The sequence below is a fragment of the Dietzia cinnamea NBRC 102147 genome (assembly GCF_001571065.1).
GTDB lineage: Bacteria > Actinomycetota > Actinomycetes > Mycobacteriales > Mycobacteriaceae > Dietzia > Dietzia cinnamea.
The window spans coordinates 1-56,960 of the sequence record NZ_BCSW01000014.1 but is presented as its reverse complement, the minus strand read 5'-3'; the positions used below and the strand labels follow the sequence as shown (position 1 = coordinate 56,960).

General features: G+C 71.0%; 46 protein-coding genes, 1 tRNA gene, 2 pseudogenes and 1 riboswitch (1 of these 50 running past the window's edge). Of the genes and pseudogenes, 27 read left to right on the top strand and 22 right to left on the bottom strand.

The annotated features are described in order from the left end of the window. A protein-coding gene (locus DCI01S_RS07390) for a flavin-containing monooxygenase (protein ID WP_061228620.1) crosses the window boundary here: on the bottom strand, positions 1 to 1,317 show its 5' portion. 57 nt of this gene lie to the left of the window's left edge; 1,317 of the gene's 1,374 nt are visible here — the first part of the coding sequence; its start codon is at positions 1,315 to 1,317; its stop codon lies off the left edge, out of view. 158 nt (positions 1,318 to 1,475) lie between these two features. On the opposite strand from DCI01S_RS07390, the gene DCI01S_RS07385 reads away from it, so the two are divergent. The 5 genes from DCI01S_RS07385 (at position 1,476) to DCI01S_RS07365 (ending at position 5,230) form a co-directional block, all read left to right on the top strand. Beyond that, positions 1,476 to 2,363: an SDR family NAD(P)-dependent oxidoreductase gene (locus DCI01S_RS07385; protein ID WP_082767687.1), complete on the top strand. Its 888-nt coding sequence runs from the start codon at positions 1,476 to 1,478 to the stop codon at positions 2,361 to 2,363. 10 nt (positions 2,364 to 2,373) lie between these two features. Continuing rightward, on the top strand, positions 2,374 to 3,243 hold the full coding sequence (locus DCI01S_RS07380) for an SDR family NAD(P)-dependent oxidoreductase (RefSeq protein ID WP_061228619.1): 870 nt from the start codon (positions 2,374 to 2,376) through the stop codon (positions 3,241 to 3,243). Positions 3,244 to 3,264: 21 nt separating this feature from the next. After that, the gene (locus tag DCI01S_RS07375; protein WP_061228618.1) at positions 3,265 to 4,368 is read left to right on the top strand and encodes an LLM class flavin-dependent oxidoreductase; all 1,104 of its coding nucleotides are present in this window, start codon (positions 3,265 to 3,267) and stop codon (positions 4,366 to 4,368) included. 62 nt (positions 4,369 to 4,430) lie between these two features. After that, the gene (locus DCI01S_RS07370; RefSeq protein WP_061228617.1) at positions 4,431 to 4,805 is read left to right on the top strand and encodes an MTH1187 family thiamine-binding protein; all 375 of its coding nucleotides are present in this window, start codon (positions 4,431 to 4,433) and stop codon (positions 4,803 to 4,805) included. Then, a complete protein-coding gene (locus DCI01S_RS07365) occupies positions 4,802 to 5,230 on the top strand; it encodes a hypothetical protein (protein WP_061228616.1) in 429 nt (142 codons plus the stop codon). The genes DCI01S_RS07370 and DCI01S_RS07365 overlap by 4 nt, the downstream gene beginning before the upstream one ends. A 60-nt stretch (positions 5,231 to 5,290) precedes the next feature. Here DCI01S_RS07365 and DCI01S_RS07360 read toward each other — a convergent pair whose 3' ends face one another. Continuing rightward, positions 5,291 to 6,376, bottom strand: coding sequence for an esterase/lipase family protein (locus DCI01S_RS07360; protein WP_061228615.1), 1,086 nt, complete (start codon positions 6,374 to 6,376; stop codon positions 5,291 to 5,293). Positions 6,377 to 6,560: 184 nt separating this feature from the next. Between DCI01S_RS07360 and DCI01S_RS07355 the strand changes: the two genes are divergently transcribed. From DCI01S_RS07355 to DCI01S_RS07340, 4 genes are read left to right on the top strand one after another with little or no spacing between them, the layout of a single operon-like run. Continuing rightward, a complete protein-coding gene (locus DCI01S_RS07355; protein WP_061228614.1) occupies positions 6,561 to 7,160 on the top strand; it encodes an RNA polymerase sigma factor in 600 nt (199 codons plus the stop codon). Then, positions 7,157 to 7,777 (top strand): methylated-DNA--[protein]-cysteine S-methyltransferase, encoded by a 621-nt coding sequence (locus tag DCI01S_RS07350; RefSeq protein ID WP_061228613.1) that lies wholly within the window; start codon positions 7,157 to 7,159, stop codon positions 7,775 to 7,777. The genes DCI01S_RS07355 and DCI01S_RS07350 overlap by 4 nt, the downstream gene beginning before the upstream one ends. Further along, positions 7,774 to 8,478, top strand: coding sequence for a LysE family translocator (locus DCI01S_RS07345; protein WP_061228612.1), 705 nt, complete (start codon positions 7,774 to 7,776; stop codon positions 8,476 to 8,478). Before DCI01S_RS07350 ends, DCI01S_RS07345 begins: the two co-directional genes overlap by 4 nt. Positions 8,479 to 8,502: 24 nt before the next feature. Beyond that, complete coding sequence (locus DCI01S_RS07340) at positions 8,503 to 9,684, top strand: MFS transporter (protein ID WP_061228611.1); 1,182 nt, start codon at positions 8,503 to 8,505, stop codon at positions 9,682 to 9,684. A 42-nt stretch (positions 9,685 to 9,726) separates the two neighbouring features. Here the strand turns inward: DCI01S_RS07340 and ppc are convergent, their stop codons facing one another. Continuing rightward, complete coding sequence (ppc, locus tag DCI01S_RS07335; RefSeq protein WP_244881679.1) at positions 9,727 to 12,621, bottom strand: phosphoenolpyruvate carboxylase; 2,895 nt, start codon at positions 12,619 to 12,621, stop codon at positions 9,727 to 9,729. Between the two features lie 133 nt (positions 12,622 to 12,754). Between ppc and DCI01S_RS07330 the strand changes: the two genes are divergently transcribed. Beyond that, positions 12,755 to 13,186 carry a DUF4870 domain-containing protein gene (locus tag DCI01S_RS07330; protein WP_061228610.1) on the top strand — a complete coding sequence of 144 codons (432 nt, stop codon included), beginning with the start codon at positions 12,755 to 12,757 and terminating at the stop codon, positions 13,184 to 13,186. Between the two features lie 163 nt (positions 13,187 to 13,349). Here the strand turns inward: DCI01S_RS07330 and DCI01S_RS07325 are convergent, their stop codons facing one another. Genes DCI01S_RS07325 through DCI01S_RS07310 form a run of 4 tightly spaced genes read right to left on the bottom strand, consistent with a single transcriptional unit; the run spans position 13,350 to position 14,388 of the window. Further along, positions 13,350 to 13,607, bottom strand: coding sequence for a type II toxin-antitoxin system RelE family toxin (locus DCI01S_RS07325; RefSeq protein WP_061228609.1), 258 nt, complete (start codon positions 13,605 to 13,607; stop codon positions 13,350 to 13,352). Positions 13,608 to 13,628: 21 nt separating this feature from the next. Continuing rightward, entirely contained in the window at positions 13,629 to 13,874 is a 246-nt protein-coding gene (locus tag DCI01S_RS07320) for a type II toxin-antitoxin system Phd/YefM family antitoxin (RefSeq protein WP_061228608.1), read from the bottom strand. After that, complete coding sequence (locus DCI01S_RS07315; protein WP_061228607.1) at positions 13,856 to 14,155, bottom strand: hypothetical protein; 300 nt, start codon at positions 14,153 to 14,155, stop codon at positions 13,856 to 13,858. Before DCI01S_RS07315 ends, DCI01S_RS07320 begins: the two co-directional genes overlap by 19 nt. Beyond that, complete coding sequence (locus tag DCI01S_RS07310; RefSeq protein WP_174521536.1) at positions 14,152 to 14,388, bottom strand: hypothetical protein; 237 nt, start codon at positions 14,386 to 14,388, stop codon at positions 14,152 to 14,154. Before DCI01S_RS07310 ends, DCI01S_RS07315 begins: the two co-directional genes overlap by 4 nt. Before the next feature lie 119 nt (positions 14,389 to 14,507). Continuing rightward, positions 14,508 to 14,617: riboswitch (TPP riboswitch) on the top strand. Here DCI01S_RS07310 and thiC point away from each other — a divergent pair. Together thiC and DCI01S_RS16760 are read left to right on the top strand one after the other, a co-directional pair. Further along, positions 14,616 to 16,346: a phosphomethylpyrimidine synthase ThiC gene (gene thiC, locus DCI01S_RS07305; protein WP_061228606.1), complete on the top strand. Its 1,731-nt coding sequence runs from the start codon at positions 14,616 to 14,618 to the stop codon at positions 16,344 to 16,346. Its footprint overlaps the riboswitch before it by 2 nt. A gap of 541 nt (positions 16,347 to 16,887) precedes the next feature. Further along, positions 16,888 to 17,148 (top strand): annotated as a pseudogene (locus tag DCI01S_RS16760) (SDR family NAD(P)-dependent oxidoreductase); the annotation flags it as partial. 33 nt (positions 17,149 to 17,181) lie between these two features. Here DCI01S_RS16760 and DCI01S_RS07295 read toward each other — a convergent pair. The 3 genes from DCI01S_RS07295 to DCI01S_RS07285 form a co-directional block, all read right to left on the bottom strand. Next, positions 17,182 to 18,525, bottom strand: coding sequence for an IS256 family transposase (locus DCI01S_RS07295; protein ID WP_061228636.1), 1,344 nt, complete (start codon positions 18,523 to 18,525; stop codon positions 17,182 to 17,184). A gap of 97 nt (positions 18,526 to 18,622) precedes the next feature. Further along, on the bottom strand, positions 18,623 to 19,744 hold the full coding sequence (locus tag DCI01S_RS07290) for an SMP-30/gluconolactonase/LRE family protein (RefSeq protein WP_244881678.1): 1,122 nt from the start codon (positions 19,742 to 19,744) through the stop codon (positions 18,623 to 18,625). Positions 19,745 to 19,746: 2 nt separating this feature from the next. Continuing rightward, positions 19,747 to 21,474 carry an AMP-binding protein gene (locus tag DCI01S_RS07285; RefSeq protein ID WP_244881677.1) on the bottom strand — a complete coding sequence of 576 codons (1,728 nt, stop codon included), beginning with the start codon at positions 21,472 to 21,474 and terminating at the stop codon, positions 19,747 to 19,749. Between the two features lie 215 nt (positions 21,475 to 21,689). Here DCI01S_RS07285 and DCI01S_RS07280 point away from each other — a divergent pair, with 215 nt between their 5' ends. After that, entirely contained in the window at positions 21,690 to 22,538 is an 849-nt protein-coding gene (locus DCI01S_RS07280; protein WP_243699798.1) for a tyrosine-protein phosphatase, read from the top strand. Positions 22,539 to 22,541: 3 nt separating this feature from the next. Here DCI01S_RS07280 and DCI01S_RS07275 read toward each other — a convergent pair whose 3' ends face one another. Further along, positions 22,542 to 22,910: a hypothetical protein gene (locus tag DCI01S_RS07275; RefSeq protein ID WP_244881676.1), complete on the bottom strand. Its 369-nt coding sequence runs from the start codon at positions 22,908 to 22,910 to the stop codon at positions 22,542 to 22,544. Positions 22,911 to 23,164: 254 nt separating this feature from the next. Here DCI01S_RS07275 and DCI01S_RS07270 point away from each other — a divergent pair, with 254 nt between their 5' ends. Continuing rightward, positions 23,165 to 24,397: a hypothetical protein gene (locus tag DCI01S_RS07270; RefSeq protein ID WP_061228601.1), complete on the top strand. Its 1,233-nt coding sequence runs from the start codon at positions 23,165 to 23,167 to the stop codon at positions 24,395 to 24,397. 15 nt (positions 24,398 to 24,412) lie between these two features. Here DCI01S_RS07270 and DCI01S_RS07265 read toward each other — a convergent pair whose 3' ends face one another. Genes DCI01S_RS07265 through DCI01S_RS07245 form a run of 5 tightly spaced genes read right to left on the bottom strand, consistent with a single transcriptional unit; the run spans position 24,413 to position 33,132 of the window. Further along, complete coding sequence (locus DCI01S_RS07265; protein WP_061228600.1) at positions 24,413 to 27,835, bottom strand: UvrD-helicase domain-containing protein; 3,423 nt, start codon at positions 27,833 to 27,835, stop codon at positions 24,413 to 24,415. Next, positions 27,832 to 30,774 (bottom strand): PD-(D/E)XK nuclease family protein, encoded by a 2,943-nt coding sequence (locus DCI01S_RS07260; protein ID WP_061228634.1) that lies wholly within the window; start codon positions 30,772 to 30,774, stop codon positions 27,832 to 27,834. Before DCI01S_RS07260 ends, DCI01S_RS07265 begins: the two co-directional genes overlap by 4 nt. Positions 30,775 to 30,809: 35 nt before the next feature. After that, positions 30,810 to 31,403, bottom strand: a complete 594-nt coding sequence (locus DCI01S_RS07255) for a TetR/AcrR family transcriptional regulator (protein WP_061228599.1) — start codon at positions 31,401 to 31,403, stop codon at positions 30,810 to 30,812. Further along, positions 31,403 to 32,233 carry a Fic/DOC family protein gene (locus DCI01S_RS07250; RefSeq protein ID WP_061228598.1) on the bottom strand — a complete coding sequence of 277 codons (831 nt, stop codon included), beginning with the start codon at positions 32,231 to 32,233 and terminating at the stop codon, positions 31,403 to 31,405. The genes DCI01S_RS07255 and DCI01S_RS07250 overlap by 1 nt, the downstream gene beginning before the upstream one ends. Beyond that, entirely contained in the window at positions 32,230 to 33,132 is a 903-nt protein-coding gene (locus DCI01S_RS07245) for a putative nucleotidyltransferase substrate binding domain-containing protein (RefSeq protein WP_061228597.1), read from the bottom strand. Before DCI01S_RS07245 ends, DCI01S_RS07250 begins: the two co-directional genes overlap by 4 nt. Before the next feature lie 200 nt (positions 33,133 to 33,332). Here DCI01S_RS07245 and DCI01S_RS07240 point away from each other — a divergent pair, with 200 nt between their 5' ends. The 7 genes from DCI01S_RS07240 (at position 33,333) to DCI01S_RS07210 (ending at position 41,131) form a co-directional block, all read left to right on the top strand. Further along, the gene (locus DCI01S_RS07240; protein WP_061228596.1) at positions 33,333 to 34,871 is read left to right on the top strand and encodes an amino acid permease; all 1,539 of its coding nucleotides are present in this window, start codon (positions 33,333 to 33,335) and stop codon (positions 34,869 to 34,871) included. A 7-nt stretch (positions 34,872 to 34,878) separates the two neighbouring features. Beyond that, positions 34,879 to 35,775, top strand: coding sequence for an urea amidolyase associated protein UAAP1 (locus DCI01S_RS07235; protein WP_082767684.1), 897 nt, complete (start codon positions 34,879 to 34,881; stop codon positions 35,773 to 35,775). A gap of 11 nt (positions 35,776 to 35,786) precedes the next feature. Further along, positions 35,787 to 36,431: an urea amidolyase associated protein UAAP2 gene (locus DCI01S_RS07230; RefSeq protein ID WP_061228595.1), complete on the top strand. Its 645-nt coding sequence runs from the start codon at positions 35,787 to 35,789 to the stop codon at positions 36,429 to 36,431. Positions 36,432 to 36,490: 59 nt separating this feature from the next. Then, a complete protein-coding gene (locus tag DCI01S_RS07225) occupies positions 36,491 to 38,473 on the top strand; it encodes a 5-oxoprolinase/urea amidolyase family protein (protein ID WP_061228594.1) in 1,983 nt (660 codons plus the stop codon). Further along, positions 38,470 to 40,218 (top strand): allophanate hydrolase, encoded by a 1,749-nt coding sequence (gene atzF / locus DCI01S_RS07220; RefSeq protein ID WP_061228593.1) that lies wholly within the window; start codon positions 38,470 to 38,472, stop codon positions 40,216 to 40,218. The genes DCI01S_RS07225 and atzF overlap by 4 nt, the downstream gene beginning before the upstream one ends. Positions 40,219 to 40,289: 71 nt before the next feature. Beyond that, positions 40,290 to 40,964, top strand: coding sequence for a hypothetical protein (locus DCI01S_RS07215; protein ID WP_061228592.1), 675 nt, complete (start codon positions 40,290 to 40,292; stop codon positions 40,962 to 40,964). A 93-nt stretch (positions 40,965 to 41,057) separates the two neighbouring features. Continuing rightward, a tRNA-Asp gene (locus tag DCI01S_RS07210) sits at positions 41,058 to 41,131 on the top strand. A gap of 84 nt (positions 41,132 to 41,215) precedes the next feature. Here the strand turns inward: DCI01S_RS07210 and DCI01S_RS07205 are convergent. The 6 genes and pseudogenes from DCI01S_RS07205 to DCI01S_RS07180 all read right to left on the bottom strand — a co-directional run bounded on the left by DCI01S_RS07205 (position 41,216) and on the right by DCI01S_RS07180 (position 46,496). Then, positions 41,216 to 42,097, bottom strand: a pseudogene (locus DCI01S_RS07205) (manganese catalase). Positions 42,098 to 42,293: 196 nt separating this feature from the next. Next, a complete protein-coding gene (locus DCI01S_RS07200) occupies positions 42,294 to 43,160 on the bottom strand; it encodes a T3SS (YopN, CesT) and YbjN peptide-binding chaperone 1 (RefSeq protein ID WP_061228591.1) in 867 nt (288 codons plus the stop codon). Positions 43,161 to 43,164: 4 nt separating this feature from the next. Beyond that, a complete protein-coding gene (locus DCI01S_RS07195; protein WP_061228590.1) occupies positions 43,165 to 43,755 on the bottom strand; it encodes an HD domain-containing protein in 591 nt (196 codons plus the stop codon). Between the two features lie 175 nt (positions 43,756 to 43,930). Beyond that, entirely contained in the window at positions 43,931 to 44,989 is a 1,059-nt protein-coding gene (locus tag DCI01S_RS07190; protein WP_061228589.1) for an NAD(P)-dependent alcohol dehydrogenase, read from the bottom strand. Positions 44,990 to 45,231: 242 nt separating this feature from the next. Then, positions 45,232 to 45,849 (bottom strand): hypothetical protein, encoded by a 618-nt coding sequence (locus tag DCI01S_RS07185; RefSeq protein WP_061228588.1) that lies wholly within the window; start codon positions 45,847 to 45,849, stop codon positions 45,232 to 45,234. Between the two features lie 35 nt (positions 45,850 to 45,884). Continuing rightward, on the bottom strand, positions 45,885 to 46,496 hold the full coding sequence (locus DCI01S_RS07180) for a hypothetical protein (RefSeq protein ID WP_061228587.1): 612 nt from the start codon (positions 46,494 to 46,496) through the stop codon (positions 45,885 to 45,887). A 180-nt stretch (positions 46,497 to 46,676) separates the two neighbouring features. Between DCI01S_RS07180 and DCI01S_RS07175 the strand changes: the two genes are divergently transcribed. The 6 genes from DCI01S_RS07175 to DCI01S_RS17725 form a co-directional block, all read left to right on the top strand. Continuing rightward, positions 46,677 to 48,650, top strand: coding sequence for a hypothetical protein (locus DCI01S_RS07175; RefSeq protein WP_061228586.1), 1,974 nt, complete (start codon positions 46,677 to 46,679; stop codon positions 48,648 to 48,650). After that, positions 48,650 to 50,257 carry a class I SAM-dependent DNA methyltransferase gene (locus DCI01S_RS07170; protein WP_061228585.1) on the top strand — a complete coding sequence of 536 codons (1,608 nt, stop codon included), beginning with the start codon at positions 48,650 to 48,652 and terminating at the stop codon, positions 50,255 to 50,257. The genes DCI01S_RS07175 and DCI01S_RS07170 overlap by 1 nt, the downstream gene beginning before the upstream one ends. Then, positions 50,254 to 51,447, top strand: a complete 1,194-nt coding sequence (locus DCI01S_RS16755; RefSeq protein WP_082767683.1) for a restriction endonuclease subunit S — start codon at positions 50,254 to 50,256, stop codon at positions 51,445 to 51,447. The genes DCI01S_RS07170 and DCI01S_RS16755 overlap by 4 nt, the downstream gene beginning before the upstream one ends. A 43-nt stretch (positions 51,448 to 51,490) precedes the next feature. Further along, positions 51,491 to 53,140 carry an RNA-binding domain-containing protein gene (locus DCI01S_RS07165; RefSeq protein WP_061228584.1) on the top strand — a complete coding sequence of 550 codons (1,650 nt, stop codon included), beginning with the start codon at positions 51,491 to 51,493 and terminating at the stop codon, positions 53,138 to 53,140. A 416-nt stretch (positions 53,141 to 53,556) separates the two neighbouring features. Then, on the top strand, positions 53,557 to 56,769 hold the full coding sequence (locus DCI01S_RS07160) for a type I restriction endonuclease subunit R (protein WP_061228583.1): 3,213 nt from the start codon (positions 53,557 to 53,559) through the stop codon (positions 56,767 to 56,769). Then, the coding region (locus DCI01S_RS17725; protein WP_244881675.1) for a hypothetical protein at positions 56,766 to 56,960 on the top strand (195 nt) is incomplete at its 3' end. The genes DCI01S_RS07160 and DCI01S_RS17725, both read left to right, overlap by 4 nt.

The window sequence follows — 56,960 nt, the reverse complement described above, 5'->3', positions numbered from 1 at the left end:
TCGGGGTATCTCACGGGTACGCATGTCGTGTTCATACAGGAAGTAGTCGACCTGCTGCTGATGCCGGGGCGTGTCGAGCATGTGGCCGATGTACTTCTTCTCGTCCTCCACGATCACCCGCTTCATCTCCTCGACCGGCGGGGTGCGGTAGAGGCCGGCCGCCCACGCGGCCACGAGCCGGGCCTGCGCCTCGACGAACGGGAAGAGGGTGGGCGTGGCCTGGGCGAACCCGACGAAGGCCAGATCCTCGACGCCCGGGGTGAACATGCGCTTGTAGAGCGGCACGTGGTTGTGCTCGTCGGCGCTGAGGAAGTCCCTGTCGAAGAACGGGAACGTGGTGTTGTACCCGGTGGCCTGGATGATGACGTCGAACTCGGCGCTGGTGCCGTCAGCGAAGTGCACGGTCCGGCCGTCGAGGCGCTCGATGTCGCCTTTGGCGGTGACGTCGCCCGAGCCCAGGCGCAGCGGCAGCTCGACCGACTGCGTGGGGTGGGCCTCGAAGAACTTGTGGTTGGGCTTGGGCAGCCCGTACGACTCCGGTCGCCCGGCCGACATCGGCTGCATCGTCTGGATGACCTTGCGCTGCCACGAGTACGGCAGGTATGGGAACGTCGCGAAGTACTTGTCGGCCGGCTTGCCCGCGATGTACTTGGGCACGATCCAGGCGCTCGACCGGGTCGAGAGCGTGACCTCGTTGCGCATCACCTTGGACGAGAGCTCCACCGCGATGTCGGCGGCGCTGTTGCCCAGGCCCACCACGAGGATCTTCTTGTCCATGAGGTGCAGCGGGGTCCACGGGTCGATGTAGGCGTGGGAGTGGATCATCTCGCCGGTGAACTCGCCGGGGAAGTCGGCGAACCGCGGGTCCCAGTGGTGCCCGTTGCCCACCACGAGGGCGTCGAACAGGTGCGACTCCGTGGGGCCCGTGCCGTCCGCGCCCGCGGTGGTGAGCTCCCAGCCGCCCTCCGGCAACCGCTCGGCATGCATGACGCGCGTCTCGAACTCGATCGATCCGAGCAGGTCGAAGGCCTCTGCGTAGTCGTCGAGGTACTGCTTGATCTGCGAGTGGTGGGGGAAGTCCGGGAACTCCTCCGGCATGGGGAAGTCGCGGAAGCTCAGCTGGTGCTTGGAGGTGTCGATGTGCAGCGAGCGGTATGCGCTCGAGCTGCCGTTGGGGTTGTCGAACGCCCAGTTGCCGCCGATCCGGTCCGACGCCTCGAAGCACACCACGTCAATCCCGTAGTCGCGCAACATCTTCACCGTTGTCAGGCCGCTGATGCCCGCGCCGATCACGGCGATCCTGCAGGTCGAAGTCATACGAACCCCTTCGGCGCGGTCCTCGGCGAGGCACACTCGCCAGGACAGAGAGCTATGGCGCGCATCACACTATGGTTCGTGTTGACGGCCGTCAACGGCTTCCTCTGCCGGGGTGTCGCGCACGGTCGGCGCCCCCTGTCGACCCGAGGGGAGGCCGCATGGCCGATGACGATGCCGGTGACAATGCACAGGTCCGCGCCGCGGGCGGCGACGCGGCCACCGGCCGTGGGGAAGTGACCGGCCCCGCCCGCGCGGCGGTCGTGGTGGGCGGCGCTTCGGGAATCGGATGGGCGACCGCCCGCGCCCTCGCGGCGGCCGGGTGGCGGGTGACGATAGCCGATCTCGACGCCGACGTCGCCGAGGCGCGTGCCGCCGAGCTCCCGTCCGTCGCGCCGCACGAGGCAGTGCTCCCGCCCGCCGCCAACCCCGCGCACGAGGGCCCCACGCACGAGGGCCGCCGCGTCGACGTGACCGACGAGGCGTCGGTCGAGGCGCTGTTCGCCGACACCGCGCCGGACCTCGTGGTCACGACGGCGGGCGTGAGCACGCTCGGCCTGGTCGCCGACCACGACACCGACGAGTTCCGCCGCGTCGTCGACGTGTGCCTGACCGGCGCGTTCCTCGTGTTCAAGCACGGCGGGCGCGCGGTCCGCGACGGCGGCGCGATCGTCGCGATCGCCTCGCTCAACGCCCGCCAGCCCGGGCGGGGGATGGCGGCGTACTGCGCGGCCAAGGCGCGCCTGGTGATGCTCGCGCAGGTCACGGCGCTCGAGCTCGGCGAGCGCGGCGTGCGGGTCAACACCGTCTCGCCGGGCTTCCTCGTCACCCCGCTCACCGAGCCGGTGCTGCAGATCCCGGGCCTGGCCGAGGAGTATGCGGCCAACGCCGCTATTGCGCATCGCGGCACCGCCGAGGACGTCGCGCGCGCGGTGCTGCACCTCGCCGACGCGGAGTGGATGACGGGCGAGGACGTGGCGATCGACGGTGGCGCCCAGCTGCGCCGCTACCCGGACGTCCTCGGCCTGGCGACCAGGGCCTTCTCATGAGGGCGCTCTCGTGACCGCGGTCCGGCCGCCGAACCCGGCCGGCGCGACCGCGATCGTCACCGGCGGCGGGTCGGGGATCGGCGCGGCACTCGTCCGCACGCTCGCCGCGGCGGGCGCACACGTGGTGGTGGCCGACATCGACCTCGCCGCCGCGCGCCGGGTCGCCGAGGAGGTGACGACGACGAGGTCCGCCCGGGCCGGCGCTCCCGCGGTGGCGGGGAGCGCGCAGCCTGCACGCCTGGACGTCACCGATGCCGACGCGGTCTCCGCACTGGTCGAGGAGGTTGTCGAGTCCCGCGGCGGGCTGGACATGATGTTCGCGAACGCCGGTATCACGTGGGGCGGGGACACCGAGCTGTTGAGCCTCGACCAGTGGAACGCGATCATCGACGTCAATGTCCGCGGGGTCGTGCACTGCGTGCACGCGGCGTACCCGCACATGATCGCCCGCGGCTCCGGGGCGCTCGTGCTCACCGCGTCGATGGGCGGTCTGTGCCCGGCGGGTCTCATCACGAGCTACGCGATGACCAAGCACGCGGTGGTCGGTCTGGGCCTGTCGCTGCGCGCGGAGGCGGCTGGGCGCGGGGTCGGGGTGACCGTGGTGTGCCCGGCGGCCGTGGACACGGCGATCCTCGACAAGGGCCAGCTCGACGGCTTCGACGGGCGCCGGTTCTACCTCGACGGGCAGGGCGTGCGGCGGCCGCTCGACCCGGACCGACTGGCGGCGTCGGTGCTCGCGGGAGTGGCGGGCAACCGCGCTCTCGTCGTCGAACCCGTCCGCGCCCGCGCCACGTGGCGCCTCCAGCGCCTCGCCCCGGGCCTCATGGACCGGATGATCGCGCGCTACGTCCGCGCGTCGCGCGCCTCCGCCGCTAGGTGACGGATCAACTATGCTTGGGGCATGAGCACCGCAGCCTCCGGACCCCAGCCCCGCGTCGCCTTCGGCCTCGACACGTTCGGCGACACCACCGTCGACTCGGGCGGCCGGCCCGTCCACCACGCGCAGGTCCTGCGCGACGTCGTGGAGCAGGCCGTCCTCGCCGACCAGGTGGGCGTCGACGCGATCGGGATCGGCGAGCACCACCGCCCCGACTTCGCGGTCTCCGCCCCCGACGTGGTGCTGGCCGGCATCGCCACGCGCACCGAGCGCATCACCCTCGGCTCGGCCGTCACCGTCCTGTCCAGCGACGACCCGATCCGCGTCTTCCAGCGCTTCGCCACCATCGACGCGCTGTCCAACGGCCGCGCGGAGGTCGTGCTGGGTCGCGGCTCCTTCACCGAGTCGTTCCCGCTGTTCGGCTTCGACCTGTCCCAGTACGAGCAGCTGTTCAGCGAGAAGCTGGACCTGTTCGCCGCGCTGCTGCCCGAGGGGCCGGTGACGTGGTCGGGCGAGCTGCGGCCGCCGCTGGTCGACCAGCACGTCTACCCCAAGACCGCCAGCGGTCTGAGCGCCTGGATCGCGGTGGGCGGCAGCCCGGAGTCCGTGGTCCGCGCGGCCCGCTACCGGATGCCGCTCATGCTGGCTATCATCGGCGGACCCGCCGGGCGGTTCGCACCGTTCGCCGACCTGTACCGCGAGGCCAACGCCCAGCTCGCGGGGACGGACGCGCCACGCCTGCCGATCGCCGTCCACTCGCCCGGCTTCGTCGCCGAGACCGACGCGAAGGCCGCCGCACTGTCCGCACGCCACTGGATCGTCAACCGCAACCAGATCGGCCGCGAGCGCGGCTGGGGCGACGCGACCGAGGCCGACTTCCACCGCGAGGTCCGCTCGGGCGCCATGTACGTCGGCTCGCCGGAGACGGTCGCGCAGAAGATCGCCACCACGGTCCGCACGCTGGGCCTGGACCGCTTCGACCTCAAGTACGCCAGCGGCCCCACCCCGCACGACGACCTCATGACCTGCATCGACCTGTACGGCCGCAAGGTCATCCCGCGCGTGCGCGAGCTGCTCGCCGAGGCGGGGTACACGCCGGGTGTGCCGCAGACGGTCTCGCGCCTGTGACGTAGGTATCGCCGGGCGTCCGGAATCTGCACGATCGGGCGCGGCGGGTCTACGGTGATGCCATGTTGTTCGCTTTCTCCGTCGCCCCCACGTCCACCGCGGACGAGTCGGCGTCCATGAGCAAGGCGGTCGCCGAGGCGGTCCGGGTGGTCCGCGAGTCCGGCCTGCCGCACGAGACGACCTCGATGTTCACGACCATCGAGGGCGAGTGGGACGAGGTCATGCCCGTCATCCGCGCCGCGACCGACGCCGTGCTGGCCGTGTCGCCGCGCGTGTCGCTGGTGCTCAAGGCGGATCTGCGGCCGGGCCGCTCCGGCGAGCTGCGCGGGAAGGTCGACCGGGTGGAGCGCCACCTGGCGGGTGGGGACGCCGCGTCCGGCGGCGGCGCCGCGCTCGGCGGGGGAGTGTCCGACGACGACGAGGAGTTCCGCTCGTGACCTCACCCCGCCCGTTGGATCCGACGGCGGAGCCTGCCGACAGGGTGTTCGAGCATCTGAGCCGTCCGCGGGGTGGGGCGATGATCGCGTACGTGGTCGCCACGGCGGCCGGCGGCGTCGGAGCGCTGGTGATCGCGGCGGTCCTGCTGCTCTCGGGGTCGGCGAGCGCGGTGGACGTGCTGCTGTGGGCCGCGATGGCGGTGCTGCTGCTGGGCGCGGCCGCGCACCGCTGGTGGTTGGGCGGGCGCAACGAGGAGCGCTCGCGGCGCATCGCCGCGGCCATCCGGCCGGGGCAGGTCGCCGCCGCGATCCGCGGATCGTCGGGCGAGATCGACGCCGTGCGCCGCCTGCGCGTCTCCCACCCGGGCCTCGGGCTGCGGCACGCGTACGACCTGTACCAGCACTACGCGCGCGAGCACCGCTGACCGCTCAGTGGCCCGTCGCCGGCTGGCCGGCGCGCACGGCCTGAGCTGCTCCGGCTCCGTTCAGCAGCCCCCGGCCCCGCCGAGCGCCCCGGCGACGAGCGCGTGCGTCCGCCCGTCGACGACCATCCCGCCGTGCGAGTTCGGCCCGCCGCCACACGCGTCCTCGGTGACCACCCAGCGCACGCCCGGGCCGGGCACGAAGCTGCGCTCGGGCGGCAGCAGGTGGTCGCCTCGCGTGGCGATGAGCGTATAGCCCACGCCGGGCAGGAACGGGGTGCGGTCGAGGCCGTACCAGGCGGTGATCATGGGGCTGCCCGGTGACAGCTCGGCCAGTCCCCGGAGGTTGGCGGCCCACAGGCCGACGCCGGCGATCTCGCGCGGCAGCTGATGCGGGATGAGCCCGCTGTTGTCGGCGCCCCAGTAGCCGCCCACCGAGACGACGTTCGCCACGGCGCCGGGCCGCAGCACCTTGGTGGTGTAGCCGGCGATCGCGGCGCCCTGCGAGTAGCCCACCAGGTCGACCTGCGACGCCCCGGTCACGGCGCGGACGTGGTCGATCACCCCGGCGAGCTGCGGACCCGACGCGGCGACGATCGAGTCGAGGCCGCCGCGGGCCGGGTTGCCGGCGTAGGCGCCGAGGGTCGGGGCGACCACGCAGAAGCCCTGCCGACGCAGCGGCTCGCCGAGCCGCGGCAGGGTGTTGGCGCCGTTGTCGAAGGTGCCGTGCACGAGGATCACCGGCCGCGGCCGCGCGGGCGTGGGTCGGCACGTCACGGGCGCGTCGACCGCGGCGGGCGGCCCGGGCGCGCCGATCGGCCCGTTGATGCCGCCCAGGGCCTCGGTGACGTACGGCCCGAGCTCCCCGGCGGGATCGAGGTCACGCAGCTGGTCGGCGAGCGGTCCGAGCTGACCCGCCAGGGGGCCGAGCTGACCTGCCAGGGGGCCGAGCTGGTCGAGCGGAGACTGCGCGTGCGCCCGCGGCGCGAGGTCACCCGCGGCCTGCGCCGACCCCACCGCGGCGGCGAGCGGCACCGCCAGCGCGAGGGCGGCCATCGCCCCGGCCAGTCGCGACCGCGCCGTTCGGCGTGTGGATCCGCGCGCGGGGCGGCGGCCGGAGGGGCGTGCGGGCGTACGGGAACCGAGCATGGAAACTCCCCCGGGAGCGGGCGGTGAGCACCAGTATGCGAGCCCCGCGCCGGATTGGGAACACTATGACCTCACGAATCCGCGGCGCCGGGCGACTACTCACCGAAGCCCGCCACCCGCCGCCCGGCCGGGCGGGGCGGGCCGCGCGGGACGGCGATCACCGACGAGGGCAGGATCTACACACATGAGGGCAGCGTTCGACGCCGCGGTCGACCGGCACGGGGCCACCGTGCTGCGGGTCTGCCGCGCGGTCCTGGGCCCCGGCCCGGACGCCGACGACGCGTGGTCGGAGACGTTCCTGTCCGCGTTGCGGGCGTGGCCGGAGCTGCCCGAGGACACCGATGTCGAGGCGTGGCTCGTCCGCGTCGCCCACCGCCGAGCGGTCGACGTGGTCCGCCGCGCGTCCCGTGCCGCGGTTCCGACCGGCGCCGCCGACGACATCGACGTCCTCGACGCCCGCGCCCCGGGACCGGGGGGTGCGCGCGCGGGTGGCTCGGGTGGAGCCCCCGGGGTCGACGACGACGAGGTCGACCCCCACATCTGGGACGCGGTCGCCGCCCTGCCGACCCGGCAGCGCGTCTGTGTGGCGTACCGGTACCTGGGCGGTCTCCGCTATGCCGAGATCGCCGAGCTCGCGGGCGGCACCGAGGCGGCGGCCCGGCGCGCTGCCGCCGACGGGATCGCCGCCCTGCGCAGGACACTCACCCAGACCCAGACCCAGACCCAGACCCAGACCCACGCCCAGCCGCAGCCCCAACCGCAGTCACAGGAGGTCGCGCCATGACCGAACACGCTACGACCGACCCCGCGATCGCCACGCTGCGGGCCGCGCCCGCCGACACCGGCCGGCTCCGCGACCGCCTCGCCCGCGACGCCGAGCGCGAGGGCCTGGCCGACGTCGTCTACCGGACCGTCGACTCGCCCATCGGGGGCCTGCTCCTGGCCGCGACCCCGGTCGGCCTGGCGTACGTGGCGTTCGAAGTGGAGGACGCCGACGCGGTACTGGAGACCCTCGCCACCCGCATCGGCCCGCGCGTCCTGCGGGCGGAAGGAGACTCGCCGGTCCTCGACGCGGCCGCCGCCCAGATCGGGCAGTACCTCGCCGGCGACCGCCGCGACTTCGACCTGCCCCTCGACACCCGCCTCGCGACGGGCTTCCGCGGCGAGGTCCAGCAACATCTGGCCCGCGTGGGCTACGGACGCACCGCGACCTACCGGGAGATCGCCGCCGCCCTCGACCGACCTGGCGCGGTCCGCGCGGTGGGCACGGCCTGCGCCACGAACCCGCTCCCGCTGGTGTGGCCGTGTCACCGGATCCTCCGATCCGACGGTGGGCTCGGCGGGTACCGCGGCGGGCTCGCGGCCAAGCAGCGGCTCCTCGCGATGGAATCGGCGGCGTGACCGCGGCGCAGCTCCTCGGACTGTTCGGGGTGTGGGCGATCGCGGTCGTCTCGCCGGGACCCGACGTCGTCGTCGTCCTCCAACGCGCCCTCGCCGGGCGGCGGCACGGCGTCGCCACCGCGCTGGGGATCGTCGCCGGGCTGACGGTGTGGCTCGGGGCCGCGTTCGCCGGCGTCGCCACGCTCGTGCGCGTGTACCCGCAGGTCATGACGGTGCTCCAGGTCGCCGGCGGGCTCCTGCTCGCCAGCCTCGGCGTTCTCGGCCTGCGCGCGTGGTGGCGCTCCCGCAGCGCACCCCCCGCCCCGCCCGCCCGCACCGCTCCCGCCCCGCAGAATCCGCTACCCGGAGCCCGGATCCGCTACCGCGATAGGAGTAGCGGATCCCGACTCGGAGTAGCGGATCTGGTGCGGCGCGACGTCGCGCGCGGCCTGGCCACGAACCTCGCCAATCCCAAGGCCCTGGTGTTCTTCGGCGCCGTGCTCACGCCGTTCCTGCGCGACGAGGTCTCGGTGGCGTGGTCGGTGGCGCTCGTGGCGGGGATGCTCGCGGTGGCGCTCGCGTGGTTCGCCGGGCTCGCAGTGGTCGCCTCGCACCGGGCGGTCAACGAGCGGGTCGGGCGGCTGCTGCCGTGGGTCGACCTCGTGGCCAGCGCGCTGTTCGTGGCGGTGGGGGTGGCGTTCGTCATCGCCGCGCTCGTCTGAGACCCGCGGGTTAGGTTGCTGCTCATGGATTCTCCGGTCGACCGCCGCAGCTGGGTGCCCGCCGCCCTCGCGGTGTTCGCGGTGGGCTGGGGTGCCAACCAGTTCGCGCCGCTGCTGCACCTCTACCGCGCCGAGCAGGGGCTCTCGCAGTCCGGCGTCACCGCGGTCTTCAGCGTCTACATCGTCGGCCTGCTGCCCACGCTGCTCGTCGCCGGCCGGTGGTCGGACCGCAACGGCCGCCGCGTCCTCATGCGGCCCGTCCTGGTGCTCTCGCTGCTCGCGACCGTGGCCATGCTCCTCGGCCCGCAGCATGAGCTGTGGCTGTACCTCGGCCGGTTCCTCGCCGGCCTCGCGTCGGGTGCGGCGTTCGGCGCCGGCAGCGCGTGGGTGCGTGAACTGTCCGCCGGCGCCCCGCCCGGCACAGGTGCCCGCCGCGCGGCGATCGCCCTGACCGGCGGGTTCGGGCTCAGCGGCCTCGCGGCCGGGGTGGTGGGCGAGTTCGCCCCCGCGCCGCTGCTCTCGGCGTATCTGCCGCACCTCGTCCTGGGCACGGTCGCGCTGGTCGCGGCCTGGAACGCCGCCGACCCCTACGTGCCACGCGGCGGCACCGAGTCGACGCCGCTCATCCCCGCCACCGCCGTCTCGCGCAGGTTCCTGCTGGGGGTCGCGCCGTGGGCCCCGCTCGTGTTCGGCTGCGCGAGCATGTCGTTCGCGGTGCTCGCCGACCTCCTCGGCGGCGACGCCGGCGGCCGGCCCACCCTGTACGCGGGCGTCATGGTGGGCGTGACCCTCGGCTCGGGCGTGCTCATCCAGCCGGCCATCCGACGCCTCGCCGCGAACTCCGTGCCGTCCCGGCCGCCGATCGCCGGCCTCGCGTCGGCGTGCGCGGGCATGGCGGCCGGCGCGATCCTGGTGGCCTCCCCGGACCTGCCCGGCCGGGCGCTGTGGCTCGTGCCCGTCGCGGTCCTGCTGGGCATCGGCTACGGCACCCTGCTCGTGGCGGGTCTGGTCGAGGTGGAGCTCCAGTCGGGTCCCCGCGACCACGCCGGTCTCGTCGCCGTGTTCTACGTTCTGGCGTACCTCGGCATGGGCACGCCGTACTTCCTCGCCGAGCTGTCCCGCTTCGGCGGGCCGGGCCCGTGGATCGCGGGGCTCGCGGTGGTGTGCGCCCTGCTCATCCCGGTCACGGCCCGCCGCCTCCGCTAGCTGCCGGCTCTACTAGTCCGAGTTCCGCTAACCCGAGTTCCGCTAACCCGAGTTGCGCAGGGCCGTCGCCAGGCCGTTCATCGTCAGCTGGATACCGGTGCGCACGGCCGGGTCCTCGTCGCCCGCGCGGTATCGGCGCAGCAGCTCGACCTGCAGCACGTTGAGCGGCTCGAGGTAGGGGAAGCGGTTGCGGACCGAGCGGGCGAGCGCCGGGTTGTCGTCGAGGAGCGTCTCCTGCCCGGTGATCGCCAGCAGCATCTCGCGGGTGAGCTCGAACTCGTCGGCGATCACCCCGTGGATCCGCCGACCCACCTCCGCGTCGGGCACGAGTTCGGCGTAGCGGCCAGCTAACCCCATGTCCGCCTTGGCCATCACCTGCGCCATATTGGACAGTGTCGTGCGCAGGAACGGCCAGTCGTCGTACAGCCGCCGCAGCGTGGCCAGGCGCTCGTCGGCCGCGTCCTCGCCGCGCTCGTGGATCCACGTCCGCAGCGCGGTGCCCACGCCGAACCAGCCGGGCAGCATGACCCGCGACTGCGACCACGACAGCACCCACGGGATCGCCCGCAGGTCCTCGACCGACGACGTCTGCTTCCGCGAGGACGGCCGCGAGCCGATGTTGAGCTCGCCGATCTCCGCGACCGGCGTGGAGGTGGTGAAGTACTCGATGAACCCCGGGTCGGAGTGCACGAGCGACCCGTACGCCTCCCGGCCGAGCGTCGCGAGCTCGGCCATCACGCCGTAGGCCTCCTCAGCGCGGTCGCCGAGGCCCTCGACGTCGAGCAGGGACGCCTCGAGCGTCGCCGCGACCAGCGCCTCGAGGTTGCGCCGCGCCCGCCGCGGCTCGGAGTACTTGGCGGAGATGACCTCGCCCTGCTCGGTGATCCGCAGCGCGCCCTGCACGGCGCCCGGCGGCTGGGCGAGGATCGCCTCGTAGGAGTTGCCGCCCCCGCGGCCGACCGCGCCACCGCGACCGTGGAAGTACCGCAGGTGCACGCCGGCGCGGTCGGCGGCCTCCACGAGGTCGCGTTCGGCCTGGTATAGCGCCCAGTTCGCGGCCAGGTAGCCGCCGTCCTTGTTGGAGTCCGAGTAGCCGAGCATCACTTCGAGCACGTCCCCCTGTGCGCGGATGAGCGCGCGGAACTGCGGGATCGCCAGGGCCGCGTCGAGGATGCCCGGCCCGGCGGCGAGGTCGTCGATCGTCTCCAGCAGCGGGATGAGCCGCACGCTCGACCGCGGCTCGGCCGGGTCGCCGGAGAACAGTCCCACCTCGCGCAGGAGCACGGCCGGTTCGAGCAGGTCGGACACGGACCCGCACATCGACACGATGTAGTGCGGCACCACGTCCGCGCCCAGCAGGTCCACGGCCGCGGCGGCCGCCCGCAGCACCCCGAGTTCCTTCTCCGCCAGCTCGGAGAGCTCCGCGCGCGGCCCGAGCAGCGGCCGGTCGTGCGAGAGCTCGCGCAGCAGCAGCTCCACGCGCGCGTTCTCGTCGAGCGCCGAGTAGTCCTCGCTCACGCCGGCCTTCGCGAACAGTTCGGTGAGCACCTCCTCGTGCGATTCCGAGTTCTGCCGCATGTCCAGGGCCTGCAGGTGGAATCCGAACGTGCGCACCGCCCACCGCAGGTCACGCAATCTCGGCGCCCGAAGCATCTCGGCCCCGCACTCCCCGAGAGCCGCGTCGATGACCTCCAGATCGGCGAGCATCTCACCGGGGGAGGCGTACGGCTCGGCGGTGGCGACCTCGTCGTCGTCACCGCCGCCGTGTCCCCCCGCCCGGGGCGACGACGAGGTGGTCCCCCGCGCGGCGAGGCGGCGTCGGACCACTCTCACGGCGCGGCGGAAGGGCACGTCCTTCCGCGCGGCGCTGAGCTCGCCCTCCTCCTCCCCGAGGGAGTCCGCGAGGTCGCGCAGCTCGGTGGGCACGCCCACGACACGCCGCGACAGGGGCAGTTCGCGCTCGAGCATCCGCAGTTGGTGGGCGTAGTGCTGGTGCAGCAGCGCGGCGGCCTGTTCGGTGGCGAATCGGACGACGTCGCCGGTGACGTACGGGTTGCCGTCACGGTCGCCGCCGATCCAGGAGCCGGGGCGGACGACGGGCCGGTCTCCGCCGCCCAGGCGCTCGGCGATCTCGGCGTTGAGCGGCGGGATCACGTCCATGAGCGTGGCCTCGTGATACTGCAGGCCGCCCAGGACCTCGTCCTCGATGCGGGGGCGCTGGCTGCGGATGATCGCGGTCTGCCACAGGGTGAGCACCTGGCGGCGGATGTCGGTCTCGACCTCGGCGAGCTCGGCGTCGGTGACGCGGTCCTGTGGCCCGGTCCGCAGCGCGTCGCGGCGGCGCATGAGGTCGAGCACGCGGCGGGTGATCTCGAAGACCGACCGGCGGCGCGTCTCGGTGGGGTGTGCGGTGAGGACGGGAACCACCCGGGCGGTGGTCCGGACAGTCTCGAGTTTGTCGGCGTCCGGCTCGGTCTTCGCGAGGCGAGCCCAGGTGGCCTCGAGATCCCCGTCGGGCGGCGGCGAACCGGCGGCCGTGTGGAGACGGCGACGCCGCTCCTGGTGGAGGTCCTCGGCCACGTTGGCCAGAAGCGCGAATAGGGAGAACGCCCTGATCACAGGAATGACGTCGGCGGCGGGCACGTCGGTGAACAGGGCGGCGACCTCGTCGCGGTCGGCCTCCGAGCGGCGGACGGCGAACGCGGTGCGCCGCGCGGTCTCCACCAGGTCGAATATCCGCTGGCCGGCCTGCTCGCGCACGGTGTCCCCGAGCAGGGCGCCGAGGAACCGGACGTCGTCGCGCAGGGGGCGGACGGCGTCCTCGAGCGGATCGACGCCGTCGGGTGCCGGCTGATCGACGCCGGGCTGGTCTGCGCTCGGCGGCTCGGTCGGACGCTGCTCGGTCGGGCGCTGGTCGGACTGGGTGGTGTCGGCCATGTTCGCCACAGTAGGCGCGGGATATGACAAGTGCGTGAAACCTGGCCCGCGCCCACGTCCGCCGGCGCGCGCGGGCGCGGGAACCGGGGAGAACCCGGATGCGCCGGCGCACCGCGACGGGGAGACTGGGGCCATGACCCAGAAGCCCGGTTTCTCCCAGTACGGCGACCCCCGGTACGGCGATCCGCGGTACGGCCAGCCGCCCGTGGCCGGCCCCGACGACCGCACGCCCGCGGCCCTGGCCCACGCGTCGAGCCTCATCGCGATGGCGCTGTCGGCCGGCTGGCTGTCGTTCGTCGGCCCGCTCGTGATGTGGCTGATCTACAAGGACCGCAGCCCGTTCGTCCGCCAGGCCGCCGCGGGCTCGTTCAACTTTAACCTCGGCCTGTGGCTTATGAGCATCGTGGGCTGGATCTGCATCATCACGGTGATCGGCCTCCCGCTCGGCCTCATCCTGCTGGCGGTGTCGTTCCTCGCGCAGATCATCGGCCACGTCATCGGCACCCTCCGCGCGCTGAAGGGCCGGACGATCAACTACCCGTTCCAGCTCAAGGTGCTGCGCTGAAGCCGCTGGTCTGCCCCACGGCCGTCGCGCCAGTGGCATTGTCAGACCGGCCGGGCAGCGGGATCGGCTCGAGACCGTGATGTCACGGGCTGGTCATATCGCACATCGTCTGCGCCCTCGGGGAATGCGGCACCTGATGCCCTGCGGCGACTCGAGGGGGCGGTTACTTGTAGACGTCGCCGCGGTGCCCAATGCGCAGCACGAGCACAACGAGGGCATCATCCTCGATGTCATAGATGATGCGGTAGCTGCCGACGCGGATGCGGAGTTCACCCTCGCCTCCGGCGAGCTGAATGGCGCTGGGCGGTCGCGGTGTCACCGCCAGAGCTTCGATGGCGCGGACGATTCGCTTCTGCTCGGTGGGATGGACTCTGCGGAGAGCTTTGGCAGCCGAGGGCTTATAGGAGATCGAATAGGGCATCAGACAAGCGGGGGCGCTGGTCTACAGGCCCAGTTCCGCCATGAGGTCTTCGTGGGAGATGCTGTCGTCCTCGTGGCGAGCGGCAGCCGCGGCTTTCACGTCGGCCTGATCCTCCAGGGCCTGTAGGGCGCGATCGAAGAACTCCGGCGAGACGACAACGGCGCGACGACGGCTGCCCCGGCTGAGGATCTCTACCGGCGCCCGCTGCGCGGCATCGAGTAACTCGCTCTGATGAGCGCGGAAGTAGCTCAGCGTCGTGGTGACCATGCCAACAATAGTACATCTTGTACAACTAGTGGCCCAGTTGCCTGCATGATCTCGAGTGGGGTGGTGAGCTCCCTCGTCGTCGCCCCCGGACGGTCCGACGGCACCTCCAACACCACGGTGCGCGTGGTCGATTGGGTGACGGACGCGGTGTCGCCCTCGATCGCGATGCCGTTGGACACGCCGACCTGCGCGCGGCGCGACCACTCGTCGTCGATCTCGCGGGCCGCGGTGACCCGCGTCAGCCGGCCCGTCTGGCCGGTGACGATTACGTGTGCGGTCACATCCAGTTGACGCCGTCGTGTTCGTGTTCGCGCACTCGGTACTCGATCATTCTGGTGAGGAGTGGGCGAGGCGGTGGGGTGCCGTATGGCAGGGCGACGGTGCTTTTGCCAGTGCGGTACCGGGTGAGCTCGGCTTCGAAAGCAGCTTTGGTGGATGGTGTGAAGGCCATGCTGGCATGGGCCTTGTGACCGCTGAACATGAACAAGATGACGCCGTACTCGGTTATGAACATCACAGCCGGGCGGACCTCCGTTTCTACTCCGCAGGAACCGGCGGTGCAGATGCCCCCGGTCAGCGCCTTCTCTCCGCTCGGCCGGGGTGGTGGCGGTTGTCGTGGGCTGTTAACGTCGGGTCTGTCCACACGGGAGCCCTAATGCAGGGGCTGAGATCGGGCTGAAGCAGCCTGCGACCGTCGAACCTGCCCGGGTAATGCCGGCGAAGGAAGTAGGAGCACCTCACATGAGTGCATCGAAATCGCGCGCACTGACGTATGTCCACGACACCGAATATGATCTCCGAGTGCCGGTCACCGAGATCGCCCTGGAGGATTCTCCGGGCGGGGCGCCGAACGCCCCGGTGCGGGTCTACCGCACAGCCGGCCCGGGCAGTGACCCGGTGGTCGGGCTCCCGCCGCTGCGGGCCGCGTGGATCCGGGGCCGCGAGGACGTCGAGGAGTACGAGGGTCGGGAGCGGAATCTGCTCGACGACGGCCGCTCGGCGATCCGGCGGGGTGAGGCCTCCCAGGAGTGGAAAGGCGCGACTCCGGTGCTTCTCCGGGGCAGAGAGGGCCGGACGGTCACGCAGATGCACTACGCCCGCGCGGGGATCATCACCGAGGAGATGCGCTTCGTGGCCATGCGCGAGAACTGCGACGTCGAGCTGGTGAGGTCCGAACTGGCGGCAGGGCGGGCGATCATCCCGGCCAACGTCAACCACCCCGAAGCCGAGCCGATGATCATCGGCAGGGCCTTCCTGGTGAAGATCAACGCCAACATCGGCAACTCAGCCGTCACCAGCTCGATCGCCGAGGAGGTGGACAAGATGCAATGGGCCACCAAGTGGGGAGCTGACACGGTGATGGATCTATCCACTGGCGATGACATTCACACCACCCGCGAGTGGATCATCCGCAACTCGCCGGTGCCGATCGGCACCGTGCCGATCTACCAGGCTCTGGAAAAGGTCAACGGGCAGGCCAACGAGCTGACCTGGGAGATTTTCCGGGACACCGTGATCGAGCAGTGCGAACAGGGTGTGGACTACATGACGATTCACGCCGGAGTATTGCTGCGCTACGTGCCGCTCACAGCCGATAGGGTCACCGGAATCGTCTCCCGGGGCGGGTCGATCATGGCCGGTTGGTGTCTAGCCCACCACCAGGAGAACTTCCTCTACACCCACTTCGATGAGCTCTGCGAGATCTTCGCCCGCTACGACGTCGCCTTCTCCCTGGGTGACGGGCTACGCCCGGGGTCGATCGCCGACGCCAACGACGCCGCCCAGTTCGCCGAACTCGACACCCTGGCCGAGCTCACCGCCCGGGCCTGGGAGTACGACGTGCAGGTCATGGTCGAGGGCCCCGGGCACATCCCGCTGCATCTGGTGCGGGAGAACGTCGAGCGACAGCAGGAACTGTGCCACGGAGCCCCGTTCTACACCCTGGGCCCGCTGGTCACCGACATCGCGCCGGGCTATGACCACATCACCTCCGCGATCGGGGCCACGGAGATCGCTCGCTATGGCACGGCCATGCTGTGCTACGTCACCCCCAAGGAGCATCTCGGGCTGCCGAACAAAGAGGACGTGAAGACCGGGGTCATCACCTACAAGATCGCCGCTCACGCCGCGGACCTGGCCAAGAACCACCCCGGAGCGGCCGAGCGAGATCATGCGCTGTCGAAGGCGCGGTTCGAGTTCCGGTGGCGAGACCAGTTCGCATTGTCTTTGGACCCCGACACCGCCGAGGCGTTCCACGACGAGACGCTGCCGGCCGAACCGGCCAAGACCGCACACTTCTGCTCAATGTGCGGGCCGAAGTTCTGCTCCATGCGCATCTCACAAGACATCCGCAACCAGTTCGGTGGCGCCGAAGAGCAAGAAGCAATCGCCGGGATGCAGCAGAAGTCCGCCCAGTTCCGGGCCGCCGGATCCACTGTCTACCTGGACGCCCCCACAGTCCCCACGAACTAAGGGCCCCTGCACCGGGGCGCGGCGCGGTGGACCGAGGGAACCCCCCCTGGCTGCCTTCCCTGACGGGTCGGCGGACAGGGGGCCGTGACCCTGGATCGTGGACACGCTGATTCCAGCACGGTACTGGGGGAAGCGGGAATCCATGACATAGCACGGAAGAACTACACGGACGAGGTTCGTCGGCGGGCGGTGGACTTGTACGAATCGCCGCCTGGCGCCACGCGCGAGGGCATCGCGGCTCACCTCGGGGTCTCCCGCGGTTTGCGTCGAAGGGATGGGTGGACAAGCGCGGCTCCGGGACGACCACCGCTGGAAGGCCGACGGCGTCGATACCGGGTCGGCCCGAGCCGCAGGCGCCATCTGGCGGGGCAATGTGAGTCGGCGATATGTCTCAGGAGAATCTCAGGCCAGGCAGCATCGCCGATGCCGCCAGCCGGTCCCGCTCTGCGGGGAATGTGGATCACATTCGTTTCCGTGCGCCCTACGTTCGATGCACCGATTGCACAGGTACGCAGCGGCTGGAATCGATACAAGGAGAGCAATGGGATCACTAGATGGGCGCGTCGTCTTTGTCACCGGAGCCGCGCGCGGTCAAGGCCGAAGCCATGCTGTCACGCTCGCCGCAGAGGGCGCTGACGTCATCGCGATCGACCTCTGCTCGCAGATCGACACCGTCGAGTACGACATGTCGACGCCCGACGATCTCGAGACCACCGTCCGAGAGGTCGAGGCGCTCGGGCGGCGGATCCATGCCGTACACGCGGACGTCCGCGATCCGGAAGCAGTGGTCTCGGCCCTCGAGGGAGCCTGTCAAGATTTCTGTGTATGCGGGTGGTCAGAGGTAGGGGTTGATGCGGTCTGGATAGGCTGCCGCCAGCTGGGCGAGGGCTTGCTTCCAGTTGGTCGTCACCTGGCCTTCGACGAGGCGGCCTGAGGCCCTCCGTTGTCCGGCGGGTTTACCCTTCTCGGCGGCGCGGTCGCGGGCTCGGCGGTCTTCGATGTTGCAGATCGCCAGCCATAGCAGCTTGACGGCCGATTCGGTGCTCGGGAAGTGGCCGCGGTTCTTGGTGACCTTGCGCAGCTGGAAGTTCAGCGACTCGATCGAGTTGGTGGTGTAGATGACCCGCCGGAGCATTGGCGGGAACTGCAGGAACGGTGTGAATCGCTCCCACGCCGCGGTCCAGGTCGCCACGGTCTGCGGGTACTTGGCGCCCCAGGCCGAGGCCTCGAACTCGGCCAGCGCCGCCAGGGCGGTCTCCTCGTTCGGGGCGGTGTAGATCTTCTTCAGCTCGGCGGCGACCTTCTTGCGATCGCCGTAGGACACGAACCGCATCGAGGCCCGGATCAGGTGCACTACGCAGGTCTGGACCATCGAGTCGGGCCAGGTCGCCTCGATCGCCTCCGGCAACCCTTGCAGGCCGTCGCAGCACACGATGAGTACGTCCCGGACGCCGCGGTTGGCCAGGTCAGCGCACACGTGGGCCCAGAAGGAGGCGCCCTCGGTGTCCTGGACCCAGATCCCCAGCACGTGCTTGACGCCCTCGAGGTCGACGCCGACGGCGATGTAGGCCGAGCGGCCCACCACGCGGTGGTCTTGGCGGACCTTGATGCGGATCGCGTCGAGGTAGATGACCGGGTAGAACTCCTCCAGCGGCCGGTTCTGCCACTCGAGGACGGCGTCGGCCACGGCGTCGGTGATCGCCGAGATCGTGCCCGCCGACAGCTCCACGCCGATCGTCGTGGCCAGGTGGTGTTCGATCTCGCGGACGGACATGCCGCCGGCGTAGAGGCTGATGATCATGTCGTCGAGCCCGTCCAGACGGCGCTGGCCCTTGCGGATCAACCGCGGGGTAAACGTGCCGGCCCGATCGCGGGGGACGTCGATGGTGAACGAGCCGACCTCGGACTCGATGGTCTTCGAGGTGGTGCCGTTGCGGGCGTTCGGGCGCTTGGCCGGTGCCGGCTCGCCCTTCTCGTAGCCCAGGTGGCCGGTCAGCTCCGCCTGCAGACCCCGCTCCAGGGTGGTCTTGAGTAACGCCGGCAGCAGCCCGTCCGAGCCGGTGATCTCGACCTCGCCGGAGTCGATCTTGGCGAACAGCTCGTCCAGCGCACCGCTGGCCTGAAGCCGAGCGACGAGCTCGTTACCCGTCGTCGAGGAAGCGCCCTTCTCATCGGTCATCGTCATCTCTTGCTGCGTGTCCGTTCAGCACGGCTTACACAGAAAATTAATCACGCCCTGACGAGACGGCCTCGAGCATGACTCGAGACAGCCGCCGTCAGGCGCCTGCCAGCCGCACGTGCCGGATCGGTCCGTGCAGCGAGGTGACCAGCAGGGCGCGCTCGTCGAACTCCCCGAACCCGTCGGCCACGACCACGGCCGTGGCGCGGGGGATCCCGCCGGTCAGGACGCACGCGTTGCCGGTGGCGCGGTCGACTCGGAATACCTCGCCGGTGGTCCAGGACGTGACGTAGAGGGCCTGCGGGGTCACGGCCAGATCGTCGAGTCCGCGGGCGATCTCGGGTGGGGTGGTGAGCTCCCTCGTCGTCGTCGCCTCCGGCCGGTCCAACGGCACCTCCAGCACCACGGTGCGCGTGGTCGACTGGGTGACGTACGCGGTGTCGCCCTCGATCGCGATCCCGTTGGACACGCCGATCTGCGCGCGGCGCGACCACTCGGCGTCGACCTCGCCGGCCGCGGTGACCCGCGTCAGCCGGTCCGTCTCCAGGCTGGTCAGGTACCGGTTCCCGGCGGCGTCCACGGCCAGGCCGTTCATGCGGGCGTCCAGGCGCGCCTCGATCCGCGCCTCGGGGCGCTCGGCGGCCGGGTCGAACGTCACCACGTCGGACCGGTCGGCCAGGTAGCCGGTACCGGCGGCGACGTGCATGCGCCCGTCGGGACCGAGCGCGATCCCACCCGGTGCGCGGACGGCCACCGACGCCACCACGCGGCCGTCGGGATCGTAGGCGTCGACCCGGTTCAGGAACGTCTTGGACACCCACAAGCGGCCGTCGGCGTCCAAGGCGAGGTTCTCGGTCCAGCCCACGACCGGTACGGGAGCGTCACCGAACGTCGACACGCGCGGGGCTGGACCGGGGCAGGGCGCGATCGGCGTCCCGACCGAGCCCGGCGCGCTGACCAGCCCCGACCCGGCGTCGAGCGCGGCGGCCGAGCCCCCGTGGGGGCCGACCGAGCCCAGCGCGCCCTCGATCGGCACCGCCGCCGAGCCGACCGACCCGGCCGCGCCCTCGACGGAGCCGGGCCCGGCAGAACCCAGCGGCACCGCCGCGGTGGCCGGGGCCAGCGCGGCCGGCGCGAGGGCAGCCGGCGCAAGCACTGCGGCGAGCCCGACGGACACCGCGCGCACGGACGCCGCGCGCAGGATCCGCCGGGCCCTCATCGTCAGACCCCGGCCGGCCGGCGCCCGTGGAGCTGGTACTCGGCGAGCAGCGCCTCGCGGTCGGCGTCGGTGAGGGGCCGGTACACGTCGTCCGACTTGTCGGCGCCACCGCGCAGGTAGACCTCGCCCGGCTCGGTCCACGACTCTCGTCGCAGGCTGGGCTTGGAGATCTTGCGGGTGGCGGTGACGGGCATCTCCTTCATGATGCGCACGAACCGCGGCGCCCACTTGGTCCCCATGTCGGGCTGGGTGCGGCAGAACTCGGTGAACGCGTCCGCGTCGAACTCCACGCCGGGCTCCAGCTGGATGGCGGCCATCACCTGGTCGCCGGTGCGCGGGTCGGGCACCGGGTAGACCGCCACGACCAGCACGCCGGGGAAGCGGTCGAGGATCCGCTCGACGGGGCCGGCGGAGAAGTTCTCGCTGTCCACGCGGATCTTGTCGCCGGAGCGGCCGGCGAAGTAGAAGTAGCCGTCGGCGTCCTTGTAGCCCAGGTCGCCGGAGTGGTAGACCTCGCCGATGTTGCGCTCGGCGGTGGCCTCCGGGTTGCGGTAGTAGCCCTCGAACAGCTTGGCGCCGGTGAGGTTGCAGATCTCGCCGATCGCCTCGCCCGCGTTGGTCAGGCCGCCCTCGTCGTCGAACTCGGCGATCGGGCACTCGTTGCCGTCCTCGTCGAGGATCGCGACGTCCATGTAGGCGCCGGCCACGCCGAGCGCGCCGGGCGGGGTGTCCTCGGTGTGGCTGATGACCACGCCGCCCTCGCTCGAGCCGTACGACTCGAGGGGGGTCACGCCGAAGCGGCGCTCGAACTCCACGCGGTCGTGGACGGAGGCCTCGGTGCCGAAGACGACCCGCAGGCGCGTCTGCTTCTCCTCGGGGACCTCGGGCTGGGCGAGGATGTAGGACAGGGACCGGCCGACGTAGTTGAAGTACGTCGCGTCGAATTTCAGCACGTCGGGCAGGAAGCCGGAGGCCGAGAACTTGCGGCGCATCGCGAACGTGCAGCCCACGTACGCGGCGGGCGCGAAGGCGGCGAACAGGGCGTTGCCGTGGAACAGCGGCATCGCGCTGTAGGCCACGTCGTCGCGCACGAGGCCGCGGTAGTTGATCGTGCCGAGCATCGCCATGCGGCCGGTCGAGCACATGACGGCCTTGGGCGCGCCCGTGGAGCCCGAGGTGAACAGCAGCGCGAGCAGGGTGTGGGGGTCGCGCGCGTCCTCCGGGTGGAGGCGGGGCTCGGCGCCGGCGTGGTCGGCGAGCAGGCCGCGCCACTGCTCGGAGTCGATGTCGAACGAGGCGACGGCGCCCGTGTCGAGGCCGTCGAGCAGCGCGCTGCCGTCGGCGTCGGTGAGGATCACGTCGCAGTCCACGCCGCGGATGTCGGAGGCGAGCTCGGCGCCGCGACGGGTCGGGTTGATGCCGATGATCGTGACACCCGTGAGCGCCGCGCCGGACAGCGTGAACAGGTACTCCGGCACGTTCTCCAGGAGGATGCCCACGTGGAGGCGCTTGTAGGGGTCGGGGCGCTCGGCGTAGGAGGAGGAGTACTCGTCGGACCAGACGCGCAGGATCTCCGCGCGGACGGCGGCCTCGGCCACGAACTCCCGCCAGGTCCACGAGGAGTCCTCGAACAGCAGTCCCGGGTGATCGTCGGTCGACCGCTCCAGCAGGATGTCGCCGAACGTCTCGTGCTGCATGGCGTGGCCGGGATTGAAATCTGTTCTGGTCATGAGATCGCACAATAAGCCATTGCAACCCGTTCTACGCCGGAAACGGGCGGCAACATTGACACGTGTCAACTACTCGTGTCCGGGCGGCTGTTCTGTCGCCGTCGGGACGCTGTCGCGGAGCCTGATCGGGTAGGAACGAGGCGTGGCGCGCCGCGCGGGCGGGCCGGGATCGTGAGGGGCGTGGGATGGTGGCGGAACCGGGCGGAAACCGCAGCGTGGCATCGGGTGTCGAGGTTGGTGGCGGCATCGGTGTTGGTGTTGATGGCGACGACGACGAGGTCGGCCTCCACCGCGACGGGTTCGCGGTCGAAGAGATCCGGCTGAGCAGCGTGCACAACTTCCGGGACGTGGCCGGCCCCGGGTACGCCCTCCGGCCGTCCGGCTCGATGACCCGCGGTGTCGTCTTCCGGTCCACCGCGCTGTCCGTGGGCGAGGAGGATCTAGGGGTCCTCGAGCGGCTCGGCGTGACCGCGGTGGTGGATCTGCGGACCGGCGCGGAGATCGAGAGGCAGCCCGACGTCGTCCCCGCCGGCGCGGAGTACGTGCCGATCGACGTGCTGGGCGGGCACACGTCCGCGGCGACCCTCACCACGACCGGCCTGGTGGGGGTCGAGGAGGCCCGCCGCGAGATGGCTGAGACCTATGAGCGGTTCGTCCTGGGCGACCACGAGCGCGGGGCGTTCGGTCGCGCGATGAGCGTCCTGGCCGAGTCGTCCGGCCCGGCGATCGTGCACTGCACCGCGGGCAAGGACCGCACCGGCTGGGTGTCGGCCCTACTGCAGCTGCTGGTGGGGGTGCGGGAGGAGGACGTCGTCGCCGACTACCTGCTCACCCGCGAGATGTCCGCGGACTTCGTGGCGGCGATCCGCGCGCACGTGCAGTCCCAGATGCCGGAGCAGCTCGAGGCGGTGGAGGTCCTCATCGGTGTGGAGGAGGCCAATCTTCGCCGCTCGCTGGACGCCCTGGCCCGTGAGTTCGGTGACGCCAGGCGCTATCTGGTGGAGGGCGCGGGCGTCGACGCCGAGGTCGTCGACGAGCTGACGGCCCGGCTCCGGTCCCGCTGAGACTCAGGTCAGGATGAGCAGTGCGCCGAGGACGCCGCCGAAGCCGACGGACTGCAGCACCACGGCGACGGTGCGTCCGACCTCGGTCCGGGCGCCGGCGTGGACGCGCGGCCCGGCCAGGGTGACGGCGAAGATCATGACCACGGCCGCGACCCCGGCCAGCGTGTCCGCCAGCCGCTCGGCCACCCCGTAGACGGCCGCGAGGCCCAGGAACCCACCGACGAGGGCGGCGGCGATGGTCGTCAGCGGAGCGGGGAACACCGTGGCGTGGCCGCTCTCGTCACCGACGAGGCCGTCGTCCGGGCGCGCGGGCTTCGCCCGGCGCTCATCCGGGAGTGCCTCGCGGTCCCGGATCATCAGACGTTCGCTCATGTCCTCGACCGTACGCATCGGCGATCGGTTCCGGCCGATCCCTCCGTGCGAGTGGTCGGACGGATGGCATTTGCGCAGGCCTGAGGCGGTTTCCTCCTGCGGAGAGGTCAGTCACACGTCGGTTCACTCCCGGCCCTCCGGCCTCGCTGGGCGCCCCCTGTCTCGGACCCACCACCGGCGCGGAGGTGGGCGTAGGATGCCCGGGGATCCGCTGGGGCTCGGGTCCGGATCGTGTGACTGCCTGGGGGGTTGACGTGGGCGCTGCGGGTGCCATCGGTGGGTGGTTCGAACCATCCGACGAGGTCGGACGGGCGTGGGACGAGGCCGAGGCGATCCTCCGCGCCTGCGATGACCTGGACGCGGTGATGGTCGCGATCCACGACGCCGACTCGCCCGTCGAGGCCCGCCGCGCACTCAAGCGCGACTTCGGTTTCACGGGACGCCAGGCCGCGCTCTTGCTCACGCTGCCGGTGCTGTCGTTCACCCGCTCGGAACGTGAGCGGCTTGCCGGCGGACGCCGCGCACGGCTGGAGCTCCTGGCCGACGTCACCGGGGTCCTGCCCGCGGTCCCCGCGGACGGCGATGTCTCGGAGCAAGCGCCCGCCGCCGCCGCAGAACCGGCCCACACCGAATCCGCCCACGCCGAACCCGCCCATCAATCACCGCCTCCCGCCGAAGTCGACCCCGCTGCCCCGGTCCTCGCGGGCCCCGATGACGGGTGGAGCGCCGAGTTCGACGGCGCGTTCGCCCGGATCAGTGGCGCGATGGCCGCGTCGTGGGGTGACGCCGCGCCCGATCCGGCTCCCGCAGACGATCTCGCCGCGCCCCGCGATCCGGCGCCCACCGCTGCCGCCCCGGTGGGGCCCTCCCGCCCGGGGCGGCGGTCGGCGGCCGTCGAGCAGGACGCGTGGGCGGTCCTGGACGAGCAGATCGGCGAGCTGTGCGACGCGCTCGCGGAGCTCCTCCGGGTGCCCGCTCCCGCGCCGGCGGTGGTGGCGGTGGACGACCCGCGCAGCTCGGACAGCCCGAGCGGGGTCCTGCTGGACGGGTCCGGCGTGGATGACGAGACCGGTATCCGCACCCTGCTGTGGCATCTGCGGCGCACGGGACTGGACTCGGTGGAGGGCCTGTTGCCGTTCGCGGAGCCGCTAACCACCGAGCGCGGCTTCGACGTGCAGGCGGCGCGGTACGAGGATGCGATGGGCGCGGGTGTCCTCGGGTTCGAGCAGGGAGGCGACGCGACCTGGGCCGGGCGGTTGTGGCCGATCGCCGAGCGGAGCGGTTTCGGCTACGCGGTGTCGTACCGGGGAGGCCCCGACGCCGGCTCGGTGTGGGCATACGGCGGTGGGCAACCCCTGCACCGACTGTGGGATTCCGTCGTGGACCTGCTGGTGGAGTTGTACCAGGCGTTCACGGCGGGGGCCCCGTGCGACTCCGCGCTGGCGGCGGTCGCGGCCGGACGGGTGGTGTGGACCAACCTCGGCTGAGGCCCCACCCACGCCTCAGCCGAGGTCGCGCGCCACGACCGTCGGCCGGGCACCCCGGCAGAAGACCAGCTCGATCCGCGAGACGGCCCTGCCGGTGGAGCCACCGAGGAGCTCGGCGTACGCGCACAACTGCAGCAGGTATTCGTCGACGGTGTCGGTGGTGACGGCGACGTCGGTCTTGTAGTCGATGATCGACAGCGATCCGTCGTCCTCCTGCACCACGAGGTCGACGACACCGTCCACCGCCACCCGCGTCCCGTCCGACGTCGTCAGGGTTCCGGCGGCGGGCAACTCGGCCCAGTGCGTCCTGCTCGCCGCTCGCCTGACGGGCTCGGAGGTCAGCGCGGTGCGCGCGACCGAGACCATCTCGGCGACCGCTTCGGGATTGCGGCTGCCCTGCAGGCCGCCGCCCAGTCCGAGGGCGACCAGCTGGTCGGCCGCCCACCGGTCCCAGTCCGCCATTGCGGAGTCCGGGTCGGCAGCCGGTCCGAGCAGGCGACTGAGATCGGTGTGCTCGGCCAGGTGGTGCACGGCGGTGCCGACGTCCGGCCCGGAGGCGACCGGTGTGTACCGCGGCCTGGGCGGCAGCTCCTCCGGCCGGGCCGGGGCCGGTGCGAACCGCTCCCGCAGCGCAGCGGCCAGCTGCTGGGGGAGGGACGGTTGGCGCTCGACGTCCTCGTCTCCTGGTGCGGCGTCCACCGCGTCGGGGTGCACGATCCGGGTCGCCGACCAGCCCGCACGCTCGGCGGATCGGGCCGCGATCTCGCGGGTGCGCTCGGTCCACCCGGCCTCGTCGGGCACGTCGACCTCAGGCGCGGCCGCCGCCTCGAGCAGGTTCTCGCCGTACTCCACCAGCGCGGGCGCGTCGGGCACCTCGACGATCGACCCGAGCAGCGACCCCCACAGCTTCTTGGGGGTCTTCTTCTGGGTCAGCACGTAGCCGTGCCCCGAGACCGCCAGCCGGCTCTCGGCGCGGGTGGTGGCCACGTAGAGCAGGCGGATCCGCTCGGCCAGCGAGTGCTCGGCCTCGCGCGCGGCGGCGCGGCGGAAGGCCGGATCGCGGACGATCGTCGAGAACGACGCCGCGGGCCGCGGCGGTTCCTCCTGCGTCCAGAGCAGGCGGGACCGGTCATCGGGCCACTTACGGCTCATGCCGGCGAGAACGACCATCGGGTACTCGAGACCTTTGGAGGCGTGAATGGTGGTGATGCGCACCGCGTCGACGCCGATCTCGGGGATCGCGGCCTCGGGCACGCGGGCGTCCTCGGCGGTCAGCGCCATCGCCCAGTCGGCGTACTCCCGCAGGTCGGCGCGGGCGGGATCGGCCGCAGATTCCTCCCACTGCCACGCGTGCTCGATCACGAACCGGATCCGCCGCCACAGGTCACGCCGCCTGGGGGACTCGGCGACGGACTCGAAGACCATCCGGTCGTGCACGAGCCTCTCGAGGAGTTCGCCCGGCCGCCTGGTGGAGCGGCCGAGGGCCGAGAGGTATCGCATGCCGTCAGCGACCGGCGACGACACGAGGTCGTCAGGGGCGGGGGCGGTGAGTGCCCAGCCGCCGCCACCGGCTCGCCAGCGCACCAGGTCGTCGTCACCGCAGCCGAACAGGGGTGAGCGCAGCGCGCCCACCAGTGACGCCTCGTCGGCGGAGTTCGCCACCGCGCGGACGGCCAGCAGGAGATCGCGGATCTCCGGCGTCCCGTAGACAATCGAGGACGCCTCGGTCCGGAAGTCGATCCCGGCGTGATCGAGGCAGGTCTCGAGCATGGGCAGCGATCCGCGCGACGGCAGGAGGATCGCGATGTCACCGAGACGAAGGGGGGTCTGCTCGCCGTTCTTCGACTCGTGGGTCCAGCCTTCGCGGATGGCGGTGACGATCACGCGGGCCACGTCCGCGGCCTCGATCCAGTGACGGGTGTGGTCGTCACTCGCCTTCGGCGGGCAGTGCGGGGGGACGTCCTCGGTGCGGAAGACGAACGGACGCGGCCCGTGCGCCGGGTCGTGCGCGGGGCGACCGGGCGCGGGCTCCAGAGCGCGGTACTCGGGTTGGACGCCGTCGGTCGCGGTGAGGACCTCGGAGAACACGTCGTTGACCCAGTCGAGCACGGCGCGCGAGCAGCGGAAGTTGGTGCTCAGCCGCTCCACCTCGACCCCGCTCGTGGCACCGCCGTCCCCTTCCCGGGCGCGCAGGTACGTCGCGATGTCCGCACGCCGGAAACGGTAGATGGACTGCTTGGGATCGCCGACGGTGAACAGGCGCCCGGGCTCGGTCCCCGACCCTCCCGGCCCGGAGGTGAGCAGTTCGGCCAGGTCCAGCTGGATGGGGTCGGTGTCCTGGAACTCGTCGATGAGGATCCGCTGGTAGCGCTCCCGCACCCGCTCGCGGACGGCCTCGTTCCGGAGCAGGTCGCGGGCCAGGACCAGCTGATCGTGGAACTGGAGCGTACCGTGGCGGCGCCGCTCGTCGGCATGCCGGCGGACGACCGGGATCAGCGCGTCCAGGACGAGGGCGATCCGCGGACGCCAGTGCGCGGCGAGGACCTCACCGCACAGTTCGGGCAGCTGCTTGATCTCCTCCTTGATGGAGTCGAGCACGTCCTTCCCGCCCCAGCTGGCGCCCTTGCCGCCGCGCCCGACTCCCACCGGCTTCGCGAGGAGCTCGACCCAGGTGGGGGACGCGGCCGGATCGGTGGTCGCGGCCTCGAGACTCTCCAGCCACGCCTGGTGCTTGCCGAGGGTCTCGTAGAACAGGTCCGTCTCGTCCCGGCACGAGTCGCGCCACCCCACGATCGAGCCGATCGCGGCGACGACCTCCGACAGGTCCGGCGACCCGGGAAGTTCGGCCGGCCCGGCGTAGAGGGGCTCGCCGGGCAGGCGGTCCCAGTCGCGGTGCAGGGCCACGACGACCTCGCGGAAGGCCAGGGGGCCGACGCCGGCGTCGAGCATGTCGTCGACGGCCCGCGCCAGGTTGCCGCTCCGCTCCGCCGTCGGGCCGCTGCCGAACAGGACGGTGGCGCACTCCTGCCACAGCGCCTCGACGGCCGCGGCCTCGGCGGTGTCCTGTTGGGCGGTCACCTTGGGCGGGATCCCGGCCTCGAGCGGGTTCTCGGAGAGCAGGCGCAGCGCGAAGGAGTGCAGGGTCCCGATCGCGGCCGTGTCGAGCCCGGCCAGGGCCTTGTCCGCGCGGGTATCACCCTCCGCGCGCCGCTCCACCAGGTGCACGCGGAGCCGGTCGCGCAGCTCGGCGGCCGCCTTCTCGGTGAACGTGATGGCGGCGATCCGGTCGATCGGCACCGCGTCGTCCAGCAGGAGGGTGCTGAGGCGGCGGACGAGGGCGTACGTCTTGCCGGTCCCGGCTCCCGCCTCGACGAACAGGGTGGCGGCGGTGTCGGTCTCGACGCGGTCGCGGGCGGCCTGGTCGGGGAGCTGGCTCATGAGGTCGTCTCCGATTCGGATTCGGTGGTCACCGCGGCGATCAGGCCCGCGAACGCGGGGTGGAACGAGATCGGCTCCTGGCCCGACAGCTTCTCCCATGCGCGGTCCAGCTCGTCGCCGCCGAGCAGGTTCGCCAGATCGCGCGAGGAGCCCCGGCCACCCTTGAGCGGGAACCACCCGCGCTGGAGGGCGTCGATCAGGTGGCCGACGTCCTCGCGGACGCGGTCCATGACGTCCTCGGTGATGTCGAGCGAGATCTGCTCGAACTCCCCGCGCTCGGTGCAGTACCAGTACCGGGCCCCGCTCACCGGTGCCCGCCCGGCGGACTGGGCGGCCGCGGCGTAGAGGGGCAGCTGGAAGCGGGTGCCGCGGAGGGTGGGATCGTCCGCGGTCGGGCGGGCCTCCGCCTCGGGAGGTTTGCCGGTCTTGTAGTCGGTGACGCGCTGCGTGCCCGCGCGCACGTCGAGTCGGTCGATCGACCCGGCCAGGAGCACCGTCGCCGCGCCCGTGGACGTGGACACCTCGAACGGGATCTCGACAACCGAGCCGTCGCCGTCCGACCGCCCGAACCCCAGTTCCGTCGCGGCCGGCCGCCAGCCGGCGTCGAAGTCGGCGCTGTCCTCGGCGAACCACCGGTCGAGCTCGGCGGCGAGCATCATCTCGCGTCGACGCCACAGGGAGGCGACCAGGCCGGGAGAGGCGGCGATCGCGGCCTCGCACTCGTGCCGGAGCGCCGCCATGAGCAGATCCCGGTCCGGCCCGGAGCCGCTCTCGATCCGGGCGGAGACGTACCGCTGGAGGATCGCGTGGACCAGGTCACCGTAGTCGCGCAGGTCCATCTCGATGTCCGCCGCCGGATCGTCGAGCGTGCGGACCCGCAGGACGGTGGAGAGGAAGAACAGGTAGGGGCTCTGGGCCCAGTCCTCGAGCCGGGTCGGGGAGAGGGGCTGCTCGAGGACGGTGAGCAGGTCGGCGGCCGACGACACGTCGCCCGTGAACCGGGTGAACCGGCCCTGTCGGCGGTCGCGGCGCATCTCGTGGGCGGACACGAGCAGCGCGGGGGCGTCGGGACGCGTGCGCCACCCGCCGGCGGCGAGGTCACGGAGCCGCAGTTCCGTCCGGGTGGCCGGATCGGTCCCCAGGGCCGCGGGCGGGGCCAGGACCCCGTCGACGAACGAGGACACGCCGATCACCGCAGCGCATCCGGCCACGTCCTCCTGCCAGCGAGTGGCGTGGACGGGTGAGCCGACGAGCCGGGAGAGCGTGGGGAGCAGCCAGCGGGACGGGATCCGGTCACCACCGCCACGCATCGAACCGCGGGGGAACGAGCACAGCCGGCGCTCGGAGCCGGCGGCCAGCGCGAGCTGGAGGACGCGGTAACGCTCGTCGAGCACCTCGGCCGACGGGGGCTCGACGGACCCCTCGGGCAGCAGCGGGTCGGGCGCGTGGAGGACGGGCAGCAGACCCTCTGCCATCCCCACCACGCAGACCGTGTCGAGGTCGCGGCCCACGGCGTCGTCGATCGGCCCGAGGGCCACGCCCGCGCCCTCCTCGCCGACCCGGTCGCCCACCGGATCGAGACGGGCGGTGACGGCGCCCGCCACGCGGTCCCGGGTGATGGCGGGTGCGATGGCGTCGAGGTCGGCCAGGGCGCCGACCACCGCGAGGACCGCCGCGCGGTCCGGACCCTGCCGGAAGGCCGCCGTGACCAGGCCGCGCACCGCGTCGGCGGCCTCCGTCCAGGTGCGGGCGGCGTCGACCGCGGCCAAACCGGACCGGATGAGGCGGATCAACCGCAGCAGGGCGGACGCGGCCGCGCGGTCCGACTCACCCAGCACCTCCGACTCGCCCGATGCCTCCGGCTCGGTGCGCAGGTGCTCGTCCAACCGGTCCCAGTCGCCGCCGCCGATCACCGGGAACCGGGTGCGGGTGAGGGTCTCGACGCGCCGGGACGACACGGCGACCCCCGAGTCGTCGAGGGGGGTGACCGAGCCCTCGGCGATGATCGACAGCAACTCCGCCCGCGGCATCACCGACGTGTCCAGGCGCAGCAGGCGCACCAGTGACCGGCCGGCGGGGGAGCGACCCAACGTCGAGTCGGAGGGCCCGTACACGGCGATCCCCGCCTCGGCGAACGCCCGGTGGAGCAGACGCAGGTAGGGGTCCGGGGACGGGTAGTAGACCCCGATCCGGTGGCCGGGGACCCCCTCGGCCAGGCGGGAGCGGACGAAGCGGACCACCGCCCGCACCTCGTCGTCCGAGTCCGACGCGTGCAGGACGTGGGTCCCGGTGACCGCGTCCGCGGACGCGGGCTCCGCCGCGGAGGCGAGATGGTCCGAGCCGGTGCCGGCGACGGGCGTCACGCCGCGTTCGGAGAGCGCGACCCGCAACCTCCGCTCGGCGTGCGTGCCCCGCAGCGGCGCGGCGAGCACGACCCGGCCCAGGTCGTCCAGCCGCTCCAGCGCGGTGGTGACCGCCTCGTGCTGCGTGTAGTAGGCGCCGCCCGTCATCTCGTGCGCCTCGCCGGCGAGGCGGAGCACCTCGGAGTGCAGCGGCGTCTCGGCGGCGACCGACCCGGGCTCGACGGTCCCCAGGCGCAGGCACGCACGGGCCACCGCCTGACCGGTGACGGGCTCGGCGGCCACGGCGGCCAGGCGGCCCGGATCCGCGTCGAGCGCCTTGTCCACGGCGGCGGCCAGGAGCGGGAACGGCACCGCGGCCCGCGGGGCGAGCACCGGTGCGGACAGCTCGTCGACGATCTGGGCGGCGGTCCGGACCGCCACGTTGACGGCGCCGCCGGACAGGGCCAGCGCGCGGACCAGGTCCCGGGCGGCCCCGAACGACGGCACGATCACGGTGATCCGGCCGAGCGGATCGGCCGCCCGGAGGCGGCGGACCTCGGCGACGAGGGCGGGGGGATGAGCCTGGGATCCGGTCACACCGCCATGGTGCACCACGGGTCCGACACGGCCGATCACCCGAGTCCGACCGCCCGGGCCGCGGCCCGGCCCCACCGCGCCGCGTCGACGGGGGCCGACGGGTGGTCCTGGCGGTGCGCGATCACCGCCTCGACCACGCGGAACGGCAGGTCGAGCGCCGGATCGTCGGCGTCGAGGTCGGGGCGGCACAGGGCGACGAGCTCGCGGTAGATCTCCCGGAGCTCCGAGCGCGCGTCCCGGAACTCCGCGAACTCGTCCCCTGCGACCTCGGGCAGCACGTAGAGCATCCCGACGTTCCACCGCGAGGCGAGGAGGCCCTCGACGTCGAGCGTCGCCAGCGTCAGCAGGGCCTCGCGCGGGTCCCCGCCCCCGGCGCGGAGCCGGCGGGCGTGCTCGAGCGCCGGGGCCACCGTCGCGTCGAGCAGCGCGCGGAGGATCGCGGCCTTGGTGGGGAAGTGCGTGTAGAGGGACGCCTGACGGAGTCCGACGGCGTCCGCGATGGCCCGGGTGGAGGTGGCCGTGTACCCGCGGGTGGTGAACAGCTCCGCCGCGGCGTCGAGGATCTCGTCGGCCGGCGTGGCCCCGGGGCGCCGCCGGTCCACGAGGCGGGGTCGGCCGGGCGAGTACATCAGGGCGTCCTCCGGGTCGGGGTCCGGTCCATCGTGACACTGCCGTCGATCGTCACACGGAGGAACTCGAACCGGTGCGCCGTGGGATCGACCGAGCGGCGGGGTGGGGTGGGCATGGAGGACACGGCGGCCTGCACCCACATCTCGCGCGAGGTCCGGCCGAAGTCCAGGTCGAGGCCGTGGCAGCGCGCGGCGAGCGTCGCGGCCACGGCGGCCGCGCGGCCGTTGCCCTCGCGGAACGGGTGCACGTGGTTGAACCGCGCGTACCAGTCCGCCAGCGCCAGGGCGGCGACCGTCCGGCGGGACGCGGCCGCCGGCGCGGAGGCCAGCGCGTCGGCGACGATCCGCGCGGGCCGCTCCAGGGGCGCGACGAGGTCCGGGACGCGGGACGCGGGCGCGAACACCGATCCCTGCCTGCCGAGGTCGACGATGCGCGGCCGCCCGGCCCAGGCGTACACGTCCCCGAACAGCGCGGCGTGGACGTCGGACACCGTCCCCGGCGCGGGCCCCGGGGCGCGGAGGAGGCGGGCCCCGGCGGCGACGACGAGCAGGGCCTCCGCCCGCGCGAGAGCCCCGGCCGAGGTGATCCCGAGGGAGTTCTGCAGCACCCGCGTCCCCCGGTAGAGGTACGGGGCGCGACGGGCCAGGACCCGCGGCCCGGGTCGCCGGCGGGCCTCCGCGGGTATCGCCTCCAGGACGCGGAGGCGGATCAGCCGACCGGAGACGCCCCGGTCGACGAGTCCGAGCACCTCGTCGTCGTCGTCATCCGGGCGCCATCCCTCGAGCGCGGATACCGCGAGCATCGCGGCGGTGGCCGGGTGGCGCGTCATCCGGGCTGCCGGAACTGGCCGGTCGACCGCAGGTAGTCGAGGGTGCGCTGCGCGCCGGCGATCTCGCGCGCGGCGGCCCGGAGCCCGGCGCGCTCGGCGGCGGTGAGGCGGGACAGCGGCACCCGGTCGGTCCCGGGGCCGTCGGCGTCGGCGCGGAGCCGGACCTCCCACCGGAGCCCGGCGGCGACGCGGGCGGCCTCGCGCAGGGACTCCCACCGGTCGGCGGGGAGGACGTCGGGATCGGCGGCGAGGTCGAGACGCGCGTCGGTGGCGGTGGCGGTGACCCCCGCACGCAGGGCGGCCCACCGCGCGAGCTTGACGACCGGGGTGAGGACGGTCGCCTTGAGGTCCACCACGGGATCGGCGCGGGTCGGCACCCGGAGCCGGGACGGTACCGACGCCCGGGTCGCCAGGGCGTCCGCGAGGACGTCGGCGAGCACCGTGGGGTGCGCGCGCACGGCCCGCACGGCCAGCCGGGGGAGGAACTCCGGGTCGTCGTGGCCGTCGGTCAGGGGGCGGGCGTCGGCGAGCAGGCCCAGGTGGACCACCCCCAGGTCGCGGGCGGGGTCGGCGGCCCAGCCGTCGGCGGCGGCGGACCACCCGGCGGCCGTGCGGACCAGGCGGGGGTCGGCGGCCGACGCCGCGGAGGTCTCGGCGAACCACGGCGCGCCCGACAGGTCTGTGGCGGCCACGGCGCGGCGTACCGCGCGGGTGTCGGGGTCGACGACGACGGCGAGGGATTCCAGATCGCTCCCGGGGACGGCCTCTGAGCGACCCACCGATCCGGTCACCCACACCGCGGTCGCCACGGCCGGATCGAGCCGGGCGGCCAGCTCGCGCCGCAACCCGTCGGACCACGCGCGTGGGCGGTCGGCCTTTGCTGGGCGGGCGGCTGTCATGAGCACATTCGACCACGTCAGCGCCCCTGCGGGCGGGGTCGGGGGCGGCGTGAGGGCCTGTTAATGGGAACGAAACATCGCGCAACCCGGGTGTCATGCGCGGCGAGAAAACTATCGCCTGACAGGAAACGGCGCCGCCGCATCCCGGGTCGCACCGACCCGCCCGTCGCACCGCCCCCGCCCCGAGAGGAGCACCGGACATGAGCGACTCACCCGGTCTCACCACCCCGGCTCCGCAGTGCCGGGGCGACCACGACGACCTCGCGGACTTCGGCTACGAACAGCAGCTCCACCGAAGCCTCGGGACGTTCGCCTCGTTCGCGGCCGGGTTCTCGTTCGTCTCCATCCTCACGACGATCTTCCAGCTCTTCGGCCTCGGGTACGGGTTCGGAGGCCCCGCCTTCTTCTGGACCTGGCCGATCGTCTTCGCCGGCCAGTTCCTCGTGGCGTTGTGCTTCGCCGAACTGGCGGCCAGGTACCCGATCTCGGGCGCGATCTACCAGTGGTCCCGCCGGATGGGCGGGGAGATCGTGGGGTGGTTCGGCGGATGGTTCATGATCCTCGCCCAGATCGTCACCGCCTCGGCCGCGGCCATCGCCCTGCAGGTCGTCCTACCGAGCATCTGGTCCGGCTTCCAGATCATCGGCGACGACCCGGCGCTGACCTCACCATCCGGATCGACGAACGCCGTCCTGCTGGGATCGGTCCTGCTCGTCATCACCACGGTGATCAACTCCATCGGCGTCCGGTGGATGGCCTACGTCAACAACATCGGCGTGACGTGCGAGATCGTCGGTGTGATCGCCGTGGTCCTCGCGTTGTTCACCCACGCGGTCCGCGGCCCCCAGGTCGTCTTCGACACCGCGGGCATGGGGGATCAACCCGGGTACATCTGGGCCTGGGTGGTCTCGGGACTGATGGCGGCCTATGTCATGGTGGGGTTCGGCTCGGCCGGCGAGCTCGCGGAGGAGACGGTCAATCCCCGCCGCATCGCGCCCCGGACGATCCGGATGGCACTGACCGTCTCCGCCATCGGCGGTGGACTGATGATCCTGGGAGCGCTCATGGCCGCGCCCAGCCTCACCGACGGGCGTCTGGCGACCGAGGGCCTTCCCTACGTACTTAACTCGGTCCTCGGGAACTTCTGGGGGAAGGTGCTCCTCGCCGACGTCGTCGTCGCGATCTTCATCTGCACCCTCGCCATCCAGACCGCCGCCACCCGGCTCATGTTCTCCATGGCACGCGACGGCAGGCTCCCGTTCTCGACGACTCTCTCGCGCGTCCACCCGCGGACCGGGACCCCGATCGCGCCGTCCGTTCTGATCGGACTGGCCTGCATGGGCATCCTGCTGGTCAACGTCGGCAACTCCGCGATCTTCGCCACGCTCGCCTCGGTGTGCATCATCCTCATCTACCTGGCCTACCTCTGCGTGACCGGACCGCTGCTCATGCGTCGACTCAAGGGGTGGCCGAACGGCCCCCGGCTCACCGACGCCGAGGGCAGGCCCCTGTTCTCGCTCGGCCGCTGGGGGATCCCCGTCAACGTCCTCGCCGTGGCGTACGGACTGCTCATGACCATCAACCTCGCCTGGCCACGGGCCGAGATCTTCGACCCGTCCGGTGAGACACCGTGGCTGCGGTGGGCGGGCGTGGCGACCGTCGTGGCTGTCGTCGGGCTCGGCGTCCTGTGCTTCCCCCGCGGCAAGACCCACCCCAATCCCGTTCAGATCGGAGAGTGACCTTTTCATGACCAGCACTGACATCCTCATGACCACCACCACCACCGTCGCAACCACCGCCACCACCGCCGCCGCCCGCGAGCACGCCCGCGCCCAGGCCGGCGAGATCACCGACTCGATGCCCGTCGTCCCCGCGACCGACTGGCCGCACCCCCCGGCGGATGTGCCGGCGGACCGCCTCACCTGGGCGGAGTCGATCCCGGGAGGCCGCTACACCTCGGTCGTCCTCGCGCGCGGGACCCGGATCCGCCTCACCGACAGGGACGGCACGGCGTGCGCCTCGCTCATGCTGTGGCGGGCGGACGCGCCCTGGGAGCGGCTCAACACCGCCGACACCGTCAAGGTGCCGTGGCAGGCCTACCTCGGGACCGGCCATCCGATCCTGTCGGACCAGGGCCGGGTGCTCGCGACGATCGTCGCGGACGGCTCCGGCCACCACGACGCGCTGTGCGGGGCTTCGACCCTCGCCGGGAACACGGCACGCTACGGGGCCGGCTCACCGGAGTCCGACTCGCCGGCCGGGCGTGAACTCCTGCTGCTGGCCGGGCTCAAGCACGGTCTCGCCGAGCGCGACCTGCCCCATCCGGTGTCGTTCTTCCACGGCGTCCGGGTCGACGGCGACGGCACGCTCGTCTCCACCGGGAACGCCGGCCCGGGCGCGGCGGTCGACCTCGTCGTCCATCTGCCGGTCGTGCTGGCCGTGGCGGTGGCCGACCACCCGCTCGATCCGTCCCCGGACTACCACGCCGGGACGGTGGAGCTCCTGGCCTGGAGCGCGCCGGGGGACCTCGACGCCCTGGTCGCCGACACCTTCCCCGGCGTCGAGCAGGACCAGGAGTACTGGCGCGCCCTGGCCAACTCCGAAGCCGCCCACCGCGCCGCCGCTCTCGCCCCGACCTCCTGAGGAGAACCGCCATGACACAGACAGCGACCACCGACCGGATCGTGCCCGCCAACACGACCGTGATCTCGGACGAGACCGTGGCCGCCCGCGCCGCCTGGTCCCACGTCCTGGAGGCGGGCCAGACGCTGACCATCGTCGACCTCGAGGGCAACCAGGCCGTCGACACCCTCTTCTACGACGCGCACGACGCCACCCGCCGCTACAGCGCACCGGCGACCGTCGCGGCCCAGGGCTCGATCTTCCTCACCACCGGCAGCGTCCTGCGCGACGACGCGGGCGAGCCGCTGGTCACCATCACCGCCGACGAGGTGGGCAACCACGACACCCTCGGCGGCGCCTGCTCGCAGGAGTCCAACACCCTGCGCTACGGCCACCACACCCGCCACCAACACGCCTGCGTGGAGAACTTCCTGCGCGAGGGCGCCCGGCACGGGCTCGGCAAACGGGACCTGGTCCCCAACGTCAACTTCTTCATGAACGTGCCCGTCGACGCCGACGGGACGCTCGGGATCGTCGACGGCCGGTCCGCGCCCGGCAAGAGCCTGGCGCTGCGCGCCGACCGCGACGTGATCGTGCTGGTCTCCAACTGCCCGCAGATCAACAACCCGTGCAACGGCTTCGACCCGACGCCCGTCCGGATGATCGTCACCGCCTGATCCCCGCGGCCTGATCGCGCCGGCCCGACCCGCCACCCGTCACCACAGGAGCACCCGCCATGACCCGCCTCGAGATCCTCGCCCCCGGCCTCATCACCACCGTCCAGGACTGGCCCGGCCGCGTCGGGTACTGGGGGGTGGGCGTCCCGCCCTCCGGCGCGATGGACGACCAGTCGCTGCGGCTGGCGAACCTCGCCGTGGGAAATCCCGAGGGCGCCGCCGGCCTGGAGTGCACCCGCGGCGGCCTCCGGCTCCGGGCGGACGTCCCGGTCACGGTGTGCGTGGGCGGCGCGCACGTGCGGCCCACCGTGGCCGGGCGGCCGGTGGCCCAGTGGAAACCGGTCCCCCTGGCGGCCGGGGAGGAGCTCGACATCCCGGTGATCAGCGGACCGGGGATGCGCGTCTACGTGGCCGTGCGCGGCGGGATCGACGTGCAGCAGTACCTCGGGTCGTCGTCGACCTTCACCCTGGGGCGGTTCGGTGGCCACGAGGGCCGCGCCCTCACCGCGGGGGACACGCTCGCCGTCGGTGAGCCCGGGCCCGCGACACCCCGCCGGATCTGCGCCGAGGAGATCCCCGCCATCGGCCACCACTGGCACGTCGCGGTCGCCGAGGGGCCCCACGGCGCTCCCGACTTCCTCACCCGCGCCGGGATGGACGAGCTGTACGCGTCCACCTACTCGGTGCACTTCAACTCCGACCGCACGGGCGTCCGTCTCGAGGGGCCGCGACCGAAGTGGGCCCGGCCCGACGGCGGCGAGGCCGGGCTGCACCCGTCAAACCTCCACGACAACGCTTACTCGGTGGGCGCGCTGGACTTCACCGGCGACACCCCGATCCTGCTCGGCCCGGACGGCCCGAGCCTGGGCGGCTTCGTCTGCCCGGTCACGGTGGTGAGCAGCGACCGGTGGAAGCTCGGGCAACTGGCGCCGGGCGACACCGTGCGGTTCGTGCGGGTCCGCGTGGACGCCGTGCCCGACCGGGTCGGCGTCGGGGGCTCGCGGGGCGCGGGCCGTCCGTACGTCCTCGGCGACGGCGGGGACCGCGACGACGGCGTGCTGGGCCGCGGGCACACCGCGGACGGGCTCACCGAGATCACCTACCGCCGAGGCGGGGACGACAACGTCCTGGTCGAATACGGGCGGATGGAGCTCGACCTGGAGCTCCGCGCCCGCGCGCACGCCCTCTACCTGCACCTGCTGTCCAACCCCGTGCCCGGACAGCAGGACCTCACCCCGGGCATCCGGTCGCTGCAGGTCAAGATCACCCCCGGGCGCAGCACCGTGTCGTCGACCCTGGACGCCCTCCGCGAGGCCGAGGCCGCCCTGCCCGCCGCCGAGTCGCTGGTCGTGCCGAGCCGTCACGTCCGACTCCCCCTGAGCTGGGACGACCCCGCCACCCGGGAGGCGATCGAGCGCTACATGTACGGCGTGCGCGACGACGCCCCGTGGTGCCCGTGGAACATCGAGTTCATCCGCCGGATGAACGGGCTGGAGACCGCCGACGACGTGTACCGCACCGTCTTCGAGGCCGAATACATGGTCCTGGGCTTGGGGGACGTCTACCTGGGCGCGCCCGTCGCCACGCCGCTGGACCCGCGTCACCGCCTGGTGACGACCAAGTACAACCCCGCCCGGACGTGGACCGCCGAGAACTCTGTGGGTATCGGTGGCGCGTACCTGTGCATCTACGGCATGGAGGGGCCCGGCGGCTACCAGTTCGTGGGCCGCACCACCCAGGTGTGGAACCACCGACACCCGGAACCGGCACCGGGCTTCGACGCCGAGCACCCGTGGCTGCTGCGGCACTTCGACCGCATCTCCTGGTACCCGGTGACCTCCGAGGAGCTGGCCGACCTGCGGGCCGACACCGCCGCCGGGCGCGGGCGCGTCGACATCACCGACGGCACGTTCTCCCTGGCCGAGCACAACGCCTTCTGCGAGCGCGAGGCCGACTCCATCGCCTCCGCGAGGCGCCGCATGGAGCACGCCCGTGCCGAGGAGTTCGCGCGCTGGGCCGCCAGCGGGGAGCTCAGCGCATGAGCGCCGCGACGACGGCTGCCACGCTCCGGGACCGGGCCGCGTCACTGGTCGACGCCGTGCTGACCCGACTCGCGGAGGCCGACCGGCCGGAGGTGTTCCTGCAGGTGCGCGACCGGGAGGCGATCATCGCCGACATGGCGGCCTCCCTCGCCGCCGGCGCGCCCCTCGCCGGGATGACGCTGGCGGTCAAGAACAACGTCGACGTCGCCGGGATACCCACGACCGCCGCGTGCCCGGGGTTCGCCTCCGTCCCGGAGCAGGACGCGGTCGCCGTCGCCCGTCTGCGCGCGGCCGGTGCGGTGGTGGTGGGGGTGACCAACCTCGACCAGTTCGCGACCGGATTGGTCGGCACCCGCAGTCCCTACGGCGCCGTGCGGGCCGCGCACCGGCCGGACCACGTCTCGGGCGGGTCGAGCTCGGGATCCGCGGTGGCGGTCGCACTGGGCATCTGCGATCTGGCGATCGGCACCGACACCGCCGGGTCGGGGCGGATCCCCGCCGCACTCAACGGCATCGTGGGGATCAAGCCCAGCCTCGGCGTGGTCTCCACCGACGGCGTCGTCCCGGCCTGCGCGAGCTACGACTGCGTGACGATCTTCGCCCGCGACGTGCGCACGGCCTCCCGTGCGACCGGCGTGATGGCGGGCGGCGACGGCACGCGGAGCTGGCCCGCGGACGCCCCGCTCGCCGCGGCGCCGGGGGCGACGATCGCGGTCCCGCGCGAGCTGACCGCCATGGCGCCCGGCTGGGCCGAGGCGTTCGCCGCGGCCGTCGACGCGGCCCGCGACCGCGGGTTCCGCGTGGTGGAGATCGATCTCGCGCCGTTCCTCGCCGCCGCCCGGCTGCTCTACGACGGCGCGCTCGTCGCCGAGCGGTACGAGGCGGTCGGCGCCTTCCTCGACGGGGCCGACGGGGCCGCCGATGCCGGTATCGATCCGACCGTGCGCGGCATCATCGCGCCCGCCCGCGATGTGCGGGCGGTGGACCTGCTGCGGGACCGGCGGACCGTCGAGGCGCTGCGCCGCCGGGCCCTGGCCGAGCTCGACCGCCTGGGCGCGGCGGCGCTGCTGGTGCCGACGGCGCCGTTCCATCCGACGATCGCGCAGGTGCAGGCCGACCCGGTCGCCCTCAACAGCCGGATGGGGACCTACACGAACTTCTGCAACCTCTTCGACCTCTGCGCGGTGGCCGTCCCGGCGGGAGAGGTGGACGAGGCGGACCGCGGTACGGCGACGTTCGGCGTCACCGTGGTGGGCAGGCCGTTCCACGACGGCGTGGTGGCCGACATCGCGGCGGCCCTCGCGGCAGAGTTCGCCGGGGAGCGCGAGGCCGCCACCGAGCCGCTCGAACCGTGGCCCCTGGGCGCGGGCGCGCCGACCGTGGACCTGGTGGTGTTCGGTGCCCACCGCCGGGGCGGCCCGCTCGACCACCAACTCACCGGACGCGGCGCGGTCTGGCGTGGCGTCGTGCGGTCCAGCGCCGACTACCGGATGTACCGGCTTGACACGGACCCGCCCAAGCCCGGCGTCCTGCGGCACGCCGAGGGCGCGGAACTGCTCGGCGAGAGGTGGACGATGTCCCCGGCGGCGCTCGGCGCGTTCCTCGACGAGCTGCCCAGACCCATGCAGCTCGGCCGGGTGACCCTCGCGGACGGCTCGGAGGCCGTCGGCTTCGCCTGCGAGCCCACCGCGGTGACCGCGGCCGCGGAGGACCTCACCGCGATCGGGGAGTGGCCGATCGGGTGACCGCGGGTACCGCGGAGATCGTCCGACAGCCGGCACGCACCGCTACGGTCTGTCTATGAGGGGAGTCGGTGATGACGTACAACTCCGGTGACGGGCGGTGGGGGCCCGACGGGAAGTGGCACACCTCCGACTACGAGCCCACGCCGCGGCGGGGGACCCCCGGCGCGGTGATCGCCCTCGTCGCCGTACTGACGGTCCTCGCGGTCGGCCTCCTCGGAGTGATCGCCTACCTCGCCCTCCGCCCGGGCGGAATCGCCGGTGACGGGCCGGGTGTCGTGGCAGCGCAGTCCTCGTCGTCGTCGTCCTCGCCGTCGACCTCGACGCCACCGCCTCCGGTGACCGAGACCGCCTACACCACCCCGCCGCCACGCGAGACCGTCACCGTCACCCGCGAGGCGCCGGCACCCCGGCTCCCACGCGGCGGTGGGCAGCCCGTCGGGGCCGACTCGTCCGGATGGCTCTCCGACCGCCAGGCGCGCTGCAACGCCGGCGACCCGGCGGCCATGATCGGGCGCACGACGCAGGCGTTGTTCTCCATCTGCGTCAACCCCGACAACGGCCGGTACTACTACCGCGGCTCGTCGGGCGGGGCGGGTGTGGAGATCGACGACCCCACCGTCACCAGGGCTGGGGCGGTGGTGACGAACAACGACGTCCTCTACTCGATCGACGCGTCGGGGATGAGCATCTACCAGGGCGGAGAGCTGATCTCGAGCCAGCCGATGCTCGTCCTCTGGACCGGGTGAGGCGCCCGGCCCGCGCGCGGCGCCACCTCCGCGGGGCCCCGTTTTCTCCTCGGGCCCCGGTTCCGCTAGTGTTCCCTCTCGTGCGAAAAGCACGGCCCTGTGGCGCAGTTGGTTAGCGCGCCGCCCTGTCACGGCGGAGGTCGCGGGTTCGAGTCCCGTCAGGGTCGCAGGAGAAAGCGGGCGCATCCGGTACACACCGGATGCGCCCGCTCTCATCTGGCCGGGCCGCCGCACGGGCGCTCCCGCGGCGACTACTCCTTGTTCAGCTTGTCCTGAACGGTGCCGACGGCCTTCTCGACCGTGTTCGGCAGCTCGGTGGTGCCGTAGAACCGGGCGTCCGGGTGGGTAGGCGGCGGCATCGGCGGGCCCTCGAGCGGCTCGGGCGAGTACGAGAATTCGCCGTGACCGTCCGGCGTCGGGCCCGAGGCCCACGAGCCCTCGGCCGCGGCGGCGCCGTCGGAGAAGTTGTACATCGTGTACGCGTGCTCCGCAGCCTCCTTCGACTTGGGGAAATTCGACGGCACGGGCAGTTCCTCCAGGCCCTCGGCCTGGAGCTCGTTGACCGCGGCGAGCCACTGGTTCTGGTGCATGGTGTCGCGGGCGAGCAGGAACGACAGCAGCTCACGGATGCCCGGGTCGTCCGTCATGTGCTAGAGCCGTACGACCTGGACGCGGCCCTGGGACTCGGCGTTGACGTTGGACCACATGTCGGCGAGGAGATTCCCGCTGGCGGTGACGAAGGCGCCGGACCGCGGGTTGCCCATGGAGTCGACGGGACGCGCGCCGGCACCGGCGACGATGCCGTGCTGGACGTCGGTGCCGCCGATGACCGCGGCGACGGCCGGGTCGTTCTGGACGGCGGCCTCGGTGATGCCGAGCGGGGCGTCCTCGAGTAGCTGGGCGACCATCGTCGCGAGCATCTCGACGTGGCCGAACTCCTCGGCCGCGGTGCTGAACAGCAGGTCACGGTACTTGCCCGGGATGTGGGCGTTCCACGCCTGAAAGCTGTACTGCATGGCGACGGTGATCTCGCCGTACTGGCCGCCGATCACCTCCTGCAGCTTGCGGGCGTACACGGCGTCGGGCTTCTCGGGCTTCGACTGGAACTGGAGCTTCTGCTTGTGGATGAACATGCATCTCCTTCGGGCGTGCGCGGTGTCCGGGCGGCCTCGGCGGATTGCCACTCGGGCGTATGTCGAGGCTCGGGCGGCCTACGCGGGGTACAACCGCTCCCGGGACCGTGCCACTGTCATGGGTAAGCGTCCAGAATCAGGGGTTGCTGGCCATGTCGGGTCGATGGGCCGCGAGAGGCGGCCGAAAAAACTTGCGTTAACTCCGCGTACGCGGGCCCAACCGCGCTGCGACCTGATCGCGCGTGGCGGCGTACGTGAGCAGGAAGTGCTCGAGTGCGTGCTGCGCGTGGCGGGGCAGGAACGGAGCGACGGGCACGGTGGTGCGCTGCATGACGTGGCGACCGTCGAGGACCCACGAGGTGAGGTCGTCGTCCAGGTTGAGGCGCGCGATCTCCAGAGCGGCCTCGGCGCGGGAACGCACACCTCGGACGACCCACGCCCAGATGCGGGCGTACGGCTCGCCCTCGGCGAACGCGATGTGCACGGGGTGGCCGGCGTGGCTGAGAACCAGTTGACCGCGGTCGTCGACCACGCAGGGGCCACCCGTCACCTGCTCGGCGATCGCCTCGTACCTCTCGCGCGCCTCCAGGTGGTCCGTGACCTCGACGGCGAGGTCAATCGGGTTCGGGTTGTCGGCGGGGTCGCGGCCGACGGGCACCGAGTCCGACCGGATGAGCCGCAGGGCGCCGGTGTAGCGGCCGACGGTCCCCTCGCACCGGAGGGTGAGCAACTGGGGGTGCGGCACTCCCAGCCGGTCGCGGCAGGCGTCGACCACGGCCCGGGCGAGGGGCTCGGGCGCACTGGGTGCGGTGTGCGCGAGCATCTCCTCGATGAGGGGGTGATCGCCCGTGCGGACGGTGACCCAGGCGACCGCGCCGCCCGGCGCGAGTTGGACGACGCATCGCCCCTGCTCGCCGGAGGGCGGGGTGGGCGCGCGGAACTCCATCGCGCCCACGGCGCCGGGCCTGCGGAGATGTCCGGTGAGGGTGTGTTCGAATTCGTGCCAGGGGTCCTCCGCGGGTCGTAGGGAGGCGCTGCCCGGGCCGAGGCGTTGGTTCCGCATGGCGTCATCCCACCGGCGCGAGGGCGGCCACGTCGTCCACGGCCCGCCGCAGCTCTCGGGTGGCCGCGCAGTCGCCGAGCCGCTCGGCCACCGCGTCGGCGATCGCGCCGTAGAACCACAGCTTCTCCTGTGGACCGGCGTTGAACACGCCCCACATGTCGTCGCCCAGGCGGCCGTGCGCGGAGACCATCGACCGGAGGTTGTGGATCTTGTCGGCCGCGGAGATGAGCAGGCACTCGGGGGAGTCCTCGGCGAGCCGGGCGAGGTAACCCTCCTTGCGGACCCGCCACGGCGGGGTTTCCTCCCCGGCGGTCTTCTCCTCGGACACCCCGCGCACGAGCTCGGTGACGCGCTCGCCGAAGTCGGCGGTCATGTCCGCGGCCGAGTACACCGAGGGCGGCACGTCCTCCAGCACGTCGTGCAGGAGCGCGGCGACCGCCACGTCCTCGTCGACAGTGAAGTCCGACACGATCAGCGCCACCGCGACCGGATGGGCGAGGTAGGGCGTCGGTTCGTCTTTGCGGGTCTGACCTGCGTGGCAGCGGGCGGCGACCGCGAGCGCGCGGTCGAGGGTCGGGGTCCAGGTGAGCGGCACGGTGCACTCCTCGAGGGGAGGGTTCCCGGCGTCGGGCGACGCCGCCGGGTGGTGGGGCGACGCAGGACGTGGCCGGCGTCCCTTCCACACCCTGAGTAGACACCACTGGTACGACACGAGGGAACCGTTCGGCACGTCCCGACCGCCCTGATGACCGGCGCTAGCTAGCGCCCTCCTAGAACGTCTTGGCGTCGATCACGAACCGGTACCGGACGTCCGAGCTCACGACGCGGTCGTACGCCTCGTTGATCTTGTCCGCCGAGATGAGCTCGATGTCGGCCGTGATCCCGTGCTCGGCGCAGAAGTCGAGCATCTCCTGTGTCTCGGGGATACCGCCGATCATCGAGCCGGTGAGGATCCTGCGCCCGGCGGCGACGGACCCGGCCCGCACCGACATCGGCTCGGTCGGGATACCGATGTTGACCAGCGCCCCCCGCGGCTTGAGCGTGGCGAGAAACCGGTCCAGGGGCAGGTTGGCGGAGACCGTGTTGAGGATGACGTCGAAGGTGCCGCGGAGTTCGCGGAGCGTGGCCTTGCCCTCGTCGCCGGCGGTCGCATAGTGCTCCACGGCGCCGTATTTCAGCGAGTCGTCCCGCTTGGAGGTGGTCTGCGACAGGACCGTCACCTCGGCGCCCATCGCCACCGCGAGCTTCACGCCGACGTGGCCGAGTCCGCCCATGCCGATCACCGCGACCTTGGTGCCCGGGCCGACGTTCCATTGCTTCAGCGGCGAGAACATCGTGATCCCCGCGCACAGCAGCGGCGCGGCGGCGGCCGGGTCGAGGCCCTCGGGGACGGAGACGACCATGCGTTCCTCCACCACGATGTGCGTGGAGTAGCCGCCGTTGGTGACCGGGCCCTCCGGATCGCCCTCGGGCAGCGGGGAGCCGTAGGTCGCGGTGGCTCCGACCTCGCACTCCTGCTCCTGGCCGGCCTGGCAGGAGGCGCACTCGTGGCAGGCCCCCACCAGGCAGCCGACGCCCACGCGGTCGCCGACCTTGTGCCGGGTCACCGCGGATCCGACCTCGCGGACGATTCCCACGATCTCGTGGCCCGTCGTCACCGGGTAGACGGTGCGGCCCCATTCGCCGCGCGCGTGATGGATGTCCGAGTGGCAGATGCCGGCGAACTCGATCTCGATCAGCACGTCCGCGGCACCGGTGTCCCGCCGGCGGATCGTGGTTTTCTCCAGCGGCGCGTCCGGTGCGACGGCGGCCACGGCGGCGACGTCCATGTGGTCTCCCTCGGGTGCTGTCAGGCGTAAACGCCACAGTAGAGAAAGTTCTGCTTCCGCCGCCGCCACGACATCTGTGGCCGCAGCGGCGCGGGAACACGACAATGCCCTCCCGACCAGGCCGGGCACGACACCCGAAGGGTCGTACCGCCATGTCAGGAGGGCAATGGGTCGGTTCACAGCGGGCCGGGGTATCCGGCTACGGCAGCTGAGCGACGAGCCGGACGCGCCCGATCCAGCGGTCAGCTCCCGAGGCTGCCGAACACGTCGACGCTGCCCAGATTGACGCTCCCGGTAGTGGTGACCGAGAAGTTCCGGAAGTGGATCTCGACCGGGTACTGGACGTCCGCGAGAGTCGAGATCTCACCGGTCGCAGTGAGGGGCGCGATGCTGTCTTCGGTGACGCAGATCGACGTGGCGACGTAGTCCCCGTCGTTCAGGCCCGGCACGCTGACCTCGTGGGGACTGGCGTAGGCGCCCTCTTCGTCCAGTAGGTCACTGGACTCGTTGACCACCACGCGCAGGTCGGATTCCTTCGTGGGCCAGACCGGATTGCTGTACAGGTCCTCGAAGAAGGTCTCGTCCCAGGTCTCGGGGTCGATGTCCTTCTCGCTGATCGCACCCTCGACCACCAGAGGTCCGACGCAGGCCATGTTCTCGGGCGCGGTGACGGTGAAGTTCGCCGTGGTGCCGTTGACGCTCACGGTCAGGTCGGGCGAGTCGATCTTGATGATATCGGTGGGGTCGACGGGGTCGACCAACTGCGCCTGGGCGATGGCCGGCGCGAGGAATGAGCCGGCGCCCAGGAGTGCGGCGGTCACGGCGGCGGTGCCGTACGTACGGAGGGAGGTCGAGGACATGGGAAGTCTCCTTGGTGAAGTGAGGATGGGAAAGGTCATGCGGCCCTGAGGCCTTCGGGTGCGAGTGCGTGCTGGTCCACCGGAGGGGAGCGCGGTAGGACATTCGTTGGGGCGTCGGTGGGTCGGTTCGGCTGGGTTCCTGCGGCGCTTCGTGTGGGTGACGGCATACCGACACTCGCCGTGTCGCGCACGGATGCGGTCGCATCCCGGTAGAGGCCGTCATGGACGAGGGTGAAGACTGCGGGTACTGCGGCGGCGAGGGCGATCACGGCGAGCTGGCGCCGTCTGGTTGTTCCCAGCTTGAGTGCCAGGATCACGGAGGCTGCGGCCAACACGAGCGCGGTGCCGAGGCCGGCGACGACAGCCCCGGTCGCGCTCGAGATATGCCGTAGCGATCCATACAGCAAGTCGATGTGCCAGTTCAGGCCAAGGAACACGACCGCGAAGGCGCCGGAGATCAGGACCACACCGACTGCTGCTTCGACCGGGTTCGGCAGACCCAGGCGGACGAGCGCCCTGCACGCTTCACATGCGGCCAGTACGAGGGCGGTGGCCAGGACGGGTACGGCGATCGCGGCGAGGTAGTGAAGCCACCATTCGAGGGGACTCCAAGCGGCGAGGTGGTCGACCGTGAGGGCGTTGTTCACGAGTGACCTCCGGGGGATCGAGTGCGGTTGACTTCCGGGGAGACTTTTCCCCTGCATGGCGGCGGAGTGCTGAGACCTATGGCGATAAGGGGCCTTATCGCCGGGCGGGTATGAGTCGGTGCAACTCGGAGGTAGCGTCGGCCGCATCGCAGATCAGACGGACCGAGTGGAGGTGGCCCCGTGGAGACTCTGACCATGCAGCAGGTCGCCGCGCTCGCCGGCGTGAAGCGCCCGGTCGTCTCGGTGTGGCGCTCCCGGTCAGCCGGATCGGAGCACCCCTTCCCTGCGCCGGTGGACCCCGCACGACTGGTGTTCTCCGCAGACGAGGTCGGCAGCTGGCTGCGCGTGACCGGCAGGGGGAACAATCCGGATGCGCACGAGGACGCGGCGCTGTTCTCGTCGTTGATGGACCGGGCGGCCTCGCAACTCGACGACGCATCGGCGCTTCTCCTGCTCCATGCGCTGTCTGGTATGCCGTTGGCTGAACAGAGCAGTGACGACCTCGCGATGCTTCCGGTGGGGCACGCAGTCGAGTCGGTTTTGTCCGTGGCGCAGGCGGATAAGGCTCTGCGTGATGCCGACCTGGTCGCGTGCGTCGATCACCTCGCCGAAGCCGGCGTCACGGCGACACGGGTGCTCAAACGGTTGGCGCAACGTCAGGAGGCCAAGGACGCGCCGCTCGCCTCGGAATCGCTCACCAGCACGGGCGATGCACTGGCGTGCGAGGTGGTCGCGGCGCTGGCCGGCGATTCCGACAGGGCACTCGTGCCGTGGGGTCCGGGCGGACTGCGTCTGCTTGCGAGCGTGGTGGAAAAGGCGTCGGAGTCGGATCGGTCGCGAGTCGTTTCGCCGGATGGCCCGACTGGGCCGGTGGACCGACTGCTCTGGCGGTACCTCGCCGCACTCGGCGCCCGCCTGGAACCAGCGACGGCCGGTTCAGCCACGCTTCTCGTCGGGCAGTGGGCGGCGATTCCCCGGGACGGGACTGAGGGCTTCTTCGACTCGGTCGACAACGTGGTGCTGGACCTGGGGCCGGGCAGCGCCGCGGTGGTGTTCGCTCCCGCCCCGCTGCTGGTCGACGAGTTGCCGGGGACGGACCATCGGCGGCGGATCCTGAGGGGGACAGGCGGCGACTATGTTGCGCCCCTGCGCTATGTCGCTCGCCTGCCGCGGGGATTGTGCCGGTTCGGCGGTCGTCGTCGGATGGCGATGTGGGTGCTGGGAGAGTCCGGCGACACCGCCGGTGCGCGGAGTTTCACGACGTTCGGGGAGCACTCGGCCCACGCGCTGGATGCGCGGGAGAACCGTGCACTCGCCTCTGACGCTGTCGCGGCTCTCCGCGGAGGCGCCGCACGGCGGAGTCACGCGTTCCTGCGGGCCGAGCACCGGCTCACCGATGCGGTGGTGGTCAGGTCCGCGCTCGCTCTGCCGGTCACCACCGACGTCGCGGAGGACGGCGGTGATGCGCTGGCCCGCCTGTGGGAGAAGCGCGACGCGTCGGCGTCCGGGGTGCTCGACGGGGTCGAGGTGGTGGCGGCCGGGTCCGCGGCAGATCACTCCCTGCCGTGGAGAGCGGCGACCACGGGCGAGCACCGGCCGGCCCGGGTGATCACGGGCGTGCGCATCCCCGCGGAGGTCTTCGCGGCGGGTTCGGGCGGCATTGGGGTGATCGGCCCGGACGAGGTGCGCGGCCGGTGCGCGATCGGGTCACGGTCGGTCGATCTGGTGGAGTTGGTCCGACGCGCGCCTCGTTTCCGGCTCACGGAGCCGGGCGACGTGGTGTTTACGACGACGAGGGGGCCGGCCGCGATCATTGACACAGCCGGCGGCAATGCCGTTCAGGCGCCGGCCCGGGTGCTGCGTTGTCTGGAGCCGGTCGAGGGATCGCGACGTATTCTTCCCGAGCTCGCGGTTCGGGATATTTCGGCTGCGCGGGGATCGGATTGCCGTTCGTGGCGGCTGCGCACCGTCGTCGTCGACGCTTGTAGCCCTTGGCGCACGGTGGCGGCACGGGCCGCCGAGCATCGGGCACGGCTCCTGGCCGAACTGAGTGCGCTCGACGCGCTCACCACAGAACTTTCCGACGGACTCGCGGCGGGCACGCTGCGCATAGACCACGACTATTCAGATCAGAACTACGAGGAGAACGCCTGATGGCGAAAGTGCTGGTTCCGATGCCCATGGAGGCATCGACACCTAAGGAACTCAAGGACACGCTGTGGAAGGCGGCGGACAAGCTCCGCGGGTCCATGGATGCGTCGCAGTACAAGGACGTTGTGCTGGGGTTGGTGTTCCTCAAGTACGTCTCGGACGCCTTCGAAGAGCGCCGCGACGCGATCCGCCAGGAGCTGGCCGGGGAGGACGAGGCCTACCTCGCGGAGACGCTCGAGGACGCCGACGAGTACCTGGGCTCGGGCGTGTTCTGGGTGCCCGCCGAGGCGCGCTGGGAGTACCTCTCGCGGCATGCCAAGGGCATCCCGGCGTCGTCGACCAACGACGCGCAGTCGATCGGTGAGCTGATCGACGCCGCGATGCGCGCGTTGATGCAGGCCAACGAGTCGTTGGTGGGCACGCTGCCGGTGTTGTTCGGGCGGGACAATGTGGAGCAGCGCCGACTGGGTGAGCTAGTGGACCTGTTCAACGCGGCGCGTTTCACCGGCGGTGGCGCCTCCAAGGCGCGGGATCTGCTCGGGGAGGTCTACGAGTACTTTCTGGACAAGTTCGCCAAGGCGGAGGGCAAGCGCGGCGGCGAGTTCTACACCCCGCCCGTGGTGGTGCGGACGCTAGTGGAGATCCTCGAACCGCATTCGGGGCGTGTGTACGACCCGTGTTGTGGGTCGGGCGGCATGTTCGTGCAGACGGAGAAGTTCCTCGAGGGGCACAAGGAGGATCCGACCAACGTCGCCGTGTACGGGCAGGAGCTCAACGAGCGCACGTGGCGGATGGCCAAGATGAACCTGGCGATCCACGGGATCGATTCGCAGGGGCTCGGTTCACGGTGGGGCGACACCTTTGCCCGGGACATCCACCCGGATATGCAGGCCGACTATGTGATGGCCAACCCGCCGTTCAACATCAAGGACTGGGCGCGGCGCGAGGACGATCCGCGGTGGATCTACGGGGTGCCGCCCAAGCGCAACGCCAACTACGCGTGGATGCAGCACATCCTGTCCAAGCTGGCGCCGAACGGCGAGGCCGGCGTGGTGATGGCCAACGGGACCATGACCACCTCGACCAGCGGCGAGGGCGACATCCGCAAAGCGATGGTCGAGGGTGACGTGGTGCAGTGCATCGTGGCCCTGCCGGGGCAGCTGTTCCGGGCGACAGGCATCCCGGTGTGCGTGTGGTTCTTCGCCAAGAACAAGGCCGCCGGCAAGGGTGGTTCGGTGGATCGCCGGGGGCAGGTGCTGTTCATCGACGCCCGCGAGCTGGGCCACATGATCGACCGCGTGGAGCGCACGCTGAGCGAGGAGGACTTGCAGCGCATCGCCGAGACGTTCCGCTCCTGGCGCGGTCGCCCGTCCGCTCAGGGCGAGTACGAGGACGTGCCCGGCTTCTGTAAGTCGGCCACGCTCGAGGAGATCAAGGCCGCCGGCTACGCGCTGACCCCGGGCCGCTACGTGGGCGTGCCCGAGGCGGAGGAGGACGACGAGCCGGTCGACGAGAAGATCGCGCGGCTCACCGGTGAGCTCACCGCTGCCTTGGATGAGTCGGCCCGGCTCGATGCCGTTGTTCGCGAGCAGTTGGGGAGGCTGGTGTGAAAGCGGTGCGCTTAGGCGACGTCATCAAGATTCACCATGGGTGGGCTTTTCCTGGTTCTGGGTTCGGCACGGATGCCGAGCTGCCACAGCTCATTACCCCGGGGAACTTCGAGCCAGGCGGCAGTTTTGTTCGCAGGGTGAAGTCATTCTCTGGTGAGTTTCCGTCTGCCTTCATCTTAGAACCGGGTGACCTGGTTGTCTCGATGACCGACCTCAGTAAGGAGGGGGCCACCCTAGGCAAACCTGCTATTGTGCCGAGCGATGGCATCTTTCTCCACAATCAGCGAATTGGGAAGGTCGAGATTCTTGACGAGTCGGCACTAGATAAGAACTACCTAAAGGCACTCTTTCTTACCGGCGAGTTTCACAGGCAGATTCTCTCTACCGCGACTGGAAGCACAGTCAGGCATACCAGTCCGGGGCGAATCTATGAATTCTGCCACTCCCTGCCGGAGTTGGAGGCGCAGCGCGCGATCGGCGAGGTCCTCGGCGCGCTGGACGACAAGATCGCCGCGAACCGAAAGGTCTGCGTGTCCCTGCGTGGTCTGCAGGGATCGATATGGTCGAGAGCTTCGAGATCGCTGCCGCATATACCGCTCATTGAGTTAGCTCCACCAAGGTTGGGTGGAACCCCGGCTCGATCCAGTCCGGAACTTTGGGGTGGCGGAACTCCGTGGGCCTCGGTGCGCGATATGACAGGTGCCGATTTGGGGGTCATTTTGTCGACGGCTGAGACAATCACGATCAAGGCTGCTCAGCCGGAGCGACTCAGACCGGTTCCAGCGGGGTCGGTGTTTTTGACAGCCCGTGGGACTGTGGGCGAAGTTGCGGTGGCAGGTGTTGACTGCGCATGCAATCAGTCTGCGTACGCTTTCATTCCCCAGGCGGGAAAGAGTGCAGCTCTGAGGCTGGCTTTAGAGGGTGCTGTCGCCGGCCTGATTTCGAGAGCGCACGGTTCGGTATTCAGCACCATCACGACTTCGACGCTTGCGGATGTTGAGGTGCCCAACTTCTACGATGGGTCGGCAAGACGTGCTGTGAGCGAACTTGAGGTGCTTGAGGAGCGTGTCGTAACCGGGCTCAAGGAGAACGTATCCCTAGCCCGCACCCGCGACGAACTGCTCCCACTCCTCATGAGCGGCAAGGTTGGCGTTAAGGACGCCGAGCGAGCAGCCGAGGATGTGCTCTGAGTGGCGGCCGACCTGCGCCTGGCGGAGATGAGATGATCCGCCTATGAACACCGACGAGCTCTCCTCGCTCCTCGATCGGCTAATTGCCGATTGGGAGAGCGAGGTGGTCGAGTTCAAACGTGGCCGTGAAGGTTTCAGCATGAGCGAAATTGGGAAATATTTTTCGGCACTGGCCAACGAGGCGAACCTGCGCGGTGACGAAGCGGGCTGGTTGATATTCGGAGTTGACGACAAACTCCGGGTAATCGTGGGCAGTTCCTATGGCCACTCGGCAAACCGCCTGAACGCGCTCAAGCTGGAGATCAACCAGAACACCGACCCCCGAGTGTCGTTTCGCAACATTCACGTTCTCGACCACGAGGCCGGCCGCGTGGTGCTCTTCGAGATCCCACCAGCGCCCCGAGGCCTGCCGATCGCATGGAAAGGGCAATGTTGGGCGCGGGCCGGGGAAAGCCTCGTTCCCCTCGGCATGGACAAACTGGACCAGATACGCAACCAGACCATCGGTAGCGACTGGACGGCCACGATCATCCCTCACGCAACACTCGAGGACCTGGATCCCGAAGCCGTTGCTCAGGCGCGAAAGGGGTTCACTGAAAGATATCCGCGACTGGCCGACGAAGTGGCGCGCTGGAACGACGCCACCTTCTTGGAGAAGGTTCGGTTGACGCTTGGGGGCAAAGTCACTCGCGCTGCGATCTTACTGCTCGGCAAGTTCACCTCGGCGCACCTGATCAGCCCGCACATGGCCGAGATCACTTGGAAATTGACCGGTGAACAACAGGCGTTCGAGCACTTCAGCACGCCATTTCTACTTTCCGCTGACGATCTGATCAGTCGTGTCCGCAATGTCCAGATCCGGTTCAATGACCCGAACAGAGCCGTCTACCGCGAGATCTCGAAGTACGACGAGGGAAGTCTTCACGAGGCTCTGTACAACTGCATCGCGCACCAGGACTACCGCCAGCACTCACGAATCGTCCTCGTCGAACGTCCGGACCGGGTCGAGTTCCTCAGCGTCGGTGACTTTGTCGACCGCACCCCTGATGACTACATGTTGAGCGACACAGTGCCTCGTCGGTACCGCAACCCGCTCCTGGTGACCGCGATGACTGAACTCAACCTCGTTGACCACATGGGAAACGGGATTCACCGTATGGTCAGTCAGCAACGCAAGCGGTTCCTCCCGCTTCCCGACTACGATCTCACCGACCCCGGCGAGGTCAAGCTCACTGTCTATGGCGCGGTCATCGACGAGGCGTACACCAAGCTGCTCATGGCTCGCGAGGATTTGCCGCTCGAGGATGTGCTCGCTCTCGACCGGGTCCAGAAGGGTCTGCCGCTCTCGGCATCAGTAGCCCGCCGCCTCCGGAAGGCCGGACTGATCGAGGGACGACAACCTCACCTTCGTGTCGCACCGACCATTGCGCGAGTAACGGGAACGAAGGCTGCGTACATCCGAACCCGAGGCCAGGACGATGCGTTCTACTGCAAACAGATCAGCGACTACCTGGAGAAATTCAGCTCGGCCAATCGCTCCGACATCGACGAGTTGCTCATGAGCCAGCTCAGTGACGCGCTCACTGACGAGCAGAAGCGAAACAAGATCGGCAACCTGCTCACAAAGTTGAGGAAATCCGGCGAGATCCACAACGCAGGGAGCCGCACCCGGCCGCGCTGGGAGCTTTCATAAGTGAGGACCGATCCAATGAAGCTAGCCAAGAACCTAAGTAAGAAAGGTACGTCTCAGGGCGTCGAAATAACAGGTCGGCGCGGTTTGCCGCCTTCTTTAGGTCGTCCTCGGGTCGACGAGCCTAGCCGAGAAAGCCAGTCCGTATCGAAGGGACACAGGCCGGGCGGTAGCGGCGTAGTAGCTGTCGCGAGGCGCGCCCCGTCACTGTTCGTCACTGTAGGTCACTGTAGGTCACTGTGCAGTGACGCCTACAGTGATGGGCTCGTCGAAGGCCCATCAACGGGCACCTCTACCCGACGTACATTGCTCGATTGCAGCGCCGACGCTATCCTCGGGGCATGCCACCTGCCCCCTCTGGGGGCAGGTTTTTTCATGTCCGATCACGCTTCGCGCCCCTCTGACCTGGAGAGGACGCGATGACTTACGGCTGGTCCGAGGCCCAAGCCGAGCAGGGCATCCTCGACGCCCTCGCCGAGCGCGAATGGGAGCACCGCTCCGGGCCATCCCTCGCGCCCGGCTCGGGGGAGCGCGACTCGTGGCATGACATCGTCCTGCGGGGCACCCTCCTGCAGTCGCTGATCAACCTCAACCCGGACGTGCCCGAGGAGTATCTCCAGCAGGCCATGGCCGAGGTGACCACTCCCAAGTCGCAGGACGCCGTCACCGAGAACCACCGGCTCCACCACATCCTGCTCGACGGCTACAAAGGTCTGACCTACATCGACGACGACGGCCGCGAGGTCGCCCCGGTCATCCGCTTCCTGTCCGCCGACGCCTCGCGCAACAAGTATCACGCGGTGGACCAGGTGACCGTCCGCAGCCGCGAACACGAACGACGATTCGACGTGGTGGCCTACGTCAACGGACTGCCGCTCGCGATCGTGGAACTCAAGAAGCCAAGCGCCAAAAACGCCACCGCCGAACTCGCGTACAACCAGCTGCGCACCTATCTTCACGAATTCCCCATGGCGTTCCGCTTCGCCGTCGTCGTCGTCGCCACCGACGACCTCTCCGCCCGCTACGGCACGCCGTTCACCCCGTGGAACCACTTCGCGCCCTGGAACGTCGACGACGACGGCCGCCGCATCGCCCCCCTCACCACCCACGAAGACTCCGCGGAACCCATCACCGAACTCGACCTCCTCATCGACGGCGTGTTCAACGTCGAACGATTCGGCCAGCTCCACCGCGACTTCACCGCCTTCGACGCCACCGAGTCCGGTCTGATCAAACGCATCGCCAAACCGCACCAGTACTTCGCCGTCACCAAAGCCGTCGGCGCCACCGTCCGCGCCGTGGACTCCGACGGCCGGGCCGGCGTCGTGTGGCACACCCAGGGCTCCGGCAAATCCATGGAGATGGAGCTCTACACCGCCAAGATCATGCGGCACCCGCGACTGGCCAACCCCACGGTCATCGTCATCACCGACCGCACCGAGCTGGACTCCCAACTGTTCGACGGCTTCCAGATCTCCGACCTGCTCCCCGAGCAGCCGGTGCAGGTCCGCACCCGCGACGATCTGCGGACACAACTGGCCGACCGCCGCTCCGGCGGCATCTACTTCACCACCCTGCAGAAGTTCGGCCTGAGCAAATCCGAGCGAGACTCCGGAGCAACACACCCGCTGCTCTCGGACCGGCGCAACATCGTCGTCATCGCGGACGAGGCCCACCGCAGTCACTACGACAACCTGGACGGCTACGCCGCGCACCTCAAGAGTGCGTTGCCGCACGCGACCCTCATCGCCTTCACCGGGACCCCCATCACCGAGGGCGAACGCGCCACCCGCCGCGTCTTCGGCGCCGACATCGACGTCTACGACCTGCACCGGGCGGTGGAGGACGGCGCCACGGTCCCCGTGGTCTACGAACCGCGACTGATCAGCCTGGCCCGCCTTCCCGGCGTGGACGACGAGTCGCTCGACGATGCTGCGGAGGAGGCACTGAGCGGCCTCGACGCCGCGGACGCCGAACGCCTCCAGCGCGCAGTCGCCAAGCTCGACACCGTCTACGGCGCCCCCGAGCGGATCCGCACCCTGGCCGCCGACCTGGTGACCCACTGGGAAACCCGCCGCGACGCCATGAGGCCCTTCCTCGGCGTTCCGGGCAAGGCGATGATCGTCTGCGCCACCCGATCCATCGCCGCGAACCTGTACCAGGAGATCGTCGCCCTCCGCCCCGACTGGCACTCCGACGCCGACGACACCGGCAAGGTCAAGGTGGTCTACACCGCCGACCCGGGCGACGAGGAGCACGTCACCAGGCATCTCCGGCGTCCGAGTGCGATCGCCGCGGTGAAGCAGCGGGTGAAGAACCCCGACGACGAGCTCGAGCTGATCATCGTCAAAGACATGATGCTCACCGGCTTCGACGCCCCGGCGCTGCACACGCTCTACGTGGACCGGCCGCTCAAGGGCGCGCTGCTCATGCAGACGCTCGCCCGCGTCAACCGCACCTTCCGCGGGAAGCAGGACGGGCTGCTCGTGGGCTACGCGCCGCTCACTGACAACCTGTCCAAGGCATTGGAGGAGTTCACCCGCGAGGCCCCGGAGGGCGGCGACCGACTCGTCGGCCGCACCTCCGAGGAGGCCGCGCATATCGTGCTCGACCTGCTCGCAGGCGTGCGTGAGCTCATCGGCGACGAGTGGAAGGCACAGTGGCACGCCAACGCCAAAACCGGCTGGCGTGATGCGCTGCTCACCGTGGTGACCCGCCTGCGGTCGCCGGGCACACCGGGAAACCGCGACGACGACGACCCGGACGCGCGCCCTCTCGCCGACCGCTTCCGCGACCTGTCATCCAAGCTCGCACGGGCGTGGGCGCTGGCGGCGGGCAACGACTCCCTCGAAACGGTCCGACCAGAGGTGCGGTTCGTCGAAGAGGTCCGCGTCTGGATGCTCAAGCTCGACGCACAGCAGAAGATCGGCGCCGGAGAACTGGTCCCGGACGAGATCAAGCGCATTCTCGGCGAACTGATCGTCGACTCCGCAGCGAGCACAGGGGTCGTCGACATCTACCGCGAGGCCGGACTGCCCCTCCCGCGGCTCGACACGCTCACCCCGCAGTGGGTCGAAGAGGCGCAGAAGCCGTCCAAGGCCCACCTGGCGATCGAGGCGCTCAAGGCGACGTTGCTGGAGGAGGCCGCGACGGTCACGCACGGCAACGAGCTGCGGCGAAAGCTGTTCTCCGAACGCGTCAACGAGCTCATGGTGCGCTATACCAACCAGCAGCTCACGGCTGCCGAGGTGATCGCCGAGCTGGTGGAGCTCGCCAAGGAGGTCAGCGCGGAAGCCGACCGCGGGCAGCGCTTCGAGCCGCCGCTGGAAAGCTATGAACTCGCGTTCTACGACGTGGTCGCGTTGAATGGGTCCGCGGTCGACGTCCTCGGCGACGACGTGCTGGCCGAGATCGCCCGCTCGATCGTCGCCACCATGCGCCGCGACATCCGCACCGACTGGACGGTCCGCGAGGACGTCAAGGCCAAGCTTCGCGCCTCGGTCAAGCGCACACTACGCAAGTACAAGTACCCACCGGACAAGCAGCCAGAGGCCATCCAGCTGGTGATGCAGCAGATGGAGGCACTGGCCCCCAGGTACGCAGAGGAGTCAAAGGAGGAAGACGGGAGGTGAGCTCAGGCCGGGTGTGGGACGCCTACGGCTCCACGGAGCTCGCGATTCCCGCGGACCCCCGCCCACCCCGAGGCCGTTCTCGCAACCCCACCCGCTGGTCTTCCTCGATGCGGGGCGCAGCCGCCCGGCGGACCGCGAGACTGGGCACGCACTTCCAGCCGCAGCTCGATGATCCCGGGCTTATCGGGCCC

What these genes read in the sequence shown, in the direction of transcription:
- DCI01S_RS07265 (WP_061228600.1), bottom strand. Translation starts at nt 27,835, where the DNA reads ATGAGCCAGCTCCCCGACCAGGCCGCCCGCGACCGCGTCGAGACCGAC.
- DCI01S_RS07215 (WP_061228592.1), top strand. Translation starts at nt 40,290, where the DNA reads ATGACGTACAACTCCGGTGACGGGCGGTGGGGGCCCGACGGGAAGTGG.
- DCI01S_RS07240 (WP_061228596.1), top strand. Translation starts at nt 33,333, where the DNA reads ATGAGCGACTCACCCGGTCTCACCACCCCGGCTCCGCAGTGCCGGGGC.
- DCI01S_RS07225 (WP_061228594.1), top strand. Translation starts at nt 36,491, where the DNA reads ATGACCCGCCTCGAGATCCTCGCCCCCGGCCTCATCACCACCGTCCAG.
- DCI01S_RS07185 (WP_061228588.1), bottom strand. Translation starts at nt 45,849, where the DNA reads ATGTCCTCGACCTCCCTCCGTACGTACGGCACCGCCGCCGTGACCGCC.
- DCI01S_RS07355 (WP_061228614.1), top strand. Translation starts at nt 6,561, where the DNA reads ATGAGGGCAGCGTTCGACGCCGCGGTCGACCGGCACGGGGCCACCGTG.
- DCI01S_RS07165 (WP_061228584.1), top strand. Translation starts at nt 51,491, where the DNA reads ATGAACACCGACGAGCTCTCCTCGCTCCTCGATCGGCTAATTGCCGAT.
- DCI01S_RS07250 (WP_061228598.1), bottom strand. Translation starts at nt 32,233, where the DNA reads ATGACGCGCCACCCGGCCACCGCCGCGATGCTCGCGGTATCCGCGCTC.
- DCI01S_RS07325 (WP_061228609.1), bottom strand. Translation starts at nt 13,607, where the DNA reads ATGCCCTATTCGATCTCCTATAAGCCCTCGGCTGCCAAAGCTCTCCGC.
- DCI01S_RS07340 (WP_061228611.1), top strand. Translation starts at nt 8,503, where the DNA reads ATGGATTCTCCGGTCGACCGCCGCAGCTGGGTGCCCGCCGCCCTCGCG.
- DCI01S_RS07160 (WP_061228583.1), top strand. Translation starts at nt 53,557, where the DNA reads ATGACTTACGGCTGGTCCGAGGCCCAAGCCGAGCAGGGCATCCTCGAC.
- DCI01S_RS07200 (WP_061228591.1), bottom strand. Translation starts at nt 43,160, where the DNA reads ATGCGGAACCAACGCCTCGGCCCGGGCAGCGCCTCCCTACGACCCGCG.
- DCI01S_RS07285 (WP_244881677.1), bottom strand. Translation starts at nt 21,474, where the DNA reads ATGACCAGAACAGATTTCAATCCCGGCCACGCCATGCAGCACGAGACG.
- DCI01S_RS07245 (WP_061228597.1), bottom strand. Translation starts at nt 33,132, where the DNA reads ATGACAGCCGCCCGCCCAGCAAAGGCCGACCGCCCACGCGCGTGGTCC.
- DCI01S_RS07310 (WP_174521536.1), bottom strand. Translation starts at nt 14,388, where the DNA reads ATGTTCATAACCGAGTACGGCGTCATCTTGTTCATGTTCAGCGGTCAC.
- DCI01S_RS07375 (WP_061228618.1), top strand. Translation starts at nt 3,265, where the DNA reads ATGAGCACCGCAGCCTCCGGACCCCAGCCCCGCGTCGCCTTCGGCCTC.
- DCI01S_RS07320 (WP_061228608.1), bottom strand. Translation starts at nt 13,874, where the DNA reads ATGGTCACCACGACGCTGAGCTACTTCCGCGCTCATCAGAGCGAGTTA.
- DCI01S_RS07385 (WP_082767687.1), top strand. Translation starts at nt 1,476, where the DNA reads ATGGCCGATGACGATGCCGGTGACAATGCACAGGTCCGCGCCGCGGGC.
- DCI01S_RS07295 (WP_061228636.1), bottom strand. Translation starts at nt 18,525, where the DNA reads ATGACCGATGAGAAGGGCGCTTCCTCGACGACGGGTAACGAGCTCGTC.
- DCI01S_RS07370 (WP_061228617.1), top strand. Translation starts at nt 4,431, where the DNA reads ATGTTGTTCGCTTTCTCCGTCGCCCCCACGTCCACCGCGGACGAGTCG.
- DCI01S_RS07290 (WP_244881678.1), bottom strand. Translation starts at nt 19,744, where the DNA reads ATGAGGGCCCGGCGGATCCTGCGCGCGGCGTCCGTGCGCGCGGTGTCC.
- DCI01S_RS07275 (WP_244881676.1), bottom strand. Translation starts at nt 22,910, where the DNA reads ATGAGCGAACGTCTGATGATCCGGGACCGCGAGGCACTCCCGGATGAG.
- DCI01S_RS07255 (WP_061228599.1), bottom strand. Translation starts at nt 31,403, where the DNA reads ATGTACTCGCCCGGCCGACCCCGCCTCGTGGACCGGCGGCGCCCCGGG.
- DCI01S_RS07230 (WP_061228595.1), top strand. Translation starts at nt 35,787, where the DNA reads ATGACACAGACAGCGACCACCGACCGGATCGTGCCCGCCAACACGACC.
- DCI01S_RS07190 (WP_061228589.1), bottom strand. Translation starts at nt 44,989, where the DNA reads ATGGACGTCGCCGCCGTGGCCGCCGTCGCACCGGACGCGCCGCTGGAG.
- atzF (WP_061228593.1), top strand. Translation starts at nt 38,470, where the DNA reads ATGAGCGCCGCGACGACGGCTGCCACGCTCCGGGACCGGGCCGCGTCA.
- DCI01S_RS07170 (WP_061228585.1), top strand. Translation starts at nt 48,650, where the DNA reads ATGGCGAAAGTGCTGGTTCCGATGCCCATGGAGGCATCGACACCTAAG.
- DCI01S_RS07360 (WP_061228615.1), bottom strand. Translation starts at nt 6,376, where the DNA reads ATGCTCGGTTCCCGTACGCCCGCACGCCCCTCCGGCCGCCGCCCCGCG.
- DCI01S_RS07330 (WP_061228610.1), top strand. Translation starts at nt 12,755, where the DNA reads ATGACCCAGAAGCCCGGTTTCTCCCAGTACGGCGACCCCCGGTACGGC.
- ppc (WP_244881679.1), bottom strand. Translation starts at nt 12,621, where the DNA reads ATGGCCGACACCACCCAGTCCGACCAGCGCCCGACCGAGCAGCGTCCG.
- thiC (WP_061228606.1), top strand. Translation starts at nt 14,616, where the DNA reads ATGAGTGCATCGAAATCGCGCGCACTGACGTATGTCCACGACACCGAA.
- DCI01S_RS07350 (WP_061228613.1), top strand. Translation starts at nt 7,157, where the DNA reads ATGACCGAACACGCTACGACCGACCCCGCGATCGCCACGCTGCGGGCC.
- DCI01S_RS07235 (WP_082767684.1), top strand. Translation starts at nt 34,879, where the DNA reads ATGACCAGCACTGACATCCTCATGACCACCACCACCACCGTCGCAACC.